Origin of the sequence: Clostridium hydrogeniformans DSM 21757, from assembly GCF_000686705.1 — a bacterium.
In the GTDB taxonomy this organism is placed as follows: domain Bacteria; phylum Bacillota; class Clostridia; order Clostridiales; family Clostridiaceae; genus Clostridium_Z; species Clostridium_Z hydrogeniformans.
Genome location: NZ_JMLJ01000016.1, coordinates 57,672 through 99,808 on the forward strand (window position 1 = coordinate 57,672; position 42,137 = coordinate 99,808).

Annotated in this window: 35 protein-coding genes, 1 rRNA gene and 3 riboswitches (1 of these 39 only partly in view); of the genes, 22 read left to right on the forward strand and 14 right to left on the reverse strand. The window is 29.1% G+C overall.

Going from position 1 to position 42,137, the window contains the following annotated elements; genetic code table 11:
• From BR69_RS0110490 to BR69_RS0110510, 4 genes are all read right to left on the reverse strand, one after another.
• Positions 1–487 carry the 5' portion of a hypothetical protein gene (locus BR69_RS0110490; protein WP_027633151.1) on the reverse strand. The gene continues 308 nt to the left of window position 1, outside the view, so 487 of the gene's 795 nt are visible here — the first part of the coding sequence; it begins with the start codon at positions 485–487; its stop codon lies beyond the left edge, outside the window.
• A 260-nt stretch (positions 488–747) separates the two neighbouring features.
• Positions 748–1,482, reverse strand: a complete 735-nt coding sequence (locus BR69_RS0110500; RefSeq protein WP_027633152.1) for a DUF4489 domain-containing protein — start codon at positions 1,480–1,482, stop codon at positions 748–750.
• A 141-nt stretch (positions 1,483–1,623) separates the two neighbouring features.
• Positions 1,624–2,226, reverse strand: a complete 603-nt coding sequence (locus BR69_RS0110505) for a DUF4489 domain-containing protein (protein ID WP_027633153.1) — start codon at positions 2,224–2,226, stop codon at positions 1,624–1,626.
• Between the two features lie 69 nt (positions 2,227–2,295).
• Positions 2,296–3,081: a hypothetical protein gene (locus BR69_RS0110510; RefSeq protein ID WP_027633154.1), complete on the reverse strand. Its 786-nt coding sequence runs from the start codon at positions 3,079–3,081 to the stop codon at positions 2,296–2,298.
• A 514-nt stretch (positions 3,082–3,595) separates the two neighbouring features.
• On the opposite strand from BR69_RS0110510, the gene BR69_RS0110515 reads away from it, so the two are divergent.
• The 10 genes from BR69_RS0110515 to BR69_RS0110560 all read left to right on the forward strand — a co-directional run bounded on the left by BR69_RS0110515 (position 3,596) and on the right by BR69_RS0110560 (position 14,091).
• Positions 3,596–5,794, forward strand: a complete 2,199-nt coding sequence (locus BR69_RS0110515) for a coiled-coil domain-containing protein (RefSeq protein ID WP_027633155.1) — start codon at positions 3,596–3,598, stop codon at positions 5,792–5,794.
• Between the two features lie 5 nt (positions 5,795–5,799).
• On the forward strand, positions 5,800–7,224 hold the full coding sequence (locus BR69_RS0110520) for a YncE family protein (protein WP_027633156.1): 1,425 nt from the start codon (positions 5,800–5,802) through the stop codon (positions 7,222–7,224).
• A 232-nt stretch (positions 7,225–7,456) separates the two neighbouring features.
• Positions 7,457–8,542 (forward strand): tetratricopeptide repeat-containing glycosyltransferase family 2 protein, encoded by a 1,086-nt coding sequence (locus tag BR69_RS0110525; RefSeq protein ID WP_027633157.1) that lies wholly within the window; start codon positions 7,457–7,459, stop codon positions 8,540–8,542.
• Between the two features lie 313 nt (positions 8,543–8,855).
• Positions 8,856–9,866: a hypothetical protein gene (locus BR69_RS0110530; RefSeq protein WP_027633158.1), complete on the forward strand. Its 1,011-nt coding sequence runs from the start codon at positions 8,856–8,858 to the stop codon at positions 9,864–9,866.
• A 100-nt stretch (positions 9,867–9,966) separates the two neighbouring features.
• On the forward strand, positions 9,967–10,428 hold the full coding sequence (locus BR69_RS20400; RefSeq protein WP_051623580.1) for a hypothetical protein: 462 nt from the start codon (positions 9,967–9,969) through the stop codon (positions 10,426–10,428).
• Between the two features lie 209 nt (positions 10,429–10,637).
• Positions 10,638–10,982, forward strand: a complete 345-nt coding sequence (locus BR69_RS0110540) for a hypothetical protein (protein ID WP_027633159.1) — start codon at positions 10,638–10,640, stop codon at positions 10,980–10,982.
• Positions 10,983–11,501: 519 nt separating this feature from the next.
• Positions 11,502–11,870: a GntR family transcriptional regulator gene (locus tag BR69_RS0110545; RefSeq protein ID WP_027633160.1), complete on the forward strand. Its 369-nt coding sequence runs from the start codon at positions 11,502–11,504 to the stop codon at positions 11,868–11,870.
• Positions 11,871–11,892: 22 nt separating this feature from the next.
• Complete coding sequence (locus BR69_RS0110550) at positions 11,893–12,747, forward strand: ABC transporter ATP-binding protein (RefSeq protein ID WP_027633161.1); 855 nt, start codon at positions 11,893–11,895, stop codon at positions 12,745–12,747.
• Positions 12,748–12,757: 10 nt separating this feature from the next.
• Positions 12,758–13,414 carry an ABC-2 transporter permease gene (locus tag BR69_RS0110555; protein ID WP_027633162.1) on the forward strand — a complete coding sequence of 219 codons (657 nt, stop codon included), beginning with the start codon at positions 12,758–12,760 and terminating at the stop codon, positions 13,412–13,414.
• A 2-nt stretch (positions 13,415–13,416) separates the two neighbouring features.
• Positions 13,417–14,091 (forward strand): ABC-2 transporter permease, encoded by a 675-nt coding sequence (locus BR69_RS0110560; protein WP_027633163.1) that lies wholly within the window; start codon positions 13,417–13,419, stop codon positions 14,089–14,091.
• Between the two features lie 119 nt (positions 14,092–14,210).
• Here the strand turns inward: BR69_RS0110560 and ilvA are convergent, their stop codons facing one another.
• A complete protein-coding gene (ilvA, locus tag BR69_RS0110565; protein WP_034849761.1) occupies positions 14,211–15,446 on the reverse strand; it encodes a threonine ammonia-lyase in 1,236 nt (411 codons plus the stop codon).
• A 446-nt stretch (positions 15,447–15,892) separates the two neighbouring features.
• On the opposite strand from ilvA, the gene recQ reads away from it, so the two are divergent.
• From recQ to BR69_RS21985, 3 genes are all read left to right on the forward strand, one after another.
• Entirely contained in the window at positions 15,893–17,689 is a 1,797-nt protein-coding gene (recQ, locus tag BR69_RS0110570) for a DNA helicase RecQ (RefSeq protein ID WP_027633165.1), read from the forward strand.
• 108 nt (positions 17,690–17,797) lie between these two features.
• Positions 17,798–18,205 carry a hypothetical protein gene (locus BR69_RS0110575; protein ID WP_150112264.1) on the forward strand — a complete coding sequence of 136 codons (408 nt, stop codon included), beginning with the start codon at positions 17,798–17,800 and terminating at the stop codon, positions 18,203–18,205.
• 58 nt (positions 18,206–18,263) lie between these two features.
• Entirely contained in the window at positions 18,264–18,431 is a 168-nt protein-coding gene (locus BR69_RS21985; RefSeq protein ID WP_162832175.1) for a hypothetical protein, read from the forward strand.
• A 54-nt stretch (positions 18,432–18,485) separates the two neighbouring features.
• Here BR69_RS21985 and BR69_RS0110585 read toward each other — a convergent pair whose 3' ends face one another.
• Positions 18,486–19,013: a hypothetical protein gene (locus tag BR69_RS0110585; RefSeq protein WP_027633167.1), complete on the reverse strand. Its 528-nt coding sequence runs from the start codon at positions 19,011–19,013 to the stop codon at positions 18,486–18,488.
• Positions 19,014–19,448: 435 nt separating this feature from the next.
• Between BR69_RS0110585 and BR69_RS0110590 the strand changes: the two genes are divergently transcribed.
• Both BR69_RS0110590 and BR69_RS0110595 read left to right on the forward strand, forming a co-directional pair.
• Positions 19,449–20,735 (forward strand): double-cubane-cluster-containing anaerobic reductase, encoded by a 1,287-nt coding sequence (locus BR69_RS0110590; protein ID WP_027633168.1) that lies wholly within the window; start codon positions 19,449–19,451, stop codon positions 20,733–20,735.
• 2 nt (positions 20,736–20,737) lie between these two features.
• Positions 20,738–20,986: a putative Se/S carrier protein gene (locus tag BR69_RS0110595; RefSeq protein WP_034849762.1), complete on the forward strand. Its 249-nt coding sequence runs from the start codon at positions 20,738–20,740 to the stop codon at positions 20,984–20,986.
• Positions 20,987–21,175: 189 nt separating this feature from the next.
• Here the strand turns inward: BR69_RS0110595 and BR69_RS20405 are convergent, their stop codons facing one another.
• A complete protein-coding gene (locus tag BR69_RS20405; RefSeq protein WP_051623581.1) occupies positions 21,176–22,852 on the reverse strand; it encodes a M4 family metallopeptidase in 1,677 nt (558 codons plus the stop codon).
• A 577-nt stretch (positions 22,853–23,429) separates the two neighbouring features.
• A complete protein-coding gene (locus BR69_RS20410; protein WP_051623582.1) occupies positions 23,430–25,013 on the reverse strand; it encodes a multicopper oxidase family protein in 1,584 nt (527 codons plus the stop codon).
• 435 nt (positions 25,014–25,448) lie between these two features.
• On the opposite strand from BR69_RS20410, the gene BR69_RS0110610 reads away from it, so the two are divergent.
• Both BR69_RS0110610 and BR69_RS0110615 read left to right on the forward strand, forming a co-directional pair.
• Positions 25,449–25,895, forward strand: a complete 447-nt coding sequence (locus tag BR69_RS0110610) for a hypothetical protein (RefSeq protein ID WP_027633170.1) — start codon at positions 25,449–25,451, stop codon at positions 25,893–25,895.
• Positions 25,896–26,410: 515 nt separating this feature from the next.
• Positions 26,411–29,341: an insulinase family protein gene (locus BR69_RS0110615; RefSeq protein ID WP_027633171.1), complete on the forward strand. Its 2,931-nt coding sequence runs from the start codon at positions 26,411–26,413 to the stop codon at positions 29,339–29,341.
• 340 nt (positions 29,342–29,681) lie between these two features.
• Here the strand turns inward: BR69_RS0110615 and BR69_RS0110620 are convergent, their stop codons facing one another.
• Genes BR69_RS0110620 through BR69_RS0110630 form a run of 3 tightly spaced genes read right to left on the reverse strand, consistent with a single transcriptional unit; the run spans position 29,682 to position 32,574 of the window.
• A complete protein-coding gene (locus BR69_RS0110620) occupies positions 29,682–30,452 on the reverse strand; it encodes an ABC transporter ATP-binding protein (RefSeq protein ID WP_027633172.1) in 771 nt (256 codons plus the stop codon).
• Entirely contained in the window at positions 30,433–31,551 is a 1,119-nt protein-coding gene (locus BR69_RS0110625) for a FecCD family ABC transporter permease (RefSeq protein ID WP_027633173.1), read from the reverse strand. Before BR69_RS0110625 ends, BR69_RS0110620 begins: the two co-directional genes overlap by 20 nt.
• Before the next feature lie 18 nt (positions 31,552–31,569).
• The gene (locus BR69_RS0110630; protein ID WP_027633174.1) at positions 31,570–32,574 is read right to left on the reverse strand and encodes an ABC transporter substrate-binding protein; all 1,005 of its coding nucleotides are present in this window, start codon (positions 32,572–32,574) and stop codon (positions 31,570–31,572) included.
• 310 nt (positions 32,575–32,884) lie between these two features.
• Positions 32,885–33,066: riboswitch (cobalamin riboswitch) on the reverse strand.
• 377 nt (positions 33,067–33,443) lie between these two features.
• A riboswitch (TPP riboswitch) is annotated at positions 33,444–33,543 on the forward strand.
• Between the two features lie 305 nt (positions 33,544–33,848).
• On the opposite strand from BR69_RS0110630, the gene thiT reads away from it, so the two are divergent.
• Positions 33,849–34,505, forward strand: a complete 657-nt coding sequence (thiT, locus tag BR69_RS0110640; RefSeq protein WP_084315425.1) for an energy-coupled thiamine transporter ThiT — start codon at positions 33,849–33,851, stop codon at positions 34,503–34,505.
• A gap of 83 nt (positions 34,506–34,588) precedes the next feature.
• Here thiT and BR69_RS20415 read toward each other — a convergent pair whose 3' ends face one another.
• Positions 34,589–35,257 (reverse strand): DUF4230 domain-containing protein, encoded by a 669-nt coding sequence (locus BR69_RS20415; protein ID WP_051623583.1) that lies wholly within the window; start codon positions 35,255–35,257, stop codon positions 34,589–34,591.
• Between the two features lie 308 nt (positions 35,258–35,565).
• Positions 35,566–36,762, reverse strand: a complete 1,197-nt coding sequence (locus BR69_RS0110650) for a class I SAM-dependent methyltransferase (protein WP_027633176.1) — start codon at positions 36,760–36,762, stop codon at positions 35,566–35,568.
• 468 nt (positions 36,763–37,230) lie between these two features.
• Here BR69_RS0110650 and BR69_RS0110655 point away from each other — a divergent pair, with 468 nt between their 5' ends.
• On the forward strand, positions 37,231–38,403 hold the full coding sequence (locus tag BR69_RS0110655; RefSeq protein ID WP_051623584.1) for an MFS transporter: 1,173 nt from the start codon (positions 37,231–37,233) through the stop codon (positions 38,401–38,403).
• 219 nt (positions 38,404–38,622) lie between these two features.
• Positions 38,623–39,555, forward strand: a complete 933-nt coding sequence (locus BR69_RS0110660; protein WP_027633178.1) for a GNAT family N-acetyltransferase — start codon at positions 38,623–38,625, stop codon at positions 39,553–39,555.
• A 297-nt stretch (positions 39,556–39,852) separates the two neighbouring features.
• Here BR69_RS0110660 and BR69_RS21190 read toward each other — a convergent pair whose 3' ends face one another.
• Positions 39,853–40,602, reverse strand: coding sequence for a hypothetical protein (locus BR69_RS21190; RefSeq protein ID WP_051623585.1), 750 nt, complete (start codon positions 40,600–40,602; stop codon positions 39,853–39,855).
• Positions 40,603–40,604: 2 nt separating this feature from the next.
• Positions 40,605–40,728, reverse strand: a riboswitch (cyclic di-AMP (ydaO/yuaA leader).
• Between the two features lie 449 nt (positions 40,729–41,177).
• Here BR69_RS21190 and BR69_RS21830 point away from each other — a divergent pair.
• Together BR69_RS21830 and BR69_RS0110675 are read left to right on the forward strand one after the other, a co-directional pair.
• Positions 41,178–41,321, forward strand: coding sequence for a hypothetical protein (locus tag BR69_RS21830; protein WP_160169949.1), 144 nt, complete (start codon positions 41,178–41,180; stop codon positions 41,319–41,321).
• Positions 41,322–41,878: 557 nt separating this feature from the next.
• Positions 41,879–42,137 (forward strand): 16S ribosomal RNA (locus BR69_RS0110675); the annotation flags it as partial.

Here is a 42,137-nt window from a genome sequence, read left to right on the forward strand (position 1 = left end):
CTAGTTCAAGTTTTAAAATTTCAGCTTCTAAATCTTTTGAGTATGGTGTAGTACTAGAAGCGATTTTAGCTATAGAATCAGGACAATAAAGTTTACCTATAGTTTCGCTCCTATTTACCTCAAAAAACTCTGAGCATTGCTTACCATCCTTGTCTAGGAAGTCGGCATAGAAGGAGATTATAAAGTGAACTATTATTTTATGATATCCATGATGTCCTCTAAGAGGAAGTTTATCAAAAGCTAAAAGCCTAATATTAAAGTCACGACATCCAAGGAAAATCTTTGGATTCTTTAAAGGATCACTTCTTAGTTCTTCGTCAGTAGTCTTCGTATCAGGTCCTTCACAAAATCTAAGGCATCTTTTAATTAAGCATTGATCAAAAACTTTAGGTACTTCAATGCATACTAGCTCTAGTGGATCAGGTAGGCAGCCTTCTTTGTTTATAATGCCTGGTCTTGGTGTAAAATTGTTACCAGAGATAAGCATGTATTTTCCTCCTTTTCTTATAATAAATATCTTTACAGTATATAATATACAGAGGGAATTATAATGTTACATATGAAGTGAAGTAATAAATAATAAATTCTAAAATAAATATAAGAAAAAATTATTGTATTTATTAACACCTATAAAAGTTTATATAAGTATAAATAAAGAAAAGACCTTAGGAAAAAAATTCTTAAGATCTAATCATTTATATATAATTTCTCAAGAAAGCTATAAGAGTATATATTATTATTCAATTATTAGTGAGAAATAGCTGTAGCAGATATACTAGATCCTCTTATAGAAGCATTTTCAGTAGTTAATACTCCTGTACTAGATAATACACTTGAAGAAACCCTAACTATTTCTACAGTGTACACACAACATCCTGGACATACATTACATTCACAGTGGCTAAAGCTAAAGGAATTAGTTATATTAACAGCAAGAGCTAATATTCCAAAAGCAAAGTCCCATGTACCTAAAGTAATCTTAGACCCATCTCCACAAGTTTTGCTTAGTTGGAATGTTACTGTAAATGGATTGCCTAATATTGGTGTTGCTCCAAGAGTTATAAGAGCTTGATAATTAATTAGAGCATTAAAGTCTATTTTAATACTAGGATTACATAAACAAGTACTATCTATAGTAACACTTGCTATTGCTAATGGATTAAAAGTTGGGTTTGTAACTGTAGGTATTGGTATAGCTATCCCAGTACCTTGTCCACAAGCAAATATGGATGATTGGTTTGGAGTAGGGTGTCCAGGTTTACAATGAGCTTGGTTACAGCACTTATACTCATATTTAGGATAATCATAATCACAGTCTTTATCATCATATTGGGAATAATCGTGATTACAGCATTTATACTCATATTCAGGAGAATCATCATGGTGATGTTTACCATCATATTTAGGATAGTCATGATGACAACAGTTATCATCATCTTTATAGTCATCATAAGATTTATAATCAAAGTATCTTGATTTCATAAATAAACCTCCTTAAAGTTTAAGTTATATTATTTTTTAGAATTAAATCATATATTTTTGCAATAAATAAAAGAATTCAATAGGTAATTTTTAAGGAAAGTAAAGTTATAAAGTCTGACTCTATCAGGGATTAAATATAAATTAATGAGAAAAAGCTGTAGCAAATATATTAGAACTTCTTATAGAAGAATTTTGTGATATAGTTATAGGAACTTCTGTACCACTACTTGTTGTTATAAGTGGAGTGGTATTGACTATTTCTACTATATAAGTGCAACAACTAGGACAAGGATTACATTCACAGTAGCTAAAGCTAAAGGAATTAGTTACATTTACAGCTAAAGCAAGTAAACCAAAGCTATAATCCCAGCTTCCTAGAGTGATTTTCTCTGTTTTTCCACAAACTTTACTTAATCTAAATGTTACTGAGAATGGATTAGTTAATAATCCAAAGCCACCTCCACCAAGATCTATTAATGTTTGATAGTTAATTATAGAACTAAAATCTATTTTCACACTAGGATTACAAAGACAAGTAGTATCTATGGTCACATTTGCCACTGGTATAGGATTAGTTACTGAGATAGGTAGAGATATACCACTACCATGGCCACAACTAAATATTGATTTAGTTGGAGTTGGATGATAAGGATTGTCATTACAACATTTTAAAGAGCTATACTCATGGTTATTTTCATATTTATAAAAGTCTTCATAATCATAATAATTACTTTTAGAATTCATTAAAAAACCTCCTTATCTTTAGTAAGTACTTAGTTAGATGTATTTATTTAAATATTAGCCTTAAACTTATTAATGCTCACATCCACAATCAAAGAAATCATCATAGAAATCATCTTCATCAGTTGGGAATAATGGTCTTAGTTTTTGATCAGGATAGAATTTTGGCGCAGGTGAGCAGTTAAACTCTTCACAAGGGTTTTTAGGTTTTGATTCTTTACATGGATTTGGTATTGGACAGTATCCGTAAGCAGGAATCAATAATTGTACTAAAAGTTCACATTTAACAATTAGATGGAAACCTAGGGTTATGTCTAAGAAGTCACAACCATCACAATCTCTTTTGAATACTCCATCAAGACATTCTGCAACTAGCTCAAGCTTTAATATTTCAGATTCTAAGTTTTTGGAGTATGGTATAGTACTAGAAGCTATTTTAGCTATGGAATCAGGGCAATAAAGCTTGCTTATTGTTTCACTTCTATTTACTTCATAAAATACTGAACATTCCTTACCATCATTATCTAGGAAGTCTGCATAGAAAGAGATTATAAAGTGAACTATTATTTTATGGTGTCCGGAGTGTCCTCTAATAGGAAGTTTATCAAAAGCTAAAAGCCTAATATTAAAGTCATGACATCCAAGGAAAACTTTTGGATTATCTAATGGGTGACTTCTTAATTCTTCATCAGTAGTTTTTGTATCAGGTCCTTCACAAAATCTAACACATCTTTTAATTAAGCATTGGTCAAATACTTTAGGTACTTCAATACACACTAGTTCTAAAGGATCAGGTAAACAGCCTTCTTTGTTTATAATGCCAGGCCTTGGAACGAAATCATTATGGGAGCTAATCATTTACTTTCCTCCTTTTTCTAAATAATAGATTTACAGTATATAATATACAAAGGAAATTATAATGTTACATAGGAGATAGGAAAGATAAAGAGAAATTTGCATATTAAGATAATAAAAAAAGACTTTAGTAGAAGCACATCTAAAGTTTTTTTACTATGGCATAGAAGTTTGATTAAGTTTTACTTTATTTAGCACTTCATGGAACTATTATTCATATTGTACTAAGTGATGGCTAATTATTACCACAATTCAAGGTGATTCAAGATAATTTTAAAGCTCATTATATAAAGATTTATCTTAAAAACTTCTCTTAACTTAAAAATTATTTAATTGCATAAATAAAACTCAATTATTAACTAGCATTAAGTAATATATTCTCAAAATAAAAATATACTTTTATAGGGAGAAACTATACATATTTTCTTATAAGCAGCATATTAATAAAGTTTTATAATTGCAAATCATAAGATTTACCTAAATATTAAAAGATAAATAATATGGTGGAGGGAGTAGCATGATAAGTAATACAAATACATGGATTTTTCATGATAAAGAAAATAACTTATGGAGATTTTTATTAGATGAAAAAGGGAATATGTTATATAACACTATGTATTCCCATAATAGATGGAGCAAGGAGACTAGATTAGATAGAGGAGTAAAAGAATTTAATATATATAGGGATAGGAATGAAAATATCCATATTGTTTATAGAAACGATTCAGAAGTTAAATATTGTCGCTGGGATGGAAAGCAATGGTTAGGAAAACCAATCTATGATATTAATGAAGAGAAGATAAGAAATCTTAAGGTTATAGTATTGGAAGGAACTATACATGTATTTTTTATATCAAATAAGGATAGTGAAGCCTTAGGAAATATAGTCCATTATAAACTTAGTGAGGATAAGGGTGAGGTGTTCACAGTTGCCTCAGTTAGTACTAATGAGGTATTTGATAATTATAGAATAGAGTGCAAAGGTAAAAGAAACATATATTTACTTTATATAGATAAAAATGAAGGAGATAATGAGGTTAAAGGTGCCTTATATAATGGACAATGGAGTGAAGCACAAGCTATATATTATACAAATGGAGAAGATGTAAGGATTTCCACAAAGTTTTTTAATAATAAGTTGTATATCTTAAATATGTCTAGTAATGAAGGGATTTCTTCTCTAGAAGAAATTCATTTAGAGGAAAATGGAGATATCAAGTATGATAAAATTTATAATACTAAAAATACAATAGACCATATTTGTTTTGTAGAAAAGGATAATTCCTTATGGGCTTTGTGGAATGAAGAAGAAAAGATATTATATTCTACTTTAATGGGAAAATGGAGTAAACCACAAGAGTTATATATTGATGAGGGTAATGAAGTGAATTTCTATAGCTCTACAGGAGTAAACTTAGATAATAAAGAAATAACTTGCCACAGAGTTTTCGGAAGCAGTTACCCCACAATAAAAGTTATTCTACCTAAGGGAGATGAAAGAAATATCATAAAAGGCAAGTCTTTAGATGAAGTAAATGGTTATAAGGTAGGAAAAAACATAGAAAGTCATGATGATATATTTGGTCCTAAATCCTATTACAATAACAATTATGAATATGCAGATAAAATAAATTCAATAGGTACTAATCCGGATATGTTTTATGGTAATAACAACTATGAAGATAATAATATTATTAATGAAGAAGTTCATAAGGTTAAGGAGAAGGAAAAGGTAAGTGGAAAAAATTCAAATAAAGTCATAGCTACCTTAAAAATGCAGCTTCAGCAGAAGGAAGGCCTATATGAAGAGCTTCAGGATAGATTAGAAACTATTACTCTTAAAAGTAAGAAAAATGAAGAAAATATAATTGAATTTAAGAAGATATTTGAAGAGTCAGGAAGAGAAATGCAAGAAATGAGAACCTCCTTAGAGGATGCTAAAAAAGAGAGAAATGAGGCTATAAAAGAAGGGGAAGACCTTACAAATGAAATAAGTAAACTTATAAGAGAAAGAGACGAGCTTAAGGAAAATATCCGTAATTTATTAACTGAATATAATATAGCTAAGGACAAGTTTCAAAATACTTCAATGGAGATAGAATCTTTTAAAGATAAATTAAGGGAGACCAACAGAATAAAAGAATTAATGGAAGAACAAATAAATAAAGATGAACTTAAGTTTAATAAAGAAATATCAGTATTAACCACTAAGTATAAAGAAATACAAGACAAGTTAGATGCAAAGGTTATAGATAATAAGGAAATTCAAAATAAGTTAGAGGGAAAAAATGCTGAATATAGAGATATTAAAAGTAAATTTGAAGAAAATATTATTCAGTATAGAGAAATTCAAAGTAAGCTAGAATCTAAGGAGAAGGAATTAGAAAAAGTAAAGTTAGAAAAAAATAATTTGGATATAAAATTAAGTGACATACTTTTAGAAAATGAGAAGTTAAAAAGAACATTTAATGAGGGGAATATAGAAAGAGAAAGTGTTCTTAGGGAACTAGAGTTTACAAATAATCATAGAGAGGATCTTAAAAAAGCTTTAGAAGATGCAAATAAGGAAATCCATATGATAAATAGTCAGAAGGAAAAGCTTATCTCAATAGTGAGGGAGGCTAATATAGAAAAAAATAAGTTGAAAAAGGAGTTAGAACTTGAGACTAATAGGTCAATTATAAGTAGAATCTTTAATAAAAAGGGGGATAGTTAAATTAAATGTCTGCAAAAAGTATTATAAAGAAATCTTTATACTATGTTGCAAACTTAGGTAATAATACAATAACTCTTATTGATGGAGAGGATAGTTCTAAAATAAGAACTTTATCCCTTCCATTTCCCCCTTTTACAATGATTTTATATAATGATTTTATATATGTTGGAGGCTATGGAGATAAAATAGGTATATTAGACACTAGAGATAATACTTTAAAATATATGAATATTGAAAGCAACGGTAATATTCATATAGATGAAGATAATAGAAGAATATATGCCTCTAATATTTCTGAGATAGGAGTATATGATATAAGTTTAAAAAAGAAGCTAGGGGGAATAAAAGGGTTTTCCATAGCAGATAGTATAAAAATAGATAATAAAAGGAATAGACTCTTTATCCTTGATGTATTTAGAAAACAGTTAAAAATATATGATCTTAAAACTATGAAGTTTATTTCTAAGATTGAAAACATAGGGGTACGTTCTAATAGTATATTAATAAGTGATGATGGAAAAAAAGTTTATATATCTAATGAAGGGGGAGTAGATGAATACTCTGGCAACGTGTCCATAATAGATATGGAAAAAAGTAAGATGAGCACTATATGTTTTCCTAAAAATTCCTCATTGACATCCTTAGAAGGTAAAGGTAATAAAATATATGCTTTAAATAAGGGACTTAATAAAATAGATATAATAAACATAGATACAGAATCTGTAGAGGCATCTATAGATATAATAAATCCAAAGAAATTAATAATAAACAATGATAGATTAATTGTAGTTAGTAAACCAGAATTAGATAAATTATGGGTAAGTGTAATTAATACCAGGGATAATTCTATAGTTAAAAATATACACATAGATGAGTATAAGGGGGAACCTTATAGCATAATAGAAATATCTAGAACTGCATCTCTTAACCGTGAAGAGGATAAAAAGATAGAAGCAATAGATAAGAGCTTAAAAACACAAAGCAATATTATTGAAATATATAATGAGATTTTATCCTTTAAAGATATACTTATAGAGATACCGGAAAGCTATGTAGGGCCTTTTATATTAAATAGAATAATATTTAATAAGGGGTATATAGTTAAAGGTACAGAGGTATTAAGTAAGGGGAAGGGAAAATCCATTAGAGTAAAATTTAAAATAAGGATACCATATAAGTTAAAGGTTAAGGATGGAGCAGGAGGGTTAAGAACCTTAAAGAAGTTTATAGAAGAGGATAAGGTGGTATATATTGAATCTCCCTACTTATATGAGAATAAGAATATAAAGGTATACCTAAGTACTGGAAATGAAATAATTCATGAATCCATGCTTATTAAGGACATAGTTACTTTATCCATAGACTTAAACATGAGAGTAAAGTTTATGGTGGAACCTGATGTTGCTACTTCTATGAAGAAGGTTAAATGATTAAAATAAATACACATAATATTGTAATAGTCATATTATGGTATTAGGCATCTTTAGATAAAGAGTTAAATATTAAGTTTCCTTATTTTGATTCATATCATAACAATAGATTGTATAGATAGTATCCCCTATTTGTACAATCTATTTCCTTGAAAAAAGGAGTTTATATTAAACTTAGGATAATTTAGTTCTCTTAAGATGTCTTAGTTATTTAATATAGAGGTGGCTATTTATGAACGGAGATATAACAATAAGTTTATGTATGATAGTAAAAGATGAGGAAGATGTTTTAGAAAGATGTATAAAATCTGTACTTAGTGCTATAGATGAAATAATAATAGTTGACACAGGTTCAAAGGATAAAACTAAGGAAATAGCCTTAGGATTGGGAGCAAATGTTTATGATATGCAGTGGCAAAATAACTTTGGACTAGCTAGGAATCTTGCTTTTAGTAAGGCAACTAAAGAGTATATAATGTGGCTAGATGCGGATGATGTTGTAACAGAGGAAAGCTTACAAAAGTTATTAGAATTAAAGAAGAATCTTGATAGAAATGTAGATTCTGTTACCATGATATATGTTTTAGAGGAAGACAGTAGTGGGAATCCTACATCAACTTTAAGACGTAATAGGCTAGTAAAGAGGGGGAGAGACTTTCAATGGATAGGGAAGATTCATGAATATTTAGCTGTACATGGAAATATAATAAATTCTGATGTTTCTGTACATCATAGAAAGATAAAATCAAGTAGCGGGAGGAATCTTATGATATATGAAGGCATGGTTAAGGAAGGGGAAGAACTATCCGTAAGAGATATGTTTTATTATGGAAATGAACTCTTCCATAATGGACATTATGATAAAGCTATAGAACAGTATAATAAGTTTTTAGATACAAAGGCTGGATGGATAGAGGATGTAAAAACTGCACTAAGCAATATGTCAGAATGTTACTCTGCTAATGGAGATAATGAAAATCAGCTTAAGTGTCTCTTAAAAGCTTTTGAACATGATGTTCCAAGATCAGACTTTTGTTGTAAAATAGCATATTGCTTTTTTAATAGAAATATGATTTATCAAGCTATATTTTGGTATAAGCTAGCAATAGATACGGCTCCAAGTAAGGACAATCTTAGCCTAGTTAACCATGCAACTTATACATGGATTCCAAATATTCAATTATGTGTTTGCTATTCAAGACTTGAAATGTACGACCTAGCTAATAAGTTTAATGAAGAAGCAGGAAAATTTATACCAGATAACCCTATGATAATACACAATAGGGAGTTTTTGAAAGATAAAATAAGTAATTCTTAATCATTAAGAGAAGGCTTTTATTTTCAATATATATTTGAAAATAAAAGCCTTAGTTATTTTGTACTTAAGTAGGTATATAAATACTACATATAGATTCAGTTATATTATTTAAGAGTTTTATATTAAAACTTGTGTGACTTCAACGTTAAAAGGTATGTTAAGTTGTAATAGTTATCTTAAAAGACTATAATTTACAAAGTTCTAAGGTTTTAGTGATTTAAATACAATCTTTATGGGATATCTGTAACATAAATTGACATGGATTAATATTATGGTATTAGTTGATGAAATTAATAAAATAGGAGGAATTATTATGGATGAAATAAAAGATAATGGAGTTGAACTCATGCCTTCAGGTTTTAATTCCTATTATGAAGGAGCTCCTCTTTATAAATATATATTTAGTGATTCAGAAGAACCAAAAGAAGCACAAGTAATTTCCGAATTTGATTCTTCTTGCTTTACCAGGATTCCTTTACCAGATGAAGAATATCAAGCTTCAACAACAAGAATAGATATTTCAGGTTTGGTGGATTTTAATAATTATACTTCTATAACTGATGGAATCCAAACTGTTACATTTAGTTCACCACTTAATAAAAGAACAGTCCCTTCTAGTTGGCAAACCTGGTCTTCACCACCATTCTCAGAAGATTCAACTCCAGATGTATTATTTAACGATGGAAATTTTTCATTAACCATTAATTTATCAGTTCCATCATGTACATTTGGGTTTGAATTAGAGCCTGAACCATTTGCGATTTTTCCTTACACTGTAAGCTTTTATTCAGGTACTACTTTAGTTGGAAGCATATTTATGGATGTTAATGGAGATGCTGGTGCACGATTATTTGCTGCAAGAACTTGTTGTTGTACTGTTTTTGACAGAGTTGAAATTACAGGTGGAGCTGACTTTGCAATTGCACAGGTTAGGTATGGAACATGCCCTACTGAAGGGAATTGTTGTTGTGAAACCAGTACTCCTGTTACATTTAATGCTTGTCAAGATTCTGCAACCCTTCCTGTGAATATAACTGATATAGGATGTAGAGGTAGATTATTAACAGTTAATGTAACTGTTAGAGCATGTGAGAGAAGGCAAGTGGCAGTAGGGGTATTTGTATGTGATAATAGCACTCCTCAAAGAGTTTTAAGATTTAAGGTATCTGAAGTTTGTATGCCACCTTCAACCAATGCTGATCCATGTGTTACAACTAACTTTAGGTTCTGCTTTATTTTTAATACTGATTTATGTGATCCACTTTCACTGAATGTAAGGACAATAGCAGAGTATGCATGTTTTGATACTCCATGTAATTGCTAAATAATAATCTTAAATATAATATATAGGGATATCTGAAGGATATCCCTTCCATAGATTTTGTTATTTAATATTAATCATATAGTAAGGGGGGAGAAGTAAAGTGCTTGATAATAAAGATATAGACTCATCAGATAAGTATGATACAACGGAATTAGATATTGATCCAAAAGGTTTTATTACTGAGATGTCTTATGGTTATGATATGAGAATTGATTCTAATGAATGCTGTTATGATGTAACTAAAGAGATAAATTTTCCACCTTGTAAAATGATAAAAAATGAATTCTTAGATGTACAGCCATCTTGTGATGGAAGATTACTTATTATAAAAGTAAATTTAAAAAATATATGCCCAAATAAAAAAATTGCGGTTGGGGTATTAATTTATAAAGACAATAGAGTATATGCATTTAGAGCAAAAAAAATAGACACAGGTAATTGTAGCCAATGTATATGTAAGAATTTTAATGCAGGAGAATTTTGCTTTGTATTTACAGAGGATAATCTATGTGAGTATCGTAAGATCAAAATAAAAGTAATAGTTCATTATATTAATTGCTAGTTATTATTCATAAAATTTACTAGTAGTAATATATCTATAGGGTGGAAAGTTTCACTCTATAGATATATTAAATGATGACACATACAAAAAAGAAAATACTAGAAGTACAGAAAAAATTGCAGATAGGATTTAAGCTTTTGATTTTCATAATTAAAACCTATCATTGCAACAAAGCAAGTGTTATAATTACTAAAAAAGGTGGTTATGTTATGAAAAGAATAAGTATAATTTCATGTATTCTACTTGCAGTTAGCTTACTCTTAATAGGATGTTCAAGGAATACAGACAAAGATGATATAAATAAAGAGGAGAAAAGTATTCATCTAAAAATCATTAAATCTTCTCATGAGGAGATTATGGCAACTGAAGATAACAGCGATGTAAAATACAATATTACTAACTCTAAGATGACTATAACAGATAACAAGGATAATCCTTTATCTTGGAATGAATTAAAAGCATCTAAAGAGGTTAAAGTATATTATTCAGGAAAAATAAAAGAAGTATCTCCTAGCTTATTTGAAAAGATAAATAAAATAGTAATTATATCTTAGATTAATATTAAACCAATAAATTAAAGATAGATGTAATAGTATATATTAAGTGCACAACTATTACAAAAATAGAGCATACTTAGGATAAAAAGTTATTTAGGAAGTAATGTAAGTGAGTACCACGAAAACATATATAGGATGCATATAAGAATTTGTATTCTGCTTAAAGGGGAAGGCATAAAATTTAGAAATATTAGAAGAAATAATATTATTCTATGTTAAAAAATGAATAAGAAATATTCAATATTAAGGGTGGTAGATATTAATATCTACTGCCTTTTTTGTTATAAAATATGTACAAGTATTATATGAAAATGAGCAAGGTAGATAGGAAAAGAATAGTGAAATAATGCTAGCTAATATGGTGTTAGGTAATCCTTAAGTAGATTTAGGGAAAACATTTAAAATTATTATTGACTAACATAGCCATTAATTATATACTGTATATATAAACTATATACAGTATATACGGATTAAACAAAAGAGAAAGCATAGTTTAATTTTGAAAGGATAGATAGTATGAGGATAATTATTTCTAATTCTTCAGATGATCCTATATATGAGCAAATAAGATCTCAAATAGAGTCAGCCATATTATCTGAGGAATTAAAAGAAGGGGAAGCATTACCATCTATAAGAAGTTTAGCTCAAAGTCTTAAGATAAGCGTAATAACAACTAAGAGAGCCTATGAGGAGCTTGAGAGAGAAGGATTTATAGAAACAGTGAAGGGCAAGGGGTCTTTTGTTTCTTCTCAAAATAAAGAACTTTTAAGAGAAATGAAGATAAGAAATGTTGAAGATTATCTTTTGAAGGCTGTGGGGGAAGGAAAGTCTGTAGGTATAACTTTGGAGGATTTAAAGGAGATGATTACACTTCTTTATGAGTAAAAATATTTAAGGGGATGTTTTTATGGAGAATATTTTAGAGGTTAAAAATCTAGATAAAGCTTTTAATGATTTTAAATTAGATAATGTATCATTTCAGCTTAAAAAAGGATATATTATGGGGTTTATTGGACCAAATGGTGCGGGGAAAAGTACTACAATTAAGCTTATAATGAACCTTATAAAAAGAGACAATGGTATGATAAAGGTTTTTGGTAAGGACAATATAGAAGATGAAAAAGCAATAAAAGAAAAAATTGGATTTGTTTATGATGAGGTTAATTTTTATGAATATCTAAAACTTAAGGAGATAAAATCTATAGTTGCTCCCTTCTACAAATCATGGGATGATAAGCTATTTAAAGAGTATATGAGAAACTTCTCTCTAAATGAAAATAAAAAACTTAAAGAATTATCTAAAGGAATGAAAATGAAGTTTTCTTTGGCTTTAGCATTATCTCATGATGCTGACTTAATAATAATGGATGAACCCACTTCAGGGCTTGATCCTGTGTTTAGAAGGGAGATTTTAGATCTACTTCAAGGAATAATTCAGGATGAAAATAAGAGTATATTTTTCTCTACTCATATAACCTCAGATCTTGAAAGAATAGCAGATTATATAACATTTTTAAATAAAGGAAAAGTAGTTTTTTCAGAGAGTAAAGATTATATTATGGAAAATTATGCTGTTGTAAAGGGAGACAATAACCTTTTAGAGGGAGACAATAAGAATTTATTTATAGGTGTGGATAGGAATAGTTTTGGATTTGAAGCATTAACAGATAATAAAAATTTAGTTAGGGAAACCTTGGGGAAAAAAGTAATAATAGAGAAACCTACCTTAGATGATATTATGGTTTATATGAATAAAAGGTAGGTGAGGGTAGATGAAAGCTTTAATTTTAAAAGATCTTAACTTAGTTAAAACTACATGGAAGATAATTTTAATTTTTTCTTTAGCTTATCCTATTTTATTTTCTTCAGGAAGTGATATTACAGCAATGACTATGTTTAGATACGTTTTATTTATGGTATATATACTTTGTTATAATTATATATTTTACCATGAATATAAGAGTATGAACTTTGTGAATTCATTACCAGCAAGTAGGTTTATGGTAATATGCTCAAGATATATATCATTAATATTAATTTCTATCTTATCTATAATGATAGTTATAGGTACTCAAGAACTCCTAAGTATAATTGGTATAACATCATTTAGTATGCAAAATATTCACATAAGTTTTATATTGGAGAACTTTTTACTACTTCTTATATGTTCAACTTTTATGACTCCATTTATTATTAGATTTGGAGTAGACCTTGGAAAAACTATTCAAAGGGTAGTTATGATGGGGGTAATAATGGGCATAACGATGGCTATATATAGTATGGAAGCTAAGCACTATGAAATGATAAATATATATGCAAATAATATTATAGGTGAAAACTATGAAGTAATAATATTTTCCGCTACCTTTATCTTATATATAATTTCTATGGTGATTTCTATCTATATATATGATAAAAAGGAGTTTTAATGATGAAAGCTTTATTATATAAGGAATGGTGTGCTCAAAGAAAAGTAATATATATTTGGGGAGGATTTATTATACTTTTATGTGGAGTCCTTAATGGAATGTTGGGTGAGAGGGAATACTCATATATAGGATCACAGATTGTATATGGGTTTTCATTAGTATTTTGCAGTATACAAGTGTTTTTATATAGTATGAACATGGAGGGTAAAAATAAAATATATGTAATATTAAAAAGTGTACCATCTAGCTCAAGGGAAGTAGTACTATCTAAATATATATTTTCTGTGTTATGTTTTTTTATATATTTAATAGTAAGCTTAGTGACAGTATTAGGATTAAAACTTTTATTTATAAATGCATCTTTTATAAGTTTTAATACATTGAGTATATCATTAGCTATATTTTTATTATTGATATCTTTATACATTCCAATATTTTTTAAGGTTATAGGTAAGAATATGGGGTACATTAACAGTGTATTTATGATTTTAATGGTTTTAGTTTATAATCTTGTATTTAAAAATTTAAAAAAAGATTATATTAACACAAATATTATAGGGAGTCTAAATGATAATATAACAGTATTTAGTAGCTTAATATTGGTTATATCTCTAATTTTATTGTATATCTCTCATAAGATTTCTATAGGCTTTTATAAAAATAGAGAAGAACTTTAAAGGAATCATAAAATGGATAGAGTATAGGAAGTATTTAATTCCTATATTCTATCCATCTAAATTTTCCAAGACTTTATATTAACTTATTTAGATATGTAAATATTAAAATAGAAGTTATGTTAGCTATTAGATATAACATTATATCCCTTAGACTCTAATGATCTAGTTATATGATCTATATGATCTTGTCCATTAGTTTCAATAGTAATAGTTACTACAACCTTCTTAAAATGCTCCATAACCTTAGTATGATTATGGTTAATCTCTACTATATTAGCCCCTTCTTCTGATATTATAGAGGAAATCTTAGAAATCTGACCAGGAGAATTTTTAAGCTCTAAAGATAAATCTGCTATTCTCTTTCGTGAAATTAGTCCGTAGTTAAGAGCTGAGGTTAAGGTTATTATATCTATGTTTCCTCCGCTTATAATAGGAACTACTTTTTTACCTTTAAAGTCTAATTTTTTTAATGCTGCTATGGATAACGCTCCAGTAGCTTCAGCAACTATTTTATGTCTTTCTACTAAAGTAAAGATAGAATCTATAACCTCTTCATCTGTGATGGTTATTATATCATCTACATATTGCCTTACCACTTCAAAAGCAAGATCACCAGGATTCTTAACAGCACCTCCGTCTGCAATTGTGTCAACTACATCAAGATTGGTAAGCTTATTATTGTCTAATGAAAGCCTCATGGCTTTAGCTCCCTCAGATTCTACTCCTATTATTTTGATATTAGGATTTATTGATTTAGCGGCGACAGAAACACCGCTTATAAGACCGCCACCACCAATTGGAACAAGTATTACATTTGTATCTTTTAAGTCTTCTAATATTTCAAGAGCAATGGTTCCTTGACCAGCCATTATATCAGCATCATTAAAAGGATGGATAAAAGTGTAACCGTGTTCATTTTCAAGTCTTTTAGCTTCCTCATAAGCATCATCATAACAAGTACCAGTAAGAACAACTTCAGCACCGTATTGTTTTGTAGATTCTACCTTTATAAGAGGCGTGGTTTTAGGCATAACTATAGTAGCTTTTATACCTAACTTTTGGGCTGAGTAAGCAACTCCTTGAGCATGATTACCAGCAGAAGCAGCAACTAACCCCTTAGATTTTTGTTCATCAGTTAATTTACTTATTTTATTTAGTGCTCCCCTAAGTTTAAAAGATCCCGTTGTTTGAAGATTCTCAGGCTTTATGTAAATGTCATTGCCGTAGCAATGGCTAAGTACTGAGCTGTGAATTAAGTTTGTATGTATACAAATATCTTTAATTCTTTCTTTAGCAGCTTGTACATCATTAAGAGTTAGAATAGATTTCATAAGTTTTTCTTTAATAGTATCCATTAGTTTTACCCCCTTATTATCAAAACACCATCTAAATATTATTATAGGGCTTTTTCATATAGTATCTTTACTTATTATGAAATTATATAGGTCCTAAAAATAGTATTTAGTATTCCTAAAATGAATATAATTGTTAAATCTTAATCATTATATAAGTGTAAAATCATTAATGTCAACCTAACTTTAAAAATACTTAGAAAATTTAATAAATAGGGGGAATAATTTTTTAAGTGAGAAATTATTATGAGGATTTTTATTAAATTTTTTATAATACCCTAGGATTAAATACTTAAAAGGATAACTTTAGTAAGTTAATATTTTAGGGGATTGATTTTATATTATATAATAGGATATATAATATAAAGTATTTTAAAACTCATGAATATATAGATAAGAAATATGTTAATACTTATATATACAATAATAAAAAGGATGTATTTATTATGATGGATAGGGCTTTAAAAATTTTAAATAAATATTTTGGTTATCCTTCTTTTAGACAAGGGCAATATGACATAATAGATAGAATACTAAAAGGAAATAATGTATTTTGCATAATGCCAACTGGAGGCGGAAAATCCTTATGTTATCAAATTCCAGCTCTTATGATGGAGGGAACCACATTGGTTATATCCCCACTAATATCTTTAATGAAGGATCAGGTGGACAACCTTAATAACATGGGGATAAGAGCTGAATATATAAATTCAACCATATCCTTAGAAAAAATAAAATCTACAATAAGAAAAGCTAGGGATGGAGAAGTTAAGCTTTTATACATAGCACCAGAAAGACTTGAAAACTCTTACTTTTGTAGCTTAATTAAATCACTTTATATTTCACAAGTAGCAGTAGATGAGGCTCATTGTGTTTCTCAGTGGGGACATGATTTTAGAAAAAGCTATACTTACATAAAACCCTTTATAAGTTCTTTAAATATAACGCCTGTAATAACAGCCTTTACAGCCACAGCTACAGAAAATGTACGAGAGGATTCAATAAAACTTCTTGGGGTAAATAATCCTTATATATATTTAGGAGGTTTTAATAGGGATAATCTATCCATAAATATACATAAGGAGATAGAGAAGCTAGAGTTTGTTAAGGATTATATAAGAGAAAATCAGGATGAAAGTGGTATTATATATTGTGCTACTAGAAAAGAAGTGGATGGATTATATGAGTATTTAAGAGAAAGAGGCTTTTATGTAAGTAAGTATCATGGCGGTATAGAAGATAGCTTAAAGCAAAAATATCAGGAAGAATTTTTGTTTGAAAAAACTAATGTTATGGTGGCTACCAATGCTTTTGGTATGGGGATAGATAAGTCTAATATAAGATATATAATACACTTCTCTATGACAAAAAACTTAGAGAGCTATTATCAGGAGATTGGTAGAGGAGGTCGTGATGGAGAATTATGTAGCTGTCATCTTCTATATAATAGAAATGATATAGAGAGACAAGAATTTATAATAAATACCTCATCATCTTTTGAAAGAAGAGCTATAGAACTTATGAAGTTAAGTGATATGGTGAAGTTTTGTGAAAGTGATGGATGCTTAAGAAAATTTATATTAGCTTATTTTGGTGACTCTAATATAAGGGAGTTTTGTAATAATTGTAGTAGTTGTTTAAATAATCATGAGCTTTATGATTATACAATAGATTCTCAAAAGATATTATCATGTATATATAGAACCCGTGAAAAAGTAGGGATATCTGTTCTTTGTGATATTTTAAGAGGAGTTAAGGGGCCAAAGATAGTTAAAAATAATCTTCAAGATCTATCTACCTTTGGGATAATGAAAGATTACAGTAATATGTATATTAAGGATATGATTAATGCACTGATTGAAGGTGGGTATTTAGATAAGAAGCCTAATACTTATTCCCTTCTTAAGCTTAATGATAAATCTATAAATATATTAAAAGGTAAGGAAAAAGTGTTATTAAATATTAAGGAAAATAAGGCAAGTGTAGTTCTAGATGAAGACTTGTTTAAAAAGCTAAGGCTCTTAAGAAAGGATATATCAGTAAGAGATAATATAAAACCTTATATGGTGTTTTCAGATGCTACATTAATTGAGATAACGAATACTCTTCCAGTAACCTATGAAGAACTTAAAGGAGTAAAAGGAATGGGAGAAAGAAAAATTATTAATTATGGAAAGTTAGTATTAAATATTGTTAAAAATCATAAACTAAAGCTTGAAAATGAAAAGAAAAAACAGTCTAACTAGTGTAGGAGAATTAATAGATTACTATTTAGAAAGTACTAAGGATAATGTTATATCCCTAGATACATCAGTGGATATGTGAATAACTGTAAGGGGAAGGAAGAGGAAAGTGTGGATAAGTTTATAAAAAATAAAATAAATATAATAGAAAACTCCATAAAAGAACTACAGGATAAAAAAACTAATAATGACAGTATGGAAGACTTTAAAAGTTTTCAACATATAAGCATTAATATAGAGAGAATTATAACTAGTATATTAGAACTTACAAGTAACTTTGTAAATTCTAAAAATCTTAAGATGGATCCTAAGTTAGAGGGTATTTTTAAAGATTTATATAAAAATAAAATAATAGATGAAAACATGCTATCAGTAATGGAGGAGACCTTAAGTTTTAGAGGGATATCACTAGATAACAGTAGGGAAGTAGATTTAGATTCTATAAAAAAATTTATAGAAAATAAGTTAAATTACTCCTTAGAATTTGCTTACATTATAGCAAATAACATCACAGCATAGAAGAAGTATATCTTGTACATCCTAATAAGGAACTCTTATTAAAAGGAGAGGATATACTATGGATAATAATAAAAATAGAATGAAAGATAGACCAAAGTCCAACGTAGAAAAAAGAAAAATGCATCCAAAAAAGAATGCTGATGTTGGAGTTATAGACGGAGAAAAGATAGGACATTATGCTAACTCTAAGAATCATCATGAACCTCAGCTTTGGATGGGAAAATAATTAAGAGCTCCAATGGAGCTCTTAATTATTTTTTATGTTTTTACACAAAACTATCTACTGTCCAAAATACTTTAAGGATATTTCTAAAAATTCATTTAAGACTTTGTTAAACTCAGCCTTACTAATATCTTCGTAAGAGTAATTAACTTTTTTAAAATCATTATAAAACTCTAAAAACTTATCTATATGAATTTTGTTTTCTTCAAATGATAAGGTATCTCTTCCAATAGAGTATATAGTTTTCTTAACTAGGGACAGATCATTATATTTAGAGTTAACAACATTAGCTAGATACATAGAACTTTTTTCTAAGTATTCTTCATAAAGCTTTAAGGCTTCTATATTATTTTTTTCTATATGTTTCTCATTATAGATTTTATCTATTTCAACTTTCATTAGATATATGGAATTGGAGTAATTCCATAAAGAGTTATATCTTTCTTCTTTTAACACCCTTCTTTGTTCAATTGAGAATGAAGAAAGAAAAGATATGGTATGAGAAGGAATAAAAGAAATGCATAAAAAGAGTATAAACATACAATGGAATATTGTTCTTAAATCTAATTTTTTATCCTTATTCAAAAACCACCCCTCCTTATATACTTTCTTATATAATACCCAAATATTACCAAAAAAGGAATTGATACTTGTTCTGTCTGATGGCTATAAGCGTTAACACCATCTGAAGGAAGATTCGTTCTATTATACCTGTTATTTATTCAGTGATAAATTAGACTTTTAAGGGATGTAAAATTAAGAGCTGATATAGTAACATTATATAGGATTTTAAGTTTTAAACTTAATTTATCCATCCAGGTAAAGCAAGACAAATCAATGATATTTTTAATGGATAAGTTAAGGACTTATATTGAAACCCTATAAGAGGTTTACTGAAATAAAACTTTACTTATAGGCAATTCTAATAGGTAAACGATTTAACATAGATATAATAGATTGGTTACATAGTAATTTTAAGGATATAATTTCAGTAGAATGAAATTTTAGGGGGAATTACATATGGCAGATTACAGAGAACTTTGGACAAGTCTTGATATGGATTTAGAAAAACATGATCAGTTATGTGCTGTTTTACCAGAAGCTTATGGAAGTACATATCTATCACAAGAGAATAGACCAGAAGGGATGAACTACTTTAACTTTGTTGTATCAGAAATTCACGGGTTAAGAATACAAGAATTAGCAGAACACAAAGAAAAAGATGGAAAGGTTGTTGGAACCTTCTGTGTTTTTGTACCAGATGAAATTATTTTAGCATCTAAGGCTATAGGGGTAGGGCTTTGTGCTGGATCACAATTCTGGGTAGAGGATGGAGAAACTGTTCTTCCAAGAAATCTTTGTCCTTTAATAAAAGCCTTCATGGGAGCAAAGCTTAGTGGAACATGTCCTTATTTCCAATCCTGTGACATGATTGTAGGGGAAACAACCTGTGATGGAAAGAAAAAGGCTTGGGAGATATTAGATGAACATGTACCTACCTATGTTATGGATCTTCCTCAAATGAAGAGGACCAAGGATTATAATATGTGGGAGCAAGAAATAAAATTATTTATAAAGAAAATGGAAGATATTACAGGAAATAAGGTTACTGTAGAAGGATTAAGAAGCTCTATAGATTTAATGAATAAAAAGAGAAGGGCGTTAAAGAGATTATATGATTTAAGAAAGTATACGCCTTCTCCAATAAGTGGACTTGATTCTCTTTTAATATCTCAAATAGCTTTTAATGATGATGTGGTTAGATTTACTGAAAAGGTTAATGAGCTATGTGATGAATTAGATGCGAGAATAAGCGTTATGGAAGAAGCTAGTGCAAGCCTTGAAGGGGATAAGGAAAGAAAGAAAAGAATAATGATAACAGGAACCCCAATGGCTGTACCTAACTGGAAAATGCACTCTATAATAGAAAGTTTAAATGCTGAGGTTGTAGTAGAGGAAACTTGTACAGGAACTAGATACTTTGAAAATGAGGTTTCTACAGAAGGAGAAACTATAGAAGATTTAATTAAAAACTTAGCAGATAGGTATTTAAAGATAAATTGTGCATGCTTTACTCCAAATACAGGCAGAATAGATGATTTAGTAAGATATGCTAAAGAATATAATATAGATGGAGTTATACACTCAAATCTTTCTTTCTGTCATACTTATGCTGTTGAGTATAAAGGTATAGAAAGAGCTCTTAAGGAAAAGAGTATACCGGTTATTAATATAGAAACAGATTATGCTACAGAAGATGTTGGTCAAATAAAAACTAGAGTAGAAGCTTTCCTTGAAATAATATAGGGATGAAAACTCTAAAACATTATATACTCTTTCCTTCTCATACTAGTGGACTCGAATTAGAGAAGCTTTTAAAGAAGGAAAAAATAAAATATACAATTGTGCCAACACCTAGAGAACTTTCGGCTTGCTGTGGAATATCTATGGAATATAATAAGGAAAATGAGTATAGTATAAAGAAAATTATAGATGATAATAATATATCAATTTCAGGGTTTCATAGTTTAGAGAAGGAATATAAAAGATTCTATTAATAGTTTAGTTTTTTAGTATTAAGTAGTACAATAATTTAACCTATAATGATAGTTAGGTCTTAAAGTAGTGAAGATTTGTTAATTTAAGTTATAAAATTAAGAGGAAGCACTTAAGAGGTATAGTCTTTTAAGGCTTCCTCTGTTTTTTATGAAATTAATTTTAGTGTATTAAAGTTTAGCTTGATAAAGTTATTCTACAGGATTTCCACTATAAGCTTGTCCTATTCCTACCTCAGCTAAACCATTTTGAACAACAACTCTTTCTTGGCTGTTCTCTCCATAGATATCAGAAGCAGCTCTAACTAGAGCATTTCTAGCATCCATAAATTGAGATTGTGGAGTAAGATAAGATGTTAATGCTTTATAGTATATTTGTCCAGATTTTTGGAAGCCTAACTTAGAAGCAATATTATAGAAAGCTTTATTTGGTATTCCAGAATTAGTATGAACACCACCCCAGTCTCCAGCTTGAGTTATAGGAAGGTTTTTATAATCTCTCATATGAGCAGGTTGGTTATATTTTTCAGGATCCATAGCACTTCTCTTTAAGATATATCTTGATGTTGATAGTTGTAAGTCATTTCCCATTTCCCAGTCAGAAGTGTTATTTTCTATTAATATACCAAAAACATCAGAGAAAGACTCGTTTAAAGCTCCACTTTGAGCTTGGTATATAAGACCAGAAGAAGATTTAGTTACGGCATGAGTAAATTCATGAGCAACTATATCAAGACATCCAGCAAAAGGTGCAGCATTAACTCCATCCCCTTCACCAAAGCCTAGGTTACTTCTACCATCAAAATAAGCATTTAAATATTTATTTCCTACGTTTACAGTAGCTGTTATACCAGCACCATTACCATCCCAAGAGTTTCTGTTGAAATTGTTTTTGAAATAATCATGGGACTTAGCAACTCCAGAGTGAGCACTTACAGCAGAAGCTATAATTCCACCTTCATTAAAGTTGTTATCATTATCTTCTACCATATATCCAGGAATATAATTTGTTTTTCTTGCATCGTGAGTGGTGTAGCTTCCTCTAGTTCCTCTAGTTTTATCATCTAATCTAAACTTAGATCCTACCTTTGTAGTTTCTAGGTTTACTTCATTTCCGTGAAGGTCTATACCTTTACCTTGAATAGATGCTATTATATTTTGGCTAGAAAGAACTTCACCATTAGTAGCATCAACAAATACATTCCAGTTAGCAGGAGAAGGTTCATTAAATATTATTTCTACTAAATATCCAACTCTCCAGGTATCATTAACCTTATTAATAAATATTTTTGAAGAAGGCTCATAGCTATAATTTTTTTGATTATTTTTCACATCTAAAGAAGCTTCAGCTTTTTTTATTGCTTCATCTTTAGATAGTTTTATTAAACCTTTATAGTTTTTATCTGATAAACTAGGATCTATATCTGCATTTATTGAGTATATATCTCCCTTAGAATTTACGTGAATTACCACCATTTTTCCCATAACTTCTATATTATCTACATTTAGTTGTAGCTTGTAGTGAGTATTACCTTGCTCATCTTTTATTTCATCAATAAGATTAAAGGAGCCAAGATTTAATCCAAAAGCATCCTTATTATCCTTAACATATTTCAATACATCCTTCTTGTTTTCAATCTTATCTTTATTGAGTTTTCCATCAATAAATCTTGGGGAATCAGAATTAGCATTCCAATAAACATGGAGATTGCTAGTTCCTATATCACTATTTTTGGCAGCTTTACTTTTAACTGAAATTAGACTTTTTAAATATCCTTGATTTGTTTCGTTAGCAGTAGTAGTTAAAGATGCTCCTAGACTGAATATCATTGCGGTTGAAATAATAATTGATATTAATGACTTTTTCATAAAGCAACTCCTTAAAATATATTTATATAGACTAATATATGTTCATAAAAATAATGTGTTAATATATTTTTAAAAAAATTTTATAAAGTTTTAAGATAGTATATAAATACACTAAGTATAAGCATGGAGATGTTATATATAAAAGCTTCCAATTGTGAAACTAAGGACTTTTATAGTGGCTATAATATGTAAATATCAATATGAATATAGGTTCATTTTAATAATTGGAAATGTAAATAAAAATGTTAGTATATTTATTTACATTTTTCTTTAATGCTAGAGGGGAAAGGTTTATGATAGTGAAAATATTATCAATAATTTTGTTGATTATAGAATAATATTTATTAAAAAAACATAATTAGGTTTTAAATAATAATTAAATTTTAAGGGTATGGGATATAGTAGTTATGAATGTAAGTTATAAAAAGTTAAGGCTAAGTTTAAATTTTTATAACTAAGTAGGGAAAGAGTTTAATGGAATCAGTATTCAATTTTATATGGGGAAGTTAGGAGGGAGGAAAAATAAAATAAAGCTCAGTTGGAAATCCAACTGAGCTTTATTTTTAGATTTATTAAATTATTCTTTTAGAACTCTTATAGGTCTCATCATATCATGGTCTTCATGTTCAAGAATATGGCAATGCCAAACGTAATCTCCGGGGTATTCTTTAAAGTGCATAATTATTCTAGTAACCATTTTAGAATCAGCTTTAACAGTATCTTTCCATCCTCTTTCGTACTCCCTTGGAGGTACTGGATCTCCAATAAACTCCAGTATTCCTTCTTCTAGATATTTCTGTTCATCAAAGAGTCTTCTATCTAATATTTTGAACTGAACTAGATGTACATGAATTGGGTGTGGGAAAGCTGTTAAATTTACTAGATTCCATACCTCGATTGAATCCATCAAAGGCTTTTCAGTAGCCGGATCATGCCACATTTTATTATCTAATAGTAGCATAGGACGTCCATAATCATCTTGGGTAGCGGTTAGGGGAAGAGTTCTTATCCTTGTCGCCATATGCTCTTCTAGGTGATCTTTAATTGGGTATAGAATATTAGGAATTTTACTAGTGTCTTCAGATGAAAGAGGGAGTACAACTTGAAACTCCATTAGTACACCAGTATGAGGTGAATTATCACCTAGGTTTTTAAGGATCAAGCTTTCACCTTTTAATTTAGAAAAATCTATTACTATATCTGCCCTTTCAGCAGGTTCTAAAGGTATTTCATTTAAAGTAATAGGAGCATTTAATAATCCTCCATCAGTTCCTATTTGAAAAAAGCTTTGGTTATTTGAAAGAGCAATATTATAATTTCTTGTATTAGATCCATTTACTACTCTGAATCTATATTTTCTAGGCTCAACCTTTAGGTGAGGCCAAACCTTACCATTAACCACAATAGTGTTTCCAAGGAAAAATGGAGTTACAGAAGGTTTTACTCTTACAGGAAATGGTGGGGAATCGGGATAGAATAATGATCCGTCACTATTAAAAGATTTATCTTGAATCATTAGAGGGATATCATAATTTCCACATGGAAGGTTTAGTTTTCTTTCAAGAGTATCTTTTATTATATAAAACCCAACAAGTCCAGCATATACATTTAATCTTGTTATTCCTATGCTATGGTCATGATACCATAGGGTAGTAGCCTGTTGGTCATTAGTATATCTATAAACTTCATGTTCAAATTTTATTCCAGTGATAGCATTACATCTAGTAAACCAAGCATCAGGATGTCCATCACTACTAGAATCAACTCTGGCACCATGGACATGCACTACTGTACGAACTTCAGGATTATCAACTGCTCCATGAAGAGTTCTGTCTATAGGTAAAAAATGCTTTAGTGGAAGAGAGTTTATCCATTTAACATGGATTTTTTCATTTCTTAGTACCTCTATGGTTGGTCCTGGAATGCTTTTTTCATATGCCCATACCCTTGTTTTAGGAAAGTATTTATGGAATTTATGATAACATTCCTTCATTTCTACCTCATAATATGTGCCTTTAGAATTGATACATCTTGGAGTTAGTACTCTTGGCTTATTTATATCATCTACAAATTTTGTAATGGTATCTGGTTTAGAGGGGTCAACCTCATTATAAAATTCATAGTTTTCTTCTTCTAATTCTTTACTAAAGTTATTATTCAAAATATCACTTCCTTATATAAGAATAAATAATATTTTTATATATCTTATGATACATAATGTTAAAAGGTGTCTTTTATATATGAATTTATGCAGACATTGCTAGAACTTATAAAGATATTAATATAATAAGGGGATTAATGATGTATATTGGAATAATTGGAGAATATACAATAAAGTAACTGTAAGTTCTATTATTTAAAAGAGTATATTAGTTAGTTTTATCTGATGGCTATAAGCTTTAACACCCCCATTCTCTTAAAAGATGGGGATAACAGTTGATATGTCTCTAGATTAACTCATCTAACCTTCAGGTGATGGAAAGAACAACATCTGAAAGAAGATTCGTTCTATACTACTAATAACTCTTATATTACATTAAATACCTGTCAAGTATTAAATAATTTTCATATTATATAATACTTGGGAGGTGATACTATGTTTAGTAAGATTCTAATAGAGAAATATATAGAAACCTTTAGTAAAAAGCTTATAAAGCAGCAAGAAATAAATAGAACTTTAATAGAAAAGCTATCTAAGCAAGCTAGAGCTATTGAATATTTATATAATCAGCTAGAAGAGCAGAAAAAAGTTATTGAAGATATGGAAAAAAAGCTAAGTGAAAGTGGTAGCTATTATAAGTCACATGAGGAAAATAGCGATAATATAAATAAAAATAGTGAAATAGGTGTGAAAAATTTAGAGAGTAACTCTGTTAATATAAATTTAGATGTATCATCAATAGTGGTAATGATAATAACTTTCCTTAAGGATATAGGGAAAGATAATATAGATAAGATAAATATAGATGAGCTTATTAAAGAGTTAAATTCGTATAAAATTAAATTAGGGAGTAATACTGAGTGGGAAATTAATGAGAATTAATAAAATTATAATAAACAAAACACATAAGGTTAGAATACTCAGTGCTAAAGAGGAAATGAATTAATAAGATAGATTAAATAGTAGTGATATAGTATGGAAAAAGCATGCTGTAAAAATTATACAATATTTATGGCATGGGTAATTTAATAAAAGATAAATTTTATATAGAAAAGAGTGAGTAATTTTATATACCACTCTTTTTATTTTTTAATTATTAATTAGTACAGATAGGCTTTAATTTTTCCATGTAACCTATTTATTATTTAACTCCATGAAATTGTAAGGCTGATACATTTAAAGTTTCATGGAGAAATTAAGAGGAAATTATCTGTATAAATTTTAAGTGAAAATTATATATCCAAAGTAAAAATAAACTTAAATATAATAATTAATAAATTAGGGAATAATACTATATATGCGAAAGAACTATAGAAAAATAAATTTAATGAGAGTTATTATTGATTACCATGGTAGGGTATGGTAAGATTTTCATAAAACATATAAGGAGTGATGATATGAAGTTTAAAGTTAATGAAGTATATGAAGGATTTAAGCTAATAGAAGATGTTTATATAGAAGAAATAAAGGCAAATGGAAAAGTTTTTGAGCATGAAAAAACAGGAGCAAGGCTTCTTAATATAAGTAATGATGATGATAATAAGGTGTTTGCTATAGGTTTTAGAACCCCACCTAATGACAGTACAGGTCTTCCACATATATTAGAGCATTCAGTTTTATGTGGATCTAGAAAGTTTGATGTTAAGGAACCTTTTGTGGAACTTTTAAAAAGTTCTTTAAATACCTTCCTTAATGCAATGACTTATCCAGATAAGACCATATATCCTGTAGCTAGTAGAAATGAAAAAGATTTTAAAAATCTTATGGATGTTTATTTAGATGCTGTATTATATCCAAATATATATAAGTATCCAGAGATATTTATGCAAGAGGGATGGAGCTATTCCTTAGAAAACAAGGATTCTGAACTTAAATATAATGGAGTTGTTTATAATGAAATGAAGGGAGCATACTCTTCACCAGACTCATTAGTATTTAGAAAGATAACAGAAACTCTTTACCCGGATACCATATATAGCCATTCTTCCGGTGGAGATCCTGAGGTTATTCCAGAACTTACTTATGAAGACTTTATAGCCTTCCATAAAAAGTACTATCACCCTTCAAATAGCTTTATATATTTATATGGAGATGGAGACTTAATAGAGCAGCTTAAGTTTATAAATGATGAGTATTTAAGTAATTTTGAAAGACAAGAAATAGATTCAGAAATAGGTACTCAAGAACCTTTTGAAGAAATGAAGGAATATACTTATACTTATAGTCTTTCAGAAGATGATTCTACAGAAAATAAGAGTTTCTTAAACCTAAATTTTTCTATAGGGTCAGCATTAGATATTAATGAGAATTTAGCTTTAACCGTAATAGAATATTTATTATTAGAAACTCCAGCAGCACCTTTAAAGAAGGCCTTACTTGAGGCTGGTATTGGTAAGTCAGTATTTGGAGAGTTTGAAAATGGTATAAAACAGCCTTACTTTTCAATAGTAGCAAAGGATGCTAATGAAAATGACAAGGATAAATTTAAAAAAGTAGTATTTGATACATTAGAAAGCTTAGTTAAGGGTGGCATTGAGAAAGAACTTATAGAAGCTGCCATAAATAAAATAGAGTTTATATTAAGAGAGGGAGACTATAGAGGGTATCCAACAGGAATAGTTTATTATACAAAAGCTATGGATAGCTGGCTTTATGGAGGAGATCCTTTTGTAAATTTAGCATATGAGCCAGTTCTTGAAAATGCTAAAAGAGCATTACACACTAAGTATTTTGAGGACCTTATAGAAAAGCATATACTAAATAATCCTCATAGTTCTTTTGCAATATTAAAACCTGAAAAAGGACTTTCACAAAGAAAAGAAAGAGAATTAGCTGAAAAGCTTTCTAAATATAAGAATGAACTAAGTGACAAGGAAAAAGAGTCTATTATAGAAAAGGGTAAAAAGCTTAAAGAAAGACAGATGACAAAGGATACCAAGGAAGCTTTAAACAGTATACCTAGTCTTGGAATAGAAGATATAAATAAAGAGGCAGATAAACTACCATTAGAAATAAAAGAAGAAAATGGAGTTAAAGTTTTATTCCATGAGGTAGAAACAAATAAAATAGGATATTTAAAACTTTTATTTAATGTTAAAGTTCTTCCAAAAGAATTACTTCCTTATGCTAAACTTTTATCTGACGTTATTGGAAAAATAGGAACTAAAAACTATTCTTATGGATCTTTAGCAAATGCTATAGGAATACACAGTGGAGCTATATTCTTTAATGTAACAAGTTATGTTAAGAGTGGAAATCCAAAAGATTTTAGTGCAGTATTTATGGTTAAGGCAAAAGCTCTTATGGATAAATTAGATAAGACAACTGAACTTATAGGAGAAATCCTTGAAAATACTCTATTTGATGATAAGGAAAGAATTCTTCAAAATCTTAGAGAGATAAAGAGCTATTATGAAATGAGTATGTTTAGTTCAGGTCACATAGTAGCAGCTAAGAGAATGATGTCTTATTTCTCACCTAAGGGATCCTTTGATGAGATTATAGATGGAATAGGCTATTATAAATTCCTTTGTGATATTGAAAAGAATTTTGAAAACAAATGGGATGAAGTAAAGAAAAACTTAGAGAAAACTAGGGAAGAGTTATTTAATAAGAGTAATTTAACTGTTAGCTTTACTTCAGATAAAGAAGACTATGATTCAGTTAAAAATCCAATTGAAAGTATTACTAAGATTTTAGGAGATAAGAAAGTAGCAGAGGTTACTTATGACTTTAACCTAGAAGATAGTTGTAATGAAGGATTACTTACTCAAGGCAATGTTCAATATGTAGCTAAGGGTGGAAATTTTATAAATAATGGATATAAATACAATGGATCTGCTTTAGTTCTTGAAACCATATCAAACTTTGACTACTTATGGAACAATGTAAGAGTTCAAGGTGGGGCTTATGGAGTTGTTCCAAGGATAAGTAGAAGTGGAAACATGTTTATAACATCTTACAGAGATCCTAATATAAAAGAAACCTTAAAGGTATATGATGAAATGCCTGACTACTTAAAGGAATTAGAAGTAGATGAGGAAACCATGACTAAGTATATAATAGGTACAATTAGTAAACTTGATAGTCCATTAACACCATCTATGAAGTCAGAATATGCTATAGAGCAGTATTATATGGGAATAAGCCATGAAACTAAGCAAAGGGAAAGAAATGAAGTTATAGAAACAAAGTTAAATAATATTAAGGATTTTGCACCAGTTATAGAAAGTGTTATGAAACAAAATCATGTTTGTGTTTTAGGTAATGAAAAGAAAATCAAAGATAATAGTGATGTCTTTGGAAAACTTATAAATGTTATAGAATAAATATATATATGTTGTATTAATTAATTTACATTCTATTCCTTGAGGACTAAATAAGTTTTAACTGAATTTAATGTAGCTTTAATATTACAACTTATATATTCTAGCTTTTACTTAAAGTAGTAGAGGTGTAAATATAGTAAATACCATAGTGTAAAAGGTTATGGCCTAGCTCTAATAGATAAATTATTAGAACTAGGCTATAACTATTTTTATCTGATGGCTATAAGCTGTAACACCCCCATCCGCGTGTAAGGTGGGGGTGTTACAGTTGTGGCAATCCTAGATTAACTTGTCTAACCTTCAGGTGATGGAAAGAACACCACCTAAAAGAAGATTCCTTCTATATACTATTGGATAAATAAACAACATTTAATTTATTTGTCTTTGGATGAAGGGATACCTCACTATTTACTCCAAAAACATCTTTTATCATTCTCTCTGTCAATACTTCTTCTGGATATCCAGAAGAAACAATATTTCCATTATTAAGTACATATATTCTGTCACAATAATTAGAGGCTAAGTTTAAATCATGTAATGCGGCAAGAACCGTTATATTTAATGACTTAACCAGCTCTAAAATCTGAAGCTGATGTTTTATATCTAAATGGTTTGTAGGTTCGTCTAGTATTAGTATATCAACATTTTGAGCTAAGGACCTTGCTAGAAGAACTCTTTGCTTTTCCCCACCAGATAGGGTGGAAAACTCTCTATTGTAGTAATCTTCCATAGATACTTTCTTTAATGCATCCATAGATATTCTAAAGTCTTCTTTGTTATCCAACTCAAAGGCTTTCTTATGAGGCGTACGACCAAGAAGAACCATATCTATTACTTTAAATTCAAAGTTTTGCTCATTAAATTGACTAACAACAGCCATTTCACGAGACGTGGATTTTATAGAAAGTTTAGATATATCCTTACCATTTATAAAGATAGATCCACTACTAGGCTTTAAGATTCTATAAATTGCTTTTAACAAGGTAGATTTTCCACTTCCATTAGGACCAACTAAGCCTACAAACTCTTTATTATTTAGATTTATAGATACATCCTCTAATATTTTTTTACTACCTATACTTAGGGATAAATCAGCTACCTCTATTTTCATTAGTTTTACCCCCAGTACTATAAGATTTTTTTATTAGCAGCCACATTAAAAATGGTGCTCCTAGCATAGAAGTAAGAACTCCTATAGGAATTTCTAATCCTTTCATCATTACCCTTGCTAGAACGTCAGTCCATATTAATAGAATAGAACCTAAAAGGGCACTTATAGGAAGGAGTTTTTTATGGTCACTTCCTACTATAAGTCTTGATATATGAGGAATCATAAGACCTACGAAACCTACAGTTCCACAAACTGAGACTATTACTCCGGTTATTAGAGCAGAGACTAACATATATATTTTTCTATAGGAGGATAAGTCTATACCAAGGGTTATAGAGGCTTCCTCTCCTAAAACCATAGTGTTTAAAACTCTAAACTGTGATAGAAAAAATACTATACCTATTACTATAATTATGGATGGAATTTTTAAATTCTCAAAGGAAGCAGAAGTTAACCCGCCCATCATCCAAAAGGTTACAGTTTTCATTCCTTCTGCATTATTTGAAATAAATATTATAAAGCTTGTAAATGCCGAGCATATAGAACTTATTATAAGTCCAGATAAAATCAGCTTTGTTGATGTAATTCTTCCTCCTACATTAGACAGTAAATAAACAAATATAGAAGAAATTAAAGCTCCTGTAAAGGCTCCAAAGGTAACACCACTACCAAATAATACACCATTTACTCCAATTAATATGGAGAAGGTAGCACCTAGAGAGGCACCAGAGGAGAGCCCTAATATATAGGGATCAGCCAATGGATTATTTACTGTAGCCTGCATTGCGCATCCAACAATAGAAAGTCCCATTCCAACTAATGATCCAAGGAGAACTCTTGGAAATCTTATATGCCACACTATATCATATAATGGTCCCTTGGATAATGTAGCTGTATCTCCAATGGGAATACCAAGGGTATTGTATATAATAATTCTATAGGCATCATAAGCAGATACATTAGCAGAACCAAAGGTAATGGAAAGCACCAATGATATAAGTAAAATAGAAATAAGAGTAGCAATTATAATAAAAAACTTCTTATTTGATTTTTCAAAATATACATTAGAAGGAGTAGAGGGGGATAGATTGTTATTCATTTACTAACCTCACAATTTTTATTTAACTAAATCCGGGTAAAGACCTTTAGCTAGATTTTCTATTCCTGTAGCTGTTCTTACGCTTCCTCCGTAAGTTTCAGCTAAAGGAGTATATAATATTTTTTTATCCTTTATAGCTTGTACGCTTTGAAGAGCGGGATTATTTAAAAGAGCATCTTTTTCTTTATTATCCTTAACTTGAGCTTCAAAGTGTATAAGAACTATTACATCTGGGTTTAATTCAACTATATTTTCTGGTCCCATAGTACCACCCTTTTCTACCACATTCTTACCACCAGCTTTTTCTACCATATCAGAAACTAGCGTATTAGAGCCATAAGATGTATATTTATTATCTTTAGATCCTTCTATAACTAAAACCTTAAGTTTAGATTTTACATCTTTTATAGAGTTCTCTATACCCTCTATGTTCTTTTTCATGTCAGCTATGTAGGCATCTGTCTTATCTTTTATATCAAAGATTGTACCAATATCCTCTATATCTTTATATACATTTTCTACAGTTGCTTTTTCAGCGATACCAGAGTTTCTTTGGATAAATGTATTAACATCCTTTTCATTCCATGTGTTAACACCACCTAATACCTTATCTGAGAATGCACTTTTCCATCCTATAATAAGATCAGGATTTTTTTCTATAACCATTTCCTTAGTTGGGTATTTATCTGATAGCACAGGAATTTTATCATGTTTTTCTTTAAGATTATCTAGAATAGGGTTGTCCATATATGCTGTTCCAACTAATTGGTCTTCAAGTCCAAAGTGTAGTAATAATTCAGTAGTAGTTTGGTTAGTACTTATTACTCTTTCAGGTTTTTTGTTAAAGGTAATTTTATTTTCTGTTTTATCAAAGTTAAAATTAGTTACTGAAGCTGGATAGCTTTTGCTAGAAGTAGCTTCAGCTTTGTTTTTATCCTCTTTAACTGTAGAGGAAGTAGATGAACATGCTGTAAATAGTAGGCTAACACCTAGTGTTAGTGCAATTAAACTTTTCTTTTTCATAGATATAATCTCCTTACATAATTAAAATTAGATATTTAAAATAGAATCTATAGATATACATTGAAAAACTTTATTTAGTCTAAAGCATTATTTATTACTGTTATTTTTAAAGGTAAATATTAAATGTTTATAGACTTATTTAACACTCATAAAAATAGAGATATTTTAAGTTAAGTATATCTATTAGTAACCCATACTTCATAAAGGAGTTTAGTTTAGTATTTATAATATATAAAACAAAAAAAGCCTCTCCAAAGGACAGACTTATGCACAAATTTAGCATAAAACTAGAACCTCCCTCCGAAGTTAAGTTAAAATAATCTCATAGGCAGGTCTCCTGACTTACACATATATGCCTTATAAATCTCCTTCCCAATTTTAAATCAGTGGATGTGATTTATAAGTAGTGATTACAGTAGCGGGGGCTGTGTTGGATTTACACCAAAGCTTCCCTATTAATCTCTCTCGAAAACCTATAAAAGTATTAGTATTCAATTATCTTATTGTAGATTCTATTAGAAAACATTTTCAAAGTCAACATAAAACAACAAAAATTTTATATATCAGTAATAGTATAACCTAAAGTGGAGGAAATTTCACACAATTATTATTATTATGTTATATTTTCTACCTAATATGATAATTTTAATAAGGGAATCATCATAATTAATTTATTAGATTTTAGGGAATTTATATGGTGATTTAAAGGCGTAATATAGTTGGCTCTACGGGGAAACTGACTTTAGTATGTCTTTGGAAGAACTTTACTTGGAGATAAAAACTATTTGATATATAAATAATTTATCTCAATGAATAGTTGTAATTTTTATATAAAATATTATAATAGAAGATAGATAGACAACTATATATTGTTTTGCTGGGGGTGCCATTTGGCTGAGAGGGATGATAGATCCTAACCCTTTACCTGATCTGGATAATGCCAGCGGAGGGAAGCAGCGGTAATGGAAATACCTAAGAATACATTAGCACTGCTTTATGCAGTGCTTTTTTTATTATTTATAGTACGAATCTTCCTTCAGATGGTGTTATTTCTACCATTTGAAGGTTAGATGAGTTAATCTAGTGGCGTAGCAACTGTTATACCCAACCTTTTAGAGGATGGGGAGTAAAGCTTATAGCCATGAGATAAATATTGAAAAATAATTAGTAATATTCTAGCTTATTTTTAATAATGTTATTATTCAATATAACTTAAATAATTTAAGGGCATTCTAATATATAAATGTCTACAAATTTATAAGGAGGGGTCTTATATGTTATTAAATATTTTTAATTTTAAGTTTAAAGCTCCAAAAGCTTTAGAGTCCTTAGGAACTGTTTTTTCAGATCCTAAAATTTATATAACCTTACTTTGTCTAGTAGGTTTAGTGGTGGCATTACTTGCATTTAGAAAGATAAAATTAGATGCAAAAACCATGACTTATGTGGGAATAGCCATAGCACTTGGAACAATACTTAAGATGTTTACTATAATGAAAATGCCAAATGGAGGATCTGTAACTTTAGGTAGTATGATACCTATAATATTCATAGCCTATATATATGGACCAAGGGTAGGATTTTTAGGCGGATTATTATTTGGAATAATAGATTTATTACTTGGAGCTTATGTAGTACATCCACTTCAATTATTACTTGACTATACATTTGCATTTATGTCTTTAGGACTTGCAGGATATTTTAGGAACAATATAACTCTAGGGTCTTTCGTAGCAATTTTAGGTCGTTATATATGTCATATATTATCAGGGGTAATTTTCTTTGCAGAGTATGCAAATGGACAAAATCCTTTATTGTATTCTTTAATATATAACTCAACTTACTTAGTTCCAGAACTTATAATAACAGTAGTGGTTCTTAACATACTACCACTTAAGAGAATACAAAGTAATTTAGCAAGAAGTCATTAATAGGTTAAACTCTAATTTAAAAGGACATGGGAAATATAAATTTTACCCATGTCCTTATTTTTATAAATAAAGTTATATTTATATTATATAAAGCTAATTTTAATTTTATAGGAAGAATAATCAGTGGTACTTAGTATGGGACTTATAATATTTACTAGAGAATTCTCACTGTTTGATATGGCTTCATCATATATTTCACCATCCATAAGTTTAGAGGACATCCGTTCTTTAACTTGATTTATAAGTATTTCATATTCCTTTGGGGTTAGGGTTACATCACCAAATCTTAATATACCTAAAGTGGGGGACTCATACAAAGTTTTACTATCCTCTATGGTTATGGCTTTAATTGTAGGCTTAGGAATTTCTAAGGTTACAATTTTTTTGTTCTTATCTACTTTTAAGGTTTCATTTTTTATATTGGATAAATCTATTGAATAAATGCCTTTTCCAAAGAAGTGAATGGTTTGTAATTTCTTGAATATTTCCATATCAAAAAGGGTGTTGTTTATTGTTACCTCTTCTTTTAATTCTATTTCCATAGGTATAATTTCATGCTTTTGTCTAATTTCTTTAATAAGAGTTTCTTTTGTTATAAACCTGCTATATGGTCTTTCTACATTAGGAAGAACCCATAATTCCTTTGGTTTTGAGGAAGGTTTTAATATTTTATACATTATAATTGATCCAATAATAATGAATATAAGAGAGAAGGTAGAAAAAATTATAAGTTTTCTTTTAAGTTTTATCATAAATACACCTCCTAAAGAAACTCTAAGAAATTATATTCATGATAAAGATAAATAATAACCTTAACCTAGTAAACTTAAATTAAAAAAGGCACATGACATAAGGGGATTAACTCTGTCATGTGCTCTGAGTTTAGGTGGCTTTAATTATTAAATATAAAGCCACTTAAAACTCAATAAGTGATATAAGGTGGGGGATTATACCCTCAGCTAAATTAAATAAAAATAATTCATATAACTGGCTGAGGAGAATATGAATTTATAGATAATAAAGTTATCTACAAACAATAGTGTTAGCAATTTACAATATATTATTCATAAATATTGTTTAAGTAAGAATAAAGAGCGGGATATACATTAAGGTTTGCCATAAGGCTCATGTATTCATCCATGAGGTCGGGATTTTCATCTCCCTTTTTAATGGCTCTAATCATAAGGTTTTTTGGTGTTTCAAGAGGAGATATATATTCAACTATTGATACATCATATCCCTTAGCTTCAAGCATAAGTCCTCTCATTCCATCCGTAAGAACATCTGCCATTCTAGCCTTTAATATGCCGTATTTTGTTATAGATTTAAAAGGGTCGTAGCTATATTGATTTAAAAGTTCCCTGTGGCAACAAGGAACAGCTATTATAACATCAGAGTTTAATCTAACTCCTAAGGATATAGCCATGTCAGTTGCAGTGTCACAAGCATGAAGGGATATAACTACGTGGATTTTACTTGGAGGATTATAATCCTTTATATCCACAGCTTTAAATTCCATATTTCTATAACCTAGGTTTTTAGCCATTTTAGTAGAGGCAGCAATAACATCAGTAGATCTATCAAGACCTATGAATTTACACTTTCTTCTTTTAACATCTGTTAAATAATAATTTAATACAAAGGTTAAATAGGACTTGCCACAACCACAGTCTAAGATTGTTATTACCTCATTTTTAGGGAGTGAGTCTAAAATTCCTTCTAAAAGTTCAACATAGTGATCTATTTGATTATATTTTCTTATTTTATCGTTTTTAATTTTTCCATCAGAGGACATTATACCAAGCTCTTTAAGAAGGGGGTCTGCTTTTCCTACTTTTATGTAGTAATCCCTATTTAGTAGGGTTGAAGATTCATTTATATGTACTTCTTTTGAAGAAGTTTTAGATAGGTTTTGAATATTTTCTTCCTTAACCTCTGTAGAAGTCATCTTTACATTTTTATTGTCTCCAGAAATAAGAATATCTGTACCACGTTCCCTATATAGAATTATTAAAGAATCATATTTTTCAGCTTCATTACATAGATACTTAGATAACTCATCTATAGATAGTAAAGAAGTTTTTCCATTAAAGTTATAACTGATTTTGCCCTCATTAAATGTACCTACGCCTTTAAATTCTTTAAGGCCAGTATTGAAGGTTGTATGGATTTCTTTAAATATGCTTGAGTTTTCTTCGAAGCGTCCTTGAAGACCAAGGAGGAATAAACTTATTTTATTTATTGATTGTTTGTTCATGATTAATACTCCTTTTTAAGAACTTATATTTTAAGGTAATAAAGTTGTTCTTAATTTATTTAATAAGACTACATAACACTGACATAGTGAAGCTATATAGTACTAATATTTTAGTAAAAGTTCAGTATATATTATAACCTAATATAATATAAAGTTAAACTTTTGAGGGTATGCTGCATCCATTGATATAATATATAGGGTTTTAAGTTTTAAACTTAATTTATACATCTATCCAAAGCAAGATAAATAAAGGATATTTTTAAGTAGTAAGTTAAGTGTTTATGTAAAAGACCTATAGCTTATCTGTACATAGAAGCTGTATTATCTACTGTATTAAAACAATTAATAAGTACATAAAATACCAAAATAAAATAGTTAATAAGCTTTTAAAAATATTAATATTTTATGGTATAATGTTTCAGTAACACGTAAATAGAATAAATACTTGAAAGGGGAACAGCAGTTTAAATGGAGAAGAGTAAGCCGCATTTATTTACAACACTATTTATATTTACAATGATGATACTTGCTGCAATTGCGGAAAATACAAGAGGTGTTTTCGTACCAAGTTTTAAAAGTGATTTTGGAATAACAGATACTGAGATTGGTTTTGTGTTAACTATGTGTACAATAGGCTATTCTATAGCTACATTTATAGGTGGATGGCTTTGTGACAGAATAGGGCAAAGAATAGTTTTTATAATAGGAATTATAACTATGATAGGAGCCCTTATATTATTATCTTTAAGTAATTCGTATTTAGTATTTATCATTTCTATGACACTTACAAGTTGTGGTCTTGGATTATCATCCATAACTATTAATACCCTAATTCCTATATTATTTATATCTATGCAAAGTGTAATAATGAACTTAGTACATTTTTGTTATGGATTAGGATCAACAGTTGGTCAAAGAACTGCAGGAGTTCTTATGTATAATGGAATACAGTGGAGAAAAATATATTTAGGTGTTGCAGTACTTTATGGTGTTATGCTTATATTATTTAACTTTATAAAAATACCTAAAATAAATAAAGGCGATAATGAGGTTAGAATTACATTAAAAGAAGCTTTAAGTAATAAGATTGTGCTTTTATACATATTCACTCTAGGTTTTTATGTATTTGCAGAGGGAGGAACCTCCAATTGGTTTGTAAATTACATGGAATCAAGCTTTAGCTTTAATAAGTCCCAAAGCTCTCTTTATTTAGCTATTTTCTTTGCAGTGTTTTCACTAGGAAGATTATTTGGGGGATTTGTTGTTGAAAAGAAGGGCTACTTAAATGTTGTATTAAAATCTCTTAGTATTGGAGCTGTATTATATATTATAGGTTTCCTATTAGGAGAGAATGGAGTTTTAGTAATAGGAGCTTCAGGGATATTCTTTGCTATAACATTCCCAACAGTAGTTCTTAGCATAAGCAAGGTCTTTAAAAATGGAAGTACATATATTACAGGTATAATAGTTACCTTTGCAACTTTTATAAATATGATTATGACATTCTTAATGGGAATAGCAAATGATATACTTGGAACTAGATATGCGTTTGTTATAATACCTATTAGTTTATTACTATCAATAATTGCTTTATTTGCTGTTCATAGAAAAACTAAGGATAAACTTATGATAAATAAGTAGGCTTAATTTGAGCTTACTTATTTATTATGAGAGGTATATTAAATTATAAGTTATGATAAGAGCTTTAAGGGGTATTATTTTGTGTGGATATACTTATTTAACTTATGACCTTTAATGGAAGATAGTATGTTTAATATATTAATTTTTAAGATATACTTATCTTTTATTAAATATGTTTTATTAACAAAGTTACTAATAATATACCTAGGAGAGATAATTATGGGAAATGAAAAGATAGCTGTAGAACTATCTAATGGTACTTTAAATCAATATATAATTAAAGATAAAATTGGCATAACAATAGGACGATTTTATATTTTAGATATGAATAAGGAAGAAAAAAATTGTTTAGTAAAGCTTAAGTTTTATAGACAAGAAAATAAGAACCTTATGACAGAGGCTTTAAGGGCCGTAGGAAACAAGGTTTTTTCTGGTGGGGAGATATTTAAGCTTAATATAATAGCGGAAGAAAATGTAAATCTTAGCTCGTTTTTAGAAGTTGGATTTATGTTAGAGGGAATCTTTGATAGTAATGTATATTCAAATGGTATATATAAGAGTCAATATCTTCTAGGAATAACATCAATGGAATTTAATAGTGGAAATGTAATGTCTTCTTTATCTATTAAAGGAAGAAAGGTTATATTAAAGTTATTAACCCCTGAATACACTAAAGATGTATTAGATTACTGTATAAGGAACAAGGATCATCTAAAAGACTTTGAGCCTTTAAGGGATGATAGTTTTTATACTAATGAAGCACAAAAGAAAATACTTATAGAAAATTTTAAACAATATCTAAATGGGATTAGTATGAATTTTGGTATATTTATAGGAAATAAATTAATAGGAAAGATACAACTATCTAATATAATCCATGGGATATTTAAAAGTGCCTTTATTGGATATTCTTTAGATAAGGATGAACAGGGGCATGGATATATGAGGGATGCAGTAAATACCATTATTGAATATGCTTTTTATGATTTGGGATTACATAGAATAGAGGCTTCAACTCTTATAAGTAATTTAAGGTCTCAAAATGTATTAAAGGCATGTGGGTTCGAAGACCTTGGAATTAATAAAAATTATCTTCATATAAATGGAAAGTGGGAAGATCATATAACTTTTTATAAATTGAAAGAAGACTAATATAAGAGTATAAGTATTAATTCTAAATTAAGTTATATAAGGACTTAAGTTTTAGAATTAATTTACTCCACGCCTAAAGGCAGATAAGCTAATGATATTTTTAATGAATAACTTAAGGATTTATGTTAATATCTTATAAAAGCTATAGGTATATATAATACTATTTTTATATTAAACTAAAATAATTCTAGAATATATTTTTATTTTAAATAAAGGTGTATATAAGGAAAGAGATAATTCTTTCCTTATATACACCTTATTGATTTCTATAACTTAAGTTAGCTTTACTTAGTAAACTTAAGAATTATAAGCCTTTTTTATTGCTTCTTGGTGCTTAGGATCCTTTTTATTATCCTTATGTCTCGTACTATTTAAAAAGTGAATATCTATGTGGCCATCCATTCCATTATTTTTTATAAAGTCTAGATTATCACCAGTACCAAATCCACCAGAACGATTAGAGACTGTTTTTAAGGCAGGAGATTTATCCAAGCCAGCATGAGGCATAGCTGTCATTGAGGCAGCATATTTTTTATTATTAATTATAAGATATACAGGACGTCTTTCCCAAGAAAAGCCACCCCAGATTTCTTTAATTTTCTCTGTATCATTGTAAGTTAAAGCTTCAGAATCTGCATGATTAGTACCAGTAGTTCTTTGTATCATAAAGTCTTTACCTGTTTCAACATCTATAACCTTAGCTTGGGTTCCTATAGAAAATACATTGGTTCCCTCATTCCACCAATCTAAAAGGGCTATTTCCTTTTCTACAGTATTTGCATTACTACTCTCCTTAGAAGGTGGCACGTACCCCCCTCTAGATAAAGGTGCTTTTGGATTAGAAGATTGAGGAGGTATAGAAGTCTCAGCAGGTTGATTTGCATCAGAGTGTTCTAAGACCTCATCTTTTTTATTAGACTCTTCATTATTTGAAGATAAAAGAATTTCGCTTGAATCTAGTTCCTTAACAGCATTAGTTCTATTAAATATAAAAAATGAAGAACCAAGTACAATTAAGGACGCACAAAAAATAACTATTTTTTTCATAATTAATTCCTCCCTAAAGCCTGCGAAGTTAGTTGACGGGTTAGGGTTAGAGAGTACCCAGCTTATTAAAGCTTCACCCCATTAGTTAAATCCTCCGCTACATTTTGTATTAGGCTTTTTATTATAAGTAAGATTATAAAGAAATTATTCATATCACACTATAGTGAGTTATTGGAGCAAGTGCCAATGAAAGTAGGTATTACATTTATGTAGTAATAAAGTATGTAGATTTACAGTGGAAAATAATATTTAAATCATTGGTATAAAATGGTAAAATAATAAATAGAGGATATTTATATGATAGACAATTATTAAAAAAAATAATCTTAATCTATAAACATAGCTATCAATACTATGATTATAGTTAGAAGTTATACTAGTATTAGAAATATGAATTTATATTAAGGGCACATTATAAGAGTTTTTGAAATTTAAACTAGATTAAAGGGGGAATACTTATTGTGAAGATGTAGTAAAAGATAAGAAAAATTTTATTTTAAGAAAATTTATACGATATAGAAATAAATGAAGGTTTTCTAAGTATAAAACTTTTCATTTGAAGTAGGGAGAATAAGATGTTAAATAATTTATTTTTAAAACTTTTTAGTTCCGAAGAAGTTAAGACTGTGGATGAAGAAATAAATAAGTTAACAGAAGAAGAAAAATTAGATAGGGAGGTTGCAGAGATATTTCAAAGAATGCAAATAGGTAATAGTTAAATAGTTACTTATTATAGTTTAAATAAATGTATATGCCAGGTTATAATAGGAGAGTTACATTAATAAGAAACTTAATGGGTTATTTAAATTAATAAGAAAAGTAATAAATCTAAAATTATATGAATTTACTTAGATATAATTTGTATGGTTAAGGAATAATATAAATTGAGGTTTAACTTATTCATATATAAGAGAAATTTAAAGTTATAGATTTAAGAATAATTTAGCTAAAAACTAGACATAATAAAACATAAGTAAGAATAAGATAAAGAATCAGAAATAAACTTAACCATGTGTATCATAATAGAAAATAAGTCGAAATTTAAAGTATATACTAGAAAAAAAGAGATAATTTCATCATAATAGATAAGAGCTCTATTATAGGGAATCATAATATGGTATTATTAATATCGTTGCTGATGAGCGAAGCAAGTTAGTAACAGCAAATCAAACATTTTAAGTTTGGTTAATGGTCTTTGAAAATTAAACAGATTAAGATAAAGAACCAGCAATTCTTTTAACAGTAAATAATTAGCGAAAAGCTAAGATTAAACTTTTAAATTGAGAGTTTGATCCTGGCTCAGGATGAATGCTGGCGGCGTGCTTAACACATGCAAGTCGAGCGAGAGAATCTCTTCAGAGACAATCTAGCGGCGGACGGGTGAGTAACACGTGGGCAACCTGCCTTGTAGTGGGGGATAGCCCTCCGAAAGGAGGATTAATACCGCATAATATTGCTTTAAGGCATCTTAGAGCAATCAAAGGAGTAATCCGCTACAAGATGGGCCCGCGGCGCATTAGCTAGTTGGTGGGGTA

Excerpts from the sequence above, each read along its gene's own strand:
- BR69_RS0110500 (WP_027633152.1), bottom strand. The coding sequence starts at position 1,482 with ATGAAATCAAGATACTTTGATTATAAATCTTATGATGACTATAAAGAT.
- BR69_RS0110505 (WP_027633153.1), bottom strand. The coding sequence starts at position 2,226 with ATGAATTCTAAAAGTAATTATTATGATTATGAAGACTTTTATAAATAT.
- BR69_RS0110510 (WP_027633154.1), bottom strand. The coding sequence starts at position 3,081 with ATGATTAGCTCCCATAATGATTTCGTTCCAAGGCCTGGCATTATAAAC.
- BR69_RS0110515 (WP_027633155.1), top strand. The coding sequence starts at position 3,596 with ATGATAAGTAATACAAATACATGGATTTTTCATGATAAAGAAAATAAC.
- BR69_RS0110520 (WP_027633156.1), top strand. The coding sequence starts at position 5,800 with ATGTCTGCAAAAAGTATTATAAAGAAATCTTTATACTATGTTGCAAAC.
- BR69_RS0110525 (WP_027633157.1), top strand. The coding sequence starts at position 7,457 with ATGAACGGAGATATAACAATAAGTTTATGTATGATAGTAAAAGATGAG.
- BR69_RS0110530 (WP_027633158.1), top strand. The coding sequence starts at position 8,856 with ATGGATGAAATAAAAGATAATGGAGTTGAACTCATGCCTTCAGGTTTT.
- BR69_RS0110540 (WP_027633159.1), top strand. The coding sequence starts at position 10,638 with ATGAAAAGAATAAGTATAATTTCATGTATTCTACTTGCAGTTAGCTTA.
- BR69_RS0110545 (WP_027633160.1), top strand. The coding sequence starts at position 11,502 with ATGAGGATAATTATTTCTAATTCTTCAGATGATCCTATATATGAGCAA.
- BR69_RS0110550 (WP_027633161.1), top strand. The coding sequence starts at position 11,893 with ATGGAGAATATTTTAGAGGTTAAAAATCTAGATAAAGCTTTTAATGAT.
- BR69_RS0110555 (WP_027633162.1), top strand. The coding sequence starts at position 12,758 with ATGAAAGCTTTAATTTTAAAAGATCTTAACTTAGTTAAAACTACATGG.
- BR69_RS0110560 (WP_027633163.1), top strand. The coding sequence starts at position 13,417 with ATGAAAGCTTTATTATATAAGGAATGGTGTGCTCAAAGAAAAGTAATA.
- ilvA (WP_034849761.1), bottom strand. The coding sequence starts at position 15,446 with ATGGATACTATTAAAGAAAAACTTATGAAATCTATTCTAACTCTTAAT.
- recQ (WP_027633165.1), top strand. The coding sequence starts at position 15,893 with ATGGATAGGGCTTTAAAAATTTTAAATAAATATTTTGGTTATCCTTCT.
- BR69_RS21985 (WP_162832175.1), top strand. The coding sequence starts at position 18,264 with ATGGATAATAATAAAAATAGAATGAAAGATAGACCAAAGTCCAACGTA.
- BR69_RS0110590 (WP_027633168.1), top strand. The coding sequence starts at position 19,449 with ATGGCAGATTACAGAGAACTTTGGACAAGTCTTGATATGGATTTAGAA.
- BR69_RS0110595 (WP_034849762.1), top strand. The coding sequence starts at position 20,738 with ATGAAAACTCTAAAACATTATATACTCTTTCCTTCTCATACTAGTGGA.
- BR69_RS20405 (WP_051623581.1), bottom strand. The coding sequence starts at position 22,852 with ATGAAAAAGTCATTAATATCAATTATTATTTCAACCGCAATGATATTC.
- BR69_RS0110610 (WP_027633170.1), top strand. The coding sequence starts at position 25,449 with ATGTTTAGTAAGATTCTAATAGAGAAATATATAGAAACCTTTAGTAAA.
- BR69_RS0110615 (WP_027633171.1), top strand. The coding sequence starts at position 26,411 with ATGAAGTTTAAAGTTAATGAAGTATATGAAGGATTTAAGCTAATAGAA.
- BR69_RS0110620 (WP_027633172.1), bottom strand. The coding sequence starts at position 30,452 with ATGAAAATAGAGGTAGCTGATTTATCCCTAAGTATAGGTAGTAAAAAA.
- BR69_RS0110625 (WP_027633173.1), bottom strand. The coding sequence starts at position 31,551 with ATGAATAACAATCTATCCCCCTCTACTCCTTCTAATGTATATTTTGAA.
- BR69_RS0110630 (WP_027633174.1), bottom strand. The coding sequence starts at position 32,574 with ATGAAAAAGAAAAGTTTAATTGCACTAACACTAGGTGTTAGCCTACTA.
- thiT (WP_084315425.1), top strand. The coding sequence starts at position 33,849 with ATGTTATTAAATATTTTTAATTTTAAGTTTAAAGCTCCAAAAGCTTTA.
- BR69_RS20415 (WP_051623583.1), bottom strand. The coding sequence starts at position 35,257 with ATGATAAAACTTAAAAGAAAACTTATAATTTTTTCTACCTTCTCTCTT.
- BR69_RS0110650 (WP_027633176.1), bottom strand. The coding sequence starts at position 36,762 with ATGAACAAACAATCAATAAATAAAATAAGTTTATTCCTCCTTGGTCTT.
- BR69_RS0110655 (WP_051623584.1), top strand. The coding sequence starts at position 37,231 with ATGGAGAAGAGTAAGCCGCATTTATTTACAACACTATTTATATTTACA.
- BR69_RS0110660 (WP_027633178.1), top strand. The coding sequence starts at position 38,623 with ATGGGAAATGAAAAGATAGCTGTAGAACTATCTAATGGTACTTTAAAT.
- BR69_RS21190 (WP_051623585.1), bottom strand. The coding sequence starts at position 40,602 with ATGAAAAAAATAGTTATTTTTTGTGCGTCCTTAATTGTACTTGGTTCT.
- BR69_RS21830 (WP_160169949.1), top strand. The coding sequence starts at position 41,178 with ATGTTAAATAATTTATTTTTAAAACTTTTTAGTTCCGAAGAAGTTAAG.